The sequence below is a fragment of the Streptomyces sp. NPDC005820 genome (genome assembly GCF_040630255.1).
GTDB lineage: Bacteria > Actinomycetota > Actinomycetes > Streptomycetales > Streptomycetaceae > Streptomyces.
The window spans coordinates 1-55,298 of the sequence record NZ_JBEXXE010000015.1 but is presented as its reverse complement, the minus strand read 5'-3'; the positions used below and the strand labels follow the sequence as shown (position 1 = coordinate 55,298).

The following is a 55,298-nucleotide window of genomic DNA, read 5'->3' as shown; positions in this document are numbered from 1 at the left end:
TGGAACGGGCCGCGACCTTGATGACGAAACAGTCGTCGCCCGTCACATGGTGGGCCTCCAGGATCTCCGGCATCGCGTCGACCAGGTCGTGGAACGGCTTGTAGTTGCCGTTCGGGTAGCGCAGCCGCACGAACGCGAGGATCGTCAGCCCGACCTTCTCCGGGTCCACGACCGCCGCGTACCCGTTGATGATCCCGGCCTCCTCCAGCCGGCGCACCCGCTCGGTGACCGCGCTGGGCGACATGGAGACGGCCCGCGCGAGGTCGGCGAAGCTGGCCCGGCCGTCGCGCTGGAGGACGTCGAGGATGTGCCAGTCGACGGCGTCAGGGGTGAACGGGGAAATCGCGGTCATGGCGGAGAGGTACCACGGATTCCCCGGCCTCGGCAATCAAGTGCCGTGGACCCACCGCGTTCACCCCAGCCCGAACAAGCGCGCCCCGTTGTCGTGGCAGACGCCCCGCAGCCATGCGTCGCCGAGGCCCAGGCGTTCCAGGGCTTCCAGCTGATGGACGTACGGATAGGGGATGTTGGGGAAGTCGCTGCCGAGGAGGATGCGGTCGGCCAGGTCGGAGAGCCGGGGCAGGGCGTCCGGGGGGAACGGGGCGAAGCGGTCCGCGAAGTCGGTGAAGGCCATGGTGGTGTCGAGCCTGACCTCCTGGTACCGCTCGGCGAGGGTCAGGAAGTCCTGGTACTCGGGCATCCCCATGTGCGCCACGATCAGCCGGAGGCGGGGGTGCCGGGCGAGGACCCGCTCCACCCGCTCGGGGCCGGTGTACTTGCCCGGTGCGGGACCCGAGCCGCAGTGGATCACGACGGGCACCCCGGCCTCGGCGAGCAGCCCCCAGGCGGGGTCGAGGAGGTCGTCCGCCGGGTCGTACGCCCCCACCTGGACGTGTGCCTTGAAGACGCGCGCACCCGACTCGATCGCCTCCCTGACGTAGGACTCGACTCCGGGCTCGGGGAACAGGGTCGAGGTGTGCAGGCAGCCGGGGGTGCGGCGGGCGAAGTCGGCGGCCCAGCCGTTCAGCCACTGCGCCATCTCCCCCTTGTGCGGATAGACCATCGAGGTGAAGGCGTGGACGCCGAAGTCCCGGAGCACGGCGAGGCGTTCGGCCTCCTCCGCACGGTAGGTGATGGGCCACTCGACGCCACCGGTCAGCGGGCCGAGCGCGTCGAAGTAGTCCCAGACCTTGCGCAGCACGTTCTCCGGCATGAAGTGGACGTGCACGTCGACGAGTCCCGGCAGCCCGAGCCGCTCCTGGAACCGCCGTACCGCGACCGCCTCGCCGGCCCAGTCATGTGCTTCCCGTGTTTCCGTCATACGTCCCTCTCGGCTTGTCGGGGGTGGGCGCGCCCGCGCCGGGGAACCGGTCAACCCGCCTTGCGCACGGCCGCGTCGAGCAGCGGGCCGAGTTCCCGGGACACGGTGGTGAGGGCCCGTACGTCCTGTTCCGCCCGGGCCATGATGATCGCGCCCTCCAGGGAGCTGATCATGAGCGTGCCGAGCGCGTCCGACCGCTCCCCGGGGACACCCAGGTCGGTCAGTGCCGCGGCCAGCGGTGCGGTCCAGGCGGCGAAGGCGGCGGCGGTGGCCTCCCTCGTGGACTCGGTGGTCTCGGCACAGTCCACCGTGGCGGCGGCCAGCGAGCAGCCGCCCGCGAAGCCGGCGGTCTCGTACTCGTCCGTCCACTGGCGCACCATCTCGGCGAACAGCGCGCTCGGTGTGGGCTCCGGCAGCGCGGCCAGGAACCGGGCCACCCGCTTGGCCGCGTACCGTCCGGCCCAGCCCACGGCCTCGTTGAGCAGCTGTTCCTTGCCGCCGGGGAAGTAGTGCTGGAGCGAGCCGCGCGGTGCCCCGGCATGGGCGGCGACCTCGCGCATACCAGTGGCGGCGACCCCGCCGCGCCGCAGGAGCTGGGCCGCGCTGAAGACCATCCGCTCGCGCGGGCCACGCTCGGACATCGCCATCCCTGACCCCGTCCCTTCGCTCGGCGGTGCGGAAGCCTTACGGACTCATCCTATGACCACCGTCATAGAAGAGTGCGGTCGGAGTGCGGTCAGTGTGTGGTCAGGGCCGCAGGCCGGGACAAACACCCTGGCCGCCAAGGAGGTTGACGGGATCCGGACTCGGAACCTTCGCCCGTATCCCCTAGAGTGCCCTCAGTTCGGGGGCGGGCAGGAGAACAGGGCGCGTCCGCGTGGAGTCGAGAGAGGACCACCATGCAGGGCACGCACGACGATCCGGCCCCGGGGCGCCACAGGAGGCCCAGCCGGCGCAGGTTCCTGCTGCTGGCCACGGCCGGCGCCGGTGCCGTCGGCACGGCGGGGATCGGCTGGTCGGCCTTCGGGAACGACACCCCGCCGCGGGTGTTCTCCTCCCAGCAGGACATCGACGCCCGCGAAAGCGCGGTCACCGCCGTGCTGGGCGCCGCGGACCCGGCGGCGGTCGCGGCCTGGATCACCGGCACGGGCACCGCCCCAGACACGATCCCGGCCGAACTGGACAGCCAGGTCAACGCCCTGGCGGACGCCGCCGCGGCCGGCACCGGCACCGACCGGGCCGCGGTCGTCGTCTCCCGGGTGCGCACCGCGGCCACCCAGCGGACCATATGGGACCGCAAGTACGACTTCCTGCGCACCGGTTCGGGCGGCGCCGGCACCTTCGGCGTCATCACCGACGAGATCCGCGCCAAGTACCCCACCGAGCTGGGCACGGACCCGCAGTGGGACCCCGACAAGGAATCCCACCGCACGGTCTGGGCGTCCATGACCCCGGACGAGCGCCAGATCGAGATACTGCGCACCTCGACCGCGCCGGGCGTTTCACGCCACCACCTCGGCTCCGACGCCGACTTCTTCGACACCACTCCCCAGAACTGGACGGACGGCGGCCCGCAAACCGCGCACTACGCCTGGCTGCGCGCGAACGCGTCCCGCTACGGTTTCCTTCAGACGTACACGGCCGAGTCGGCCCAGGACACCCCGGCGATCAGCCAGGAACGCTGGCACTGGTCGTACGCCCCGGTCGCGGAGGCGGTCCTGGGCTTCGTCCGGGCGAACGACGCCCTGATCACCGGCGCGCTGGACCAGCTGTGGAGCTACGACCCCGCGCGGTTCACCTACATCAGGGCGAACTGGCGGAACTACATGTTCCACGTCAACGAGCAGGCGTACTTCGGCTGAGCGCCGTCGATCGTGATGTGTGCCGCAGGTCCTCGGTGCCGTCGAGACACTGCCACCGGCCGGGGCCCGACAGCTGACCGTCAGCGGCTCAGCGGCAGCCGCATGATCGTCAGGTCGAGCCGGCGGCCGAACTTGGCGCCGGCCTCCCGCACGGTTCCGACGTGCTGGAAGCCGAACCGCTCGTGCAGCCGGACGGACGCGGCGTTCTCCGCCTCGATGTCGGCGATCATGACGTGATGGCCGGCCTCGCGCGCCGCGGTGACGAGTGTGTCGAGCAGCGCCGAGCCGATGCCGAGCCCCTGCCGGCCCTCGCGGACGTAGATCGAGTCCTCGACGGTGTCGCGAAACCCGTCGAGCTCCCGCCACGGACCGTAGACGGCGAACCCGGCGACCTCGCCCTCCACCTCGGCCACGAACGCCGACGCGTGCTCCAGATGGGCGGCAAGCCAGGCGGCTCCCTCTGCGGGGGACTGCGGGGTCTCCGTCCACAGCGCCGTCGACTGCTCGATCGCGTGGTTGCGGATCGCGCGGACCGCTTCCGCGTCGGCCGGCCGTGCGCGCCGTACGGTCACCGTCGGCGCGCTTCTCTCGTATATTGGATTCATGTCCAACATAGTAGATCCCCTGGTGCGGCAGATCGCCACCCGAGTCCGTACCGAACGCGAACGCCGCCGCTGGACCCTGGCCCGGCTCGCCGACGCCTCCGGTGTCTCCCAGGCCATGATCAGCAGGATCGAGCGCGGCGAGAGCAGCCCCACCGCCGTCGTCCTCGGCAAGCTGTCGGCCGCGTTCCAGCTCAGCGTCGCCTCCCTGCTCGCCCTCGCCGAAGCAGAAGGAGCCGAAGCCGAAGCCGAAGGGGAAGGGGAAGGAGAAGCCGGAGCCGGAGCCGTGCAGGAAGGCACAGGGGAGAGGGCGGGGCAGGCGACCGGTGTGCGCCGGGCGGCCGAGGTGCCCGAGTGGCGGGATCCCGGGACCGGCTACCGGCGCCGCCAGATCACCGGCCCGCACTTCCCCGCCGAGGTCGCCGAGATCCGTCTGCCCGCCGGCGCCCATGTGCCGTACCCGGCCGCGGCCTTCGCCTTCGTCCGGCAGATCGTGTGGGTCCTCGACGGACATCTGACCTTCCACGACGGCGACACCGTGCATGAACTCGACGCCGGCGACACCATCGAACTCGGCGAGCCCAGCGAGCGCGCCTTCGCCAACACCACCGACACCGAGTGCCGCTACGCCGTCGTCCTCACCCGCGGCACCCGGCCATGACCCGCCCGCTTCCCCGCGGCGGCACGCTCCTCCTCGCCACCATCGCCGGTACGGCCCTCGCGAACAACTACGCCGTCCAGCCCGCCCTCTCCACGGTCGCCGCAGACCTCCGCGTCCCCGCCTCCGTGATCGGCCTCGTCCCGACGGCCGCGCTCGCCGGCTGCATGACCGGCTTCGCCCTCCTGCTGCCGCTCGCCGACCGCCTCGCCCCCCACCGCCTGGTGGCCGCCCAGCTCATGACGCTGGCCGCCGCCCTCGCCGTCGCCGCCGCCGCGTCCGGCCCGGCCGTGCTGCTGACCGCCTATCTGGTCATCGGGGCGGCCGCCAGTGTCGCGGCCCAGGTCGGCAGCATCGCCGGCCGGCACGCCCCGCCCGGCCGTCGCGCGACCGGCGTCGCCACGGTGGCCGCCGGCATGTCGGCGGGCATCCTGCTCAGCCGGCTGGCCGGCGGTACCCTCACCGACCTCCTCGGCTGGCGGCGCATGCTCCTCGTCTTCGCCGCGCTCGCCCTGCTCTGCGCGCTCGCCGCCGCCACGCTCCTGCCCCGGGAGCGCCCGCACTCCCCGCACGGCTACCGCGCCACCCTCGCCGCGCTTCCCCCGCTGCTGCGCGAATTCCCCCCACTGCGACGCGCGGTACTCGTCGGCGGACTCTGGTACTTCGCCTTCAACCTCATCTGGGTCGCCCTCGCGCTCGCCCTGGCCGCACCGCCGTACTCCCTGGATCCGACCGCCATCGGCCTGTACGGCCTCACCGGACTCCTCGGCCTCGCCGCCCTCCCTCTCACCGGACGCCTCGCCGACCGCCACGGCCCCGCGACCATGATCGGCATCGCCCTGCCGGCCGCGGCCGTCGGCACCGCCGTCCTGGCCGCGGGCCTGGACACCCCGCCGGCCGTCGCCCTCGGCCTCGCCCTCTTCGACGCCGGCTGCTTCGCCGCCCAGGCCGCCAACACCAGCCGCGTCATCGCCCTCGATCCCCACCGCTCCGGCAGCCTCTCCAGCGTCTACCTGGTGCTGTACTTCACGACCGGCGCCCTCGGCACGGCCCTCGCCGCGCCGCTGCTCGAAACCCTCGGCTGGCGGGGCACGGCCCTCACCGCCGGTACGGCCCTGTTGCTCGCCGCGCTGCTCGACCGCACCGGCCGGGGCCGTCCCGACGCGGCGGAAAGCGGGGCCGCCCGCGAGCCGGAAACAATACGGATGCCGAACGGTCCCGCCCCCTCGTAGCCTCGCGCCATGAGCCTCCTGAACGTCATCGATGTCGAAGCCACCTGCTGGGACGGGCAACCCCCGCCGGGCTCGGTGAACGAGATCATCGAGATCGGCCTCACGGTCGTCGATCTGCGGGCCCGGCGCCGGGTGTCCCGGCATGGCATCCTGGTCCGCCCCACCCGGTCGACCGTCAGTCCCTTCTGCACGGAACTGACCGGTCTCACCCAGGCGGACGTGGAGCGCGGCATGACCTTCGCCGAGGCGTGCCGGCTCCTCGTCGACGAGCACGGAGCGGCGGAACGGCCCTGGGCGAGCTGGGGCGACTACGACCGGCGCCAGTTCGCCCGCCAGAGCCAGGCGGACCGGGTGGCCTACCCCTTCGGATATCCGGTCGAGCGCGGCCACACCAACGCCAAGGCCGTCTTCACCACCGCCCGCGGCCTGCGCAGAAAGCCCGGTATGAGCCAGGCCCTGCAGATCGCCGGACTGCCCCTCGAAGGACGCCATCACCGCGGCGAGGACGACGCCTGGAACATCGCGGCACTCGTGCTGGACCTACTGGACCGCGACGCCTGGCCGGCCGCGGCGGGCGGCTGACGCCAGTTGCGTCGACCGCCCGCGGTCACTCGCGTCGTTCGTCGTGCCGGATGGCGTCCACCAGGTGCGGGACGGGCCTGATCGCTGCGGTGTCGCTTGGCCGCGCGGGAGGTGAAGTCGTGGAAGACCGGTTCGTGTCCCGCGTGAGCGACCTGAGTGTCAGACGGCCTTTCGGGGGCGGGTGGTGCCGAGGCGTTCCCAGAGGGCGACCAGATGCGCGTGCAGGGCTTCCTCGGCTTCCTCTGCGGTCAAGTGGCCTATGAGCACATGCGTGGTGAGGCCGTCGGCGAGGGCGAGCAGTGCGCGAGCCTCCTGCCGCGGGTCGGGTGGCGTGGCGCCTTCGCCGGCCGAGCCGCTCCCGGTGGCCTCCGTGATGAGGCGGACGAGGAGGTTCTGGAGGGCCGCGTAGCTGGTTCTCAGTGGGCCGGCGAGTGGCTCGCTGACCGCGGCCTGAGCGACGAACGCGAGCCAGATCCGTGCGTCGGTGCGGTGTTCTTCGCGGAGCAGGGCGATTTCGTCGGTCACGTGGCCCAGGGCGGTGGCGGCCGACGGGGCCGGGCCCTCGGCCAGACGGGTCCTCACGCGTTCGGTGATGCGGTCGCCGACGTGGTCGACGGCGAAGAGGAGCATCTCCCCCTTGTTGCGGAAGCAGCGCTGAACGGCGCCCAGTGAGACCTGCGCGCGGGCGGCGACGTCGCGCATGCTCACTCCCTCCGGTCCGTGTTCCTCGGCAAGGAGGCAGACGGCCTCGGCGATCCGCCGGCGTCGGCTTTCGTAGTCCACCTGTTTGGGCATGCTCGGTCAGCCTCCTTATTCCAATACGATCGTATCGCTTCCGGGCTATGGTTCGGGCACAAGCACTTCGGCATGCGGACAGGAAGCCCGATGAAGAACGCCCTGTGGGTAATGACGGCCGCCGCCCAGGCGGAGGCGGTTCGAGGCGGAGAGATATCGGCGGTCGACCTGGTCGACAGCCACCTGGAACGCATCGCCGAGGTCAATCCACAGGTCCACGCGGTCACGCAACTGCTGGCTGAGCGAGCCCGCGAGGCCGCGGCATACACGGACCGTCGGCGAGCAGCGGGCGAAGAACTCGGGCCGCTGGCCGGCGTGCCCTTCACGGTGAAGGAGACCACCGCTGTCGAAGGGGTGCCGACCACACTGGGATCGGCACGCTTCCGCGACCTGGTGGCCCCGGCCGACGCACCCCCGGTGGCCCGGCTCCGCGCGGCGGGAGCCATACCGATCGGCCACAGCAACATGCCCACCTTGGTCCTGGCCGGGATGCACACCCGCAGCGAGTTGTTCGGCGACACCGTCAACCCGTGGAACCGGACCCGGACCCCGGGCGGCAGCAGTGGCGGTGACGGAGTGGCCGTCGCCACCGGCATGGCCGCGCTCGGACTCGGCAACGACTCCGGCGGATCCGTACGGATCCCGGCCTCGTTCTGCGGCGTGACGGGGCTGAAGCCGACCACCGGGCGGTTCCCCGCCGACCACCGCGTCCTCGGCCCGGACGACCCGGGACCAGCCTCACAGATGCTGGTCACCGACGGGCCCCTGGCCCGTACGGTCGCCGACCTGCGGCTGGCGTTCGAGGCGTTGGCCGGGACCGACCCGAGGGACCCGCGGGCCGTGCCGGTGCCCCTCTACGGCGAACCGCTGCCCGGACCGGTGAAGGTCGCGGTCGTCGCCGACCCCGGCGGCCACGGCGTTCATCCCACGGTCCGCGCGGCTGTCACGGCCGCAGCCGACGCGCTGCGCGACGCCGGGTACGACGTGCGGGAGATGGCGGATGTTCCGCGGTTGGACGAGGCACTCGAGGCGTACGGCCGGATCACCGTGACCGAATTCGCGCCGACCTGGCCGGTGGTGCGGAAACTGCTCGGCGAAGGCGGAGCCCGCTACATCCGGATGGCCATGGAGAAGACTCCGCCTGCCAACGCCGCAGAACTCACGAAGCTGATGGGGACCTGGCTCGGCATCCGCCGCTCCTGGGCGGAGTTCCTCGACGCGTACCCGCTGCTGCTCGGACCGGTGTTCACCGAGCCGCCCGTCGAGCCGGGCCTGGAGTCACGCGACGAAGCGGGACGGGAACGGGTCGCCGGGAGCATGCGCCTGTGCACGGTGACCAGCTTCGTGGGTGTACCAGCGGTCGCCGTACCTACCGGAGTCAGCGACGGACTGCCGTCCGGCGTACAGATCATCGGGCGCGCGTTCCGGGAAGACCTGTGCCTGGCCGCCGCCCAGGAGATCGAGGACCGCCTCGGCGTACTCGCGCCGATCGACCCTCGCCCGGAAGTCCCGGCTGCCGCGCGATAGGCGGAGCCACGACAGAGAGCCCCTCTCGCCGGTCCAGGACCGTCGAGGCTCCCGCAGTCCGACCTGCTCGGAGATCGGTGAGGGGCGTGGCATGACCCGTCGCGTCACACCGTGCGGCTACGCGGTCCGTGCCTCCACCCGTCGGATGACCTCGCGGCAGAACGCGCCGATGCCGTTCGGGTCGTCGATGAACTGGTTCGGCTTGATGCAGAAGGTCGTGAAGCCCTGCTCCAGTTGCTCGGGGATCGACGCGAGAGCCGCGCCCAGATCCGCCGGTGCGTGGTCGTCGGGGAACACGGCCTGGGTGCCGCCGATCATCTCCAGCTCGGCGATGTCCCGTCCGGCGGTGGCCATCGCCGTTTTCAGTGTCTGCATGTCCTGCGGTGCGGGCCGGCCCAGCGGGTGGAAGCCGTGGCCGTGCCGCACGAGCCGGCGCAGGACCGGCCCGTGCAGGCGCTGACCGCCGAACCACAGCCGGGGACCCTCCGGGCGATACGCCTTGGGCTCGAAGTAGACGTCCCGGAACGCGTAGTGCTCGCCGTCGTACGAGAACGGGGACGGCCCCCACGCCTTCGCCCAGACCTCCAGATGTTCGTCGAGCAACCGCCCCCGCCTGCCGAAGGGCACGCCCAGCGCGTCGTACTCGTCCTTGCTCCAGCTGACCGTGGGCTGCACGAGCAGCCGCCCCTCGCTGAGCAGGTCGAGGGTGCCGAGTTCCCTGGCCATCAGCAGGGGGTGGCGCAGCGGGGCGAGGACGGCGGCGGCGGCAAGGCGCAGCCGCTCGGTGACGGAGGCGATCGAGGCCAGCAGGAGCAGGGAGTTGGGCCAGGGGGTGTACGGGTCCTGGTTGCCCGGGAGGGCGTAGTCGCGGGGGTTGCCCATGATGCCGGCGGCGGCGGCGTCCGGGCCGAGCACGATGTGTTCGCTGACCATGACGGAGTCGAACCCGGCGTCCTCCGCCTCCCGTGCCCACCGCACGGCGGCGGGCAGGTCGGCCCGGCCGCCGGTCAGGGTCCAGTTCTCGCTGAGGACGAGCAGCATGCGGGGCGGGTTGGGCGTCATCGGCGTCCTCGCACTTCCGGGTGTCCCTGGGGGCCGTAGAGGATGGTCGTTTGAGCCCAAACTTATTACCCTGCTCCCGTCCGCCGCAAGGGTGGGCGGTGCCCGCTCCCAGAAGGGGTTACGCCCCGGTGTCCGCGAGCAGGACGGCGAACACGCCCCGGGCCCGGGTGCCGTCCGGGAGCCGCCAGGAGCCGGTGACCTGGCCGATCACTCCCCGGGGAGCGACGAACGGGCCGTCCGGGGCGGGTTCCAGGACCCGGCGCAGACGCACGGTCGTGCCGTCCGGCGAGATGAGCGCGGTGCCCTCCCGGTCGTCCGCCGCGGTGAAGTCCGTGGGGAGGGAGCCCCCACCGGTACGGGAGGCGACGACCTCCCGGTCGGGGGTGTCGCTGGTGTTCTGGTCCTGGGCCTGCGCGACTCCCTCGACGAGGGCCGCCAACCGGTCGACCAGCACGGGGTCGTGGCAGCCGTCGTAAGCCCATCGCCGTCCCAGCACCCCGTGCTCCATGGTGCCGACGAGGGCGTGTTCCGCCCCGTCGAGCGGGGCCCCGCGGTAGGTGAGAGGCAGCAGGTAGGTGGTCGGGTGAGGAGCCGAGGCGTCGGTGACGACCATGAACTCGATCCCGACCTCGCCCTGCGGATCGTCCAGCCGGAAGCCGCCGGCCTTCGTCAACCGCGGTGCGCCCGCGGCCCCTTGATACCAGGGACGGGAGGGCAGCCACGCGGTGAGCAGGTCCAGCTTGGTGGGCTTGAGGTCGGTGCGGTGGATGACGGCCATGCAGAAGGTTCTCTTCCCTCGGGCGGATGCGAACCGTCACACCCTGACATCCGCGCGGCGCCGAGGCAGCGGATTTTCACTCGGCACGATGCCCGCGACCAGGCCGAGGATCAGTACGACGATGCCCAGCCACACCGACGGGCCGGGCGTGCCGCCGCCCGAGACGGTGCCGACGGCCGCCGCGGCGAGCGGTGCGATGCCGGTGAGCAGGCCGGCCCGGCCCGAGCCGACGGCGCGGACCGTCGAGTACCACAGCACGAAGGCGACCGCCGTCACCATCAGCGCGAGATACCCGACGGCCGCCCACTGGGCGCCGGACAACTCCCCGACCGCCGACGGCCCTTCCGCCGCCGCGCCGAGAACGCCCAGCAGTACGGCCGCCAGCCACATCGCGTGCACGGACACGCCCCACGGTGAATGCCGCCGCAGCACCGGTACGGCGAGCAGGGTGAACGCGGCCTCACAGCCCAGGGCCAGCGCCGCCCAGGCCACCCCGACGGCATCGGTGCGCCCCGTTCCCTCCACCAGCACCGCACCCGCCATCACGACGGGCGCCGCCAGCAGCACCTGCCGGCTCGGCCCGCGCCGCTCCAGCACCGGACCCAGCACCCCGAGCACCACCGGGACGCACGCGACCGCGACGGCGATCACCGCGGGCTCGGCATGGGCGACGCCCCGCACCACGGCCACGTTGAACAGCACCAGACCGCTGACCGCGATCCCCGCCAGCCACAGCCACTCCCGCCCCCTCGGCCGGAGCAGACGGGCACCGGCCAGCCGGGCCATGACCAGGAGGATCGCGGTCGCCGCCGTGTACCGGACCGCCTGCGTGGTGAACAGCGGGGCGTCGACGAGGGTGCGCGAGACGGTGACGCTGCTGCCGACCAGCGTCATTCCGACCATGCCGGGAACGAGCCGGGCGAACGAAGGGGACGGCGGGGAAGGTAGGGAAAGTGTGTCCATGCCGATCACGGTGCCCGCACAATGGACGTCATGGGCAGGTCCAAGAAGTCACCGGTGCAGGGGTCCAAACCAGCGGACCCGGCGGACGAGCCCTCGGGCGGCGCGGCCGTCGGCTCGGACTTCCTCCAGCTGGACATCGGCCAGGCGCCGCACGGTGGACGGATCGCCTGGCTCGCCGACCAGCTGCGGTCGGCCGTCGCCGACGGCCGGCTCCCGGTCGGGACCCGGCTGCCCGCCAGCCGGGTGCTCGCGGAGGAGCTGCACGTCACCCGGGGCGTGGTCACCGAGGCCTACCGCCGGCTCGCCGAGTCGGGTCAGATCGCCGGCCGCGGCCGGCTCGGCACGGTGGTCGTGGCGGCCCCCGCCGCGCCCCGCGGCCCCGCCCGGCCCCGGGAACGCCTCCGCGACACCACGGGATCCGGCTCCGTACCCATGCCGCCCGTACCCGGGCCCGTACCCGGACCGACGCCCGGGCCCGCGGTCTTCCGCTCGGGCGACCGCGAGGGCGTCGTCGACGCCCTGCGCGCCACGCCCTGCCGTATCGATCTCTCCCCGGGCGTCCCCGACCTCGCCGCCTTCCCCCGCACCGCCTGGCTGCGCGCCGAGCGAGCCGTCCTCGCGGGCGTCGGCCCGGCCGACTTCGGCTACGGCGACCCCCGGGGCGCCCTCTCCCTGCGCCGGGCGGTCGTCGGCTGGCTGGCCCGCAACCGTGGCATCCGCGCCGACCCCGACGAGGTCGTGGTGGTCGCCGGGGTGGCGCAGGCGCTCGCCCTGCTCGGGCGGCTCCTGCGGGAGGAGGGAATCCGCCGGATCGCCGTCGAGGACCCCGGCTCGCTCGGGGCGCGCCAGCAACTGGAGTACGGCGGCCACCGCGTCGTGCCGATCCCCGTGGACGCGGGCGGCCTCGACGTCGGCGTCCTGCGCGCCGACGGCGCCCGGGCGGTGCTGCTGACTCCGGCGCACCAGTTCCCCACCGGGGTCGTCCTCGACGGGGAACGCCGCCGCGAACTGCTGAGCTGGGCGGCCGACGGCGGGCTGGTGATCGAGGACGACTACGACGCCGAGCACCGCTACGACCGGCCGCCCGTCCCGGCGCTGCGCTCACTGATGCCCGAAGGGGTCTGTTACGCGGGCAGCGTCTCCAAACTGCTCGCGCCCGCGCTCCGCGTCGGCTGGCTGCTCGTCCCGCCGGACCGGCTGGACGCGGTGGTGGCCGCCAAACGGTACGCCGACCTCGGCAACGGCATCCTCACCCAACTCGTCCTCGCCCGGCTGATGGACTCGGGCGACCTGGAACGGCATCTGCGCCATGTCCGGCGTCGCCACCGCCGACGCCGGGACGTGATGCTGCGGGCCGTCGAGGAACACCTGCCCGGCGCCCGGGTGCACGGGGCGGCCGCCGGCCTGCACCTCATGGTCACCTTCGGCGACGACGGCCCCAGCGACGTCGACGTGGCCGCGGCCGCCCTGGAGCGGGGCGTGAAGGCGCACCCCCTGTCCTGGCACCGCATCGGCCCCGGCCCGCCCGGCCTGGTCCTCGGCTACGCGGCGGGCCCCGCCCATGAGATCGAAGAGGGCGTCGCCGTCCTCGGCACGGCCCTGCGCAGCCTGCCGCCCGCCACCTGAACCGCCCTGTCCCCCCGCACACCAGGCAGAATGTCCGCATGACCCTCCGCTGCGCCGTACTCGACGACTATCAGGGCGCCGCCCTCACCCGGGCGGACTGGAGCGTCCTCGACGGCAAGGTCGACGTGCGCGTCCTCCGCGAACACCTCACCGACCGGGACGAACTCGTCGCCCGACTCGCCGACTGCGAGATCGTCGTGGTCATGCGGGAACGCACACCGTTCGACGCCGGCCTCCTGCGGCGCCTGCCCGGGTTGCGCCTGCTGGTGACGACCGGCATGCGCAACGCCTCCATCGACCTCGCCGCGGCGGCCGCCCAGGGCGTGACGGTCTGTGGTACGGCGAGCAGCCCCACGCCGCCCGTCGAACTGACCTGGGCCCTCCTCCTCGGCCTGGCCCGGCACATCACCGCCGAGAACCGGGCGCTGCGCGAGGGCGGGCCCTGGCAGTCCACCGTCGGCCAGGACCTCGCCGGCCGGACCCTGGGCCTGCTCGGTCTCGGCAGGATCGGCACCCGGGTCGCCCGCGTCGCCACCGCCTTCGGCATGGACGTCCTCGCCTGGAGCGAGAACCTCACCGCGGAGCGCGCCGCCGACGCGGGCGCCAGGCTCGCCGACGGCAAGGAGGACCTGCTGCGCCGCAGCGACTTCGTGTCCCTCCACCTCGTCCTGTCCGACCGCACCCGCGGCCTGCTCGGCGAGCCGGAACTGCGCGCCATGCGCCCGCACGCCCACCTGGTCAACACCTCCCGCGCCGGCCTCGTGGACCGTTCGGCGCTGCTGCGCGCCCTGCGCGAGGGCTGGATCGCCGGGGCGGGCCTCGACGTCTTCGAGACCGAGCCGCTCCCCGCCGACGATCCCCTGCGCTCCCTGCCCAACGTGCTCGCCACACCGCACCTCGGCTACGTCAGCGAGCGGAACTACCGCACCTTCTACACGGAGGCGGTGGAGGACATCACCGCCTTCCTAGCCGATGCCCCGGTCCGCCGCCTGACGACCGCCTGACGACCGACTGACGACCGACGGACGACCGGGCTGACGTCCCGCACCGTCACTTCGGCCACGAGCGGCCCGGCGGTGTGCGTGCCGACTTCGACGACCCGGTGTCGCGCGCGCGGTGGCCGGCGTCGACACGGTCTTCCTGGTGACCGTGCCGCCCGTGCCGACCGCGGACCACGACATCGCCCTGGTGACGGTCGCCCGTGCGGCGGGCGTCCGTAAGATCGTCAAGTTGTCCGCGATCGGCAGCGGTGAGCGGTTCGAGGGGGCGACCGTCGGCGCGTGGCACCTCGCCGCGGAGGAGGCGATCGAGGCCAGTGGGCTCCGGTGGACGATGCTCCGCCCGCCGAGTTTCGCCTCGAACCTCCTCCATCACCGGGCGCTGATCCAGGCCGGGGCGTCCGTCCCGAACCTGACCGGCGACTCCCGGCAGGCCGTCGTCGACCCGAGGGACGTGGCCGAGGTCGCCGTCGCCGCCCTGACCGGCGACGCGCACGACGGGCAGCGGACGAGCCGACGGGGCCTCAACTGCTGACGTTCATGGACCAGGCGGCGATTTTGGAGCGGGTGCTGCAACGGCCCGTCGGGATCGCCGAGGTGGGCCTCGACGGGGTGCCGCCCGAGGTGAGCACGGGGATCGGCTGGGCGCGGGCCGGCGGTGCGGCGTACGTCACCGACCATGTGCCGCGCGTGCTCGGCCGGCCGGCGGGCACGTTCGAGCAGTGGGCGCACGATCACCGGGAGTCCTTCGCGCGGCCAGGCCCTGACCCGCCGCCGACGTCTCCCGGGCGGCGGGGTGACGGCGGCAGCGGCGGCGAGTGCGCGGTCAGAACCAGTGCAGGCAGTGCGGCGGGCGTTCGGCGCGGAAGAGGGCGTCGGCGAGGGCGGCCGCGTCCGGGTGGTGGGCCCGGATGTGTCCGGCGCGGACGAGTGTGCTCGGGGCGGTGCCGCCGAGATAGATCGAGCCCAGGTCGCGCAGGTCCAGGGACAGGTCGGGCTCCCGGTCCGTGGGGACGCAGTCGGCCTTGCCGTCCCGGACGGTCAGCAGGTGGCGGCCGTGCTCGCCGAGGAACGGGTCGTCGACGTCGAGGACGAGCTCGCCGTCGGTGAACCAGCCGCGCGCGGTCAGCGCACGGGGCACGTCCAGCAGCCGCACCCAGAGCCAGTCGGTGTCGCCGCTCACCTGCCCGGCGCGGAAGTCCACGAGCTGCCAGCGCAGCGGGTGCCCGGGCGGGACGTGCTGGAACACGACCTGACCGACCAGGTCGTGGTCGAGCGCGAACCGGGCCAGGGCCGTGAAGACCGCGTCGTCGGCGGCGATCATCTCGTCGACCGTCAGGGTGTCGGACTCACCGAGCGCATAACTGGCGTATCCGTCCGGGACCCCGTCGGCGTCGCGGTGGACGGCCACATAGCGGGGCGCCGGAGAGACCGGGGGCTGTCCCGCGCCCAGGTCCCACCAGCGGTGCGGCCGGGACAGCGCGCCGGGCTGCGCGCGGCGGTAGCGGTCGTAGACCTCTTCCAGGATCCCGCCGCACTCGGCCCGCCGCAGCACCTCGATCGTGCCGGCGTCCGGGCCGGCCGCGCCGCGTGCCCGGGAGAGGGTGAGGGCACCCTGGTGGCGCGGTACCGTCAGCCGCTGCGTATAGGTCGCCGGTCCGTAGCCGAACCTGCCGTAGATCGGGGCCTGGGAGGCCAGCAGCACGGAGAGGAACTCCCCTCGGGCCCGCAGTTCGGCGAGCTGATACCGCATCATCGCCGTGAGCACCCCCCGGCGTCGGTGCGAGGGCAGGACCCCGACGAAGCTCACCCCGCCGACCGGGACCAGGACCTCACCGGGCAGGGTGAGTTCGAAGGAGTGCGCACCGGCGGTCCCGACGGGCCGCCCGTCCGCCGCCACCGCGAGCAGACCGCGCTCGATCTCGAGCGCCGACCACCAGACACCACGGCCGTCGTCCGGTGTTTCCGGGAAGCGTCCGAACGCGGCGTGGAGCGTGTCGACGAAGACACCGAGGTCGTCCTCGGTCGTGGAACGGATCTCCATCACTGCCGCTGCCTCCCGGTGACATCCGCACCACACCTCGTGGTGCGCCGCCACCATGCAGCGTCACCCCACAACCAGGTCAAGCGAATTACGCCCGGCCGGGGACGTGACACAGGCGCTGAGCCCCGGGTGCTCAGCCCTCCACGGAGGGGGCCGAGCCCGGCAGGGGGGGGCGGCCCGATCAGGGCCGTCACCACCAGCGGGGTGGTACCGCCGAAGAGGGAGACGGAGACGTTGAAGCCGAGGGACAGCTATCCGTGGCGGACCTTCGTCGGGAACAGCGCCGGCAGCGCGGACGGCGTCGCCGCCGTGAAACAGACCGGCAGGAGACCCAGCGCGCCCACGCCCAGCGCGATCGCGAGCAGACTGCCCTGGCGGATCAGCAGCAGGGCGGGGACGGAGAGCAGGAGGAAGCCCGCACAGCCCGCGGCGATCACCGGCCGCCGGCCCACCCGGTCGGTCAGGGCGCCCGCGAAGGGCGGGACGATCGTCATCAGGGTCATCACACCGAGGACGACGAGCAGGCCGTGCGTCTCGTCGTACGCGAGCTCACTGGTTGGACAGCTCGGCATGTACGACAGCAGCATGTAGTCGGTGACGTTGAAGACCAGCACGAGGCCGACGCACAGCAGCAGCGCCCGCCACTGACCCGTGATCATCCGGCGCAGCGGCCCCTTCGGGCGCCCGGCCTCGGCCTTCTCGATCTCGGCCGCGAACGCCGGGGTCTCCTCCAGACGCATCCGCAGACGGAGGCGGTGGACAGCAGGGCGGTCATCACCGTGACCAGGCCGGCGCCGCCGATGTACCCGCCGAGCGTGCCGAACTCCGCCGCCGAGGAAGCCGCGCCGCTTGTCGGGCGCGTACTCGGCGATGAAGGTGGAGGCGCCCGCGTACTCGCCGCCGGTCGAGAAGCCCTGCACCAGCCGGGCGGCCGGCAGGAGCAGCGGAGCTCCGACGCCGATCGAGGCGTACGACGGGATGAGTCCGATGGCGAAGGTGCCCGCCGCCATCATGATCATGGTGAGTGCCGGCACCTTCCGGCGGCCGCCCCGGTCGCCGAGCGGCCCGAACACCATGCCGCCGAGCGGGCGGACCAGGAAGGCCGCGACGAAGGCGCCGAACGTGGAGAGGAGTTGGGTCGTCGCGTTCCGGGACGGGAAAAAGACCTTGCCCAGAGTGACCGCGATATAGCTGTAGACGCCGAAGTCGACCCATTCCATCGCATTGCCCGGCGCGGCGGCCTTGACGGCGCGTTTCACGAGTGCGGGGTCGGTGACGGTGACGTTCTTCGGAGCGGTCGGGTGAGCCGATACTGCAGGTAAACGGCGTCCTGGCAGGCCGGACACCCCTTTCCGGGAGCCTCGCGGGAATGTGTCACGCGAACCCGGAACCGCATCTGCGTGACCGAGGCGGCGTGACCGGATTTCGGTGACTTTAAGCCCCGTGGCGGGAGGCGGAGGATCTCGTCCAGAAAGACTCGTCCCGAGTAAAGGACACCTCTCCATGGGCTCTCGAAATTCCCGCTCTTTCCGGAAACAGGCATGACGTCCGCACCCCCCGCGGCAGACGTCGTCGAGGAACTGCGCGCCTGGGCGGTGAACGCGACCCCCGCGGAGTTCCCCTACGCCCCGCTTCTCGGGCACCTGCGGTCGGTCGGCAAGCACTTCCTCGACGCCGGACTCCTCGGCCTGCTGGACCGGATACGCGGTGCGCTCCCCGCGTCCGAGGGCCCCGACGGACCCTCTTTCCTGCACCGGTTCCTCGACGTCGTCCTCGACAAGCACGACGACCGCTACCACTACGCCAGTTACACCGCCCTCTCCCTCCTGACCCGGCCCGCCCCGGCCGACCGGCGAGCGGCGCTGCGCGCCCGCGACGAAGTGGTGCTGCTTCTGCTCGCCGACCTCTTACGCTTCGGGCGACGGTCGCAGACGGACACCCCGGACGCGCCGCTCGGTATGCCCCCCTCGCCCGAACTGGTCGCCAAGCGCGCCCGGTTGGCCGTACGGGTGATGGAACCCGCCGCCCTGCGCACGCTGCCGCCCGGGGGAGCCCTGGACCCCGCGGCCGTCGCCGCGGTCCCGGGCCGTACGCCCGCCGGCCCGCTGGCGGCCGAGATCCTGCGCACCGCCGGCCCGCAGGAGACCCTGGCGCTGGCGGGCAGTGTGCAGCCGGTGTACGTCCTCCACGACGAATACCTGTTCCTGCGCACCCTGCAGTCGTTCGAGACGACGTTCACCTTCATGTCGTCCGCCCTGGCCACGGCGGTACGGCGGCTCGACGGCGACCGGCCCCGGGAGGCCGCCGACCTCGTCGGCGCCGTCGCCGACATCCTCAAGGAATCCCTGCCGCTGTTCTCGCTGCTGGCGACCATGCGGCCGGAGGCCTTCCAGACCTTCCGGACGTTCACCGAGGGCGCCAGCGCCATCCAGTCCGCCGGCTACAAGACCTTCGAGTCCCTGTGCTCCACGCCCAGCCGCGCACGACTCGCCTCCGCCGCCTACACCTCCGTGCCGCAGGTCCACGCGGGGGTGACCGAAGGGCAGGCCACCGTCCAGGACACCTGGCACGGTCTCATCGCCGCACACCGGCTGGACCCCGCGGACGACGCGGCGCTCCGGGCGGCGGCCGACCGGCTCGAATCGGTGCACCAGCGGTGGAAGCAGACCCACTACCGCCTGGCCGTACGGATGATCGGCGAACGCTCCGGCACCGGATACACGCAGGGCGTGCCCTACCTCGCGGCGGTCCTCGACAACCGGCTGTTCCCGGCCCGGGACCGGCACGGCGCCCTCGTCGGCTGAGCCGGCCCCCCCACGCCCACGCACACCCGCCTGGAGGCGTTCCCCGCGATGAGCAGACGAGCACAGCCCGGCAGGCCCGGAACGGCCCGCCGGACCATGAACCCCGCAGAGAGCAACCGCCTCTTCGTGTACGAGTACGACCGCGGCAGCAACTACGAGGAGGACACCCGGCTCACCACCGCGCTGTCGGCGCTGCTGCCGGAGGACGAACTGGTCGACCCGGACCAGCGGCTGTTCCAGACGGTCCACCTGATCACCGAGTACGCGTGGTGCGAGATGCACTACGAGATGCGCCGTGCGGCCCGCGGGCTCGCCGAACGCGACTACCTCCTCGCCGCCCAGCTGCTGGAACGCGCGGCCGCGACGGGGGATGTCGCGGTCCGGGCCGTGTGCGTGCTGCTGGACTTCCTGCCGCAGGAGAGCCTGCTGCGGATGCGCGAGACCTTCCCGGAGAACACCACCGGTCTGGACTCGCCCGGCGCCCGCAACCTGCGCCGTGCGGCCGCCGCGCTGTGGCAGGAGACGGAGGCCGCCCTCGCCCGCGAGGGGATCGGCATGCGCGCGCTCGTCACGGCGCAGGGCCGCGCCGCATCCCCGGCCCGCGAGGACCGGGCCCCCGACCTGGCCCTCGTACGGCAGGCGCTGCTCAGGCTCGACGGGGCGGTCGCCGCGTGGAAGCACCACCATCTGCGGCTGGTCTGGTCCCAGCTCGGCGGCCACCCCGAGACCGCTCCGGCGAGCGGGTCGCCCACCGCTCCGGCGACCGACCCCTCCGCCGAGCGGTCCGTCGACCCGTCTGCCGAGCGGTCCGTCGACCCGTCTGCCGAGCCGTCCGTCGACCTGTGCACCGGCCCCTCCGCCGATCCGTCTGTCGACCTCTCCGCCGACCTCTCCGCGGACCTGTGCACCGGCCCGTTCGATGGCCCGTCCGATCGCCCGTCCGCCGGCCGGGACGTGCGCGACGACCTGCCCAAGAGTCTGCGCGGCCAGTCCACGGCGGGTGTGCGGGCCATGGCCGAACGGAGCCTCTTCCCGCGGCTGTGGGACTCCGTGGACGACACCTACCGGGCGTTGGTGCCCGACGAGCAGACACCCGCCTGAGCGGACGAGCGCCGACCCCGCACGGGACGCGGCCGAGACGACGAACGGAAGGACACGACTGCCGTGACGGCGACCGAATCCGAGACACGCGGCACCGGTGAGCTCACCGCACTGGTGCGCAAGGCCTGGTCCGACGCGCTCGGGCACGACGAATTCACCGACGAGGACCACTTCTTCCAGGTCGGCGGCCACTCCCTGGGCGCCCTGCACGTGGTCAGGGACCTCGGCGAGGCGCTGGGCCGGAGGATCCCGGTGCGGACCCTCTTCCGCAACCCCACGGTGTGCGGGCTGGCGCAGACACTGGCGGCCGACGCGTGAGCGGCCTCGCCGCGGGGCTGCCGGTCTCGGCCGCCCAGACGGAGATCTGGCTCGCGGACCGCAGCGAGCCGGAATCGGGCCGCTACAACGTGCCGCTGGCCCTGGAGTTCCTCGGTGACCTCGACGTCCCGGCCCTGCGCTCGGCCCTGGCCGGCCTGCTCGTCCGTCGGCCCGCGCTGGCCGGTCGCTTCGACACCGACGACGGGGAACTCCGGTTCCGCCCGGAGCCGACGGCGCCGCTTCCCCTGGGCGTCGTACGGCGGTCCGGCTCGTGCCGCTCCGAAGCGGCCCTTGAGGAGGCGGTCCGGGCGGCGCAGCGCCCCCTGGACCCGAGCGGCGCGCCGCTGCTGCGTGCCGAGGCGCTGCTCCACGACGACGGCGCCCTGGTCGTCCTGACGGCGCATCACATCGTCGCCGACGGGCGCACGTTGGACGTCATCGCGGCCGACGTGCTCGACGCCTACCGCGCCCATGCCGACGGCTCCGCAGCCGCCGCCGTACGGCCGTCGCGGCCGGCCACCGCCCACGGCACCGAAGGAGCCGCGGAGGCCACCGAGCACACACCGCCGCCCGCCCACTGGCGGGACCTGCTCGCCGACGACCCCGTCACCCTCGGCCCGCTGCCCGACCTCGTCCGTGCCGAGCAGCGGCTGCGGGGCACGGCCGGCTGGGTCAAGCGCACCTTGTCCCCGGAGCGCCTCACCGCCGTACGGGAGGTCGCCGTCCGCCACTCCGTGTCCCCCGCGGTCGTGCTGCTGGCGGCCTGGAGTCTGCTGCTGCACGCCTGGTCCGGCGAGGGCGACGGGGTCCTGGGCATGCCCTTCGCGGGCCGCGACGAGCCGGGCACCGAGGACGCGGTCGGGCTGTTCACCCGCGTGCTCCCGGTCCGCAGCCGCATGGCCGCCGACGACGAGTTCGGCGCGTACGCACGGCAGTTGGGCGAACAGGTCCTGGACTCCATGGAGGCGCTCGCCACCGACGGACCCCCGACCCCGGCGACGGCTCCGCCGTACCGGGCGGTGTTCCTGCACCAGCCGTACACCGGCGGCGCCCGGGAGGTGCCCGGTGCCACCGTGCGCGTGGTGCACCTGGACACCGCGTCGGCCAAGTACGACCTCGCCCTGGCCGCCCTGGAGCACACCGACCGGCTGGAGCTGCGGATCGACTACGACACCGGCCTGTACACCGAGAGCTCCGCCGCGTTGATGGCCCGCCAGCTCGACGCGCTGCTGTCGGCCGCCGAGCGCCCGGAGGTCCGCTGCGGAGAACTGCTCGCCGCGCTGGCCGAAGCACCGGAACACGACGTTCCGGCCCCGGACGCCGGGGACGCCCACGACGCCGCCCCGCGCACCGGTGTGCCCGAACTCGTCCTGCGGGAGGCCCGCCGCGCGCCCGACTCCGTCGCCGTCGTGCACGGGGAGCACACCCTCACCTACCGCGCCCTGACCGAGGACGCGGCCCGCGTCGCGCACTGGCTCCGGGCCGAAGCGGGCGTCCGTGACGGTGACCTGGTCGCGCTGCTGCTGCGGCCCGGCGCCCACACGGTCACCGCGATGCTGGCCGTCGCCATGGCCGGGGCCGCCTATCTGCCGCTCGACCCCGACCACCCCGACGCCCGGCTGCGGCTGGTCCTGGACGACGCCCGCCCCCGGCTGCTCATCGCCGAGACCACCGACTCGGGAGGGGCGCCGGACGGTCTGCCCGTCCACACCCCGCAGGACATCGCCCGCGCGGCCGCCGCGCTGCCCGGCACGCCGCCCGACGTCGACATCCGGCCCGGGAGCGTGTTCAACGTCCTCTACACCTCGGGCTCCACCGGTCGCCCCAAGGGCGTCCTGCTCCACCACGGCGGCGTGGTGCGCCTGATGCACCGGCCCGACTTCCTGCCGCTCGGACCCGACGACACCGTCTCCCACCTCTCCCCGCTCAACTTCGACGGCGCGACCTACGAGATCTGGGGCGCCCTCACGCACGGCGCCCGGCTGGCCGTCCTCGACAAGGAACTCGTCCTCGACCCGCCCGCCCTGCGCACGGCCGTCCGTGCGCTGGGCGTGACGACCCTGCTGGTCACCACCCCGCTGCTGAACCGCCTCGTCGAGGACGCGCCCGACCTCCTCCAGACACTGCGGCGGGTGTACTTCGGCGGCGAGCTGGTCTCCGTCCCGCATCTGCGCAAGGCGCTGCGCTGGGCCCGCCCCGGCACCCTGCTGCACAGCTACGGCCCCACCGAGAACTCCTTCACCTCCACCTGGTACCCCGTCGAGGAGGTGCCCGAGGCCGCCCGCACCCTGTCCATCGGCGCCCCGGTCCCCGGCACCCGCGCCCACGTCGTCTTCGAGGACAGCCTCGTCCCGGCACCGCCGTACATGCCGGGCGAACTCGTCCTCGGCGGCGACGGCGTGGCCCTCGGCTACCTCGGCGACCCCGCCCGTACCGCCGAGCGGTTCTGGGCGGACCCGTTCGGCGGCGAGCCGGGCGGCAGGCTCTACCGCACCGGCGACCGGGTGCGGTGGACCGCCGACGGCCGGCTGGAGTTCATCGGACGCGCCGACAACCAGATCAAGATCAGGAGTCAGCGGGTCGAACTGGGCGAGGTCGAGTCCACCCTGCGCGCCCACCCGGACGTCACCGCGGGCTTCGTCACCAGCCGCCGCAACGAGCGGGACGAGAAGGAGATCGTCGGCTACGCGGTGCTCGCCCGCCTCGGCGACCGGCCCGAGGTCCTACGACACCTGCGGGCGAGCCTGCCGTCGTACGCCGTCCCCTCCCACCTGGTCGTCCTCGACGCGCTCCCGCTCACCCCCAATGGCAAGATCGACCGCCGGCGCCTGCCCGAGCCCCACGACACCCCGGCGCCGGCCCGGCCCGGGACCCGCGCCGCCACCGGCCCCGCCGGCGCCCCCGCCCCGGGGTCCGGCGACCCGGTCCACGACGCCTGGCGGGAGGTGCTGGGCGAGCGGGACTTCGGCCCCGACGACAACTTCTTCGACGTCGGCGGGCACTCGCTCCTCCTGGTCCGGCTCCAGGCGGCCCTGCGCCGCGCCACCGGCACCGCGCCCTCCATCGCCGATCTGCTGCGCCACACCACCGTCCGGTCGCAGACCCGGCTGCTCGGTGGCGACGAGAGCCACGCACCGCGCCCGGCCGCCGCCCGCTTCACGGGCTTCGCCGGGTCCATCGGGTCGCCCGGGCGGGCCCGGGCGGCGCGGCCGGCGCGGTCGGACGAGGACGCCGTCGCCGTCATCGGCATGGGCGCGCGCTTCGCCGGCGCCGCCGACCTGCCCGCCTTCTGGGACAACCTGCGCACCGGACGGGACTGCTTCACCGAGGGGCCCGGACCGCTGATCACCGAACTGCCCGGCGGGCAGCGGCGGGTGGCGCGCTGGGGCATGGCCGCCGAGGGCCCACGCTACGACGCCGACCTCCTCGGCTTCGGCGAGGACGACCTGCGCCACGGCGACCCCCAGCAGGGCGTGCTGCACGAGGTGCTGTGGTCGGCCGTGGAGGACGCCTCCCTGCGGCTGTCCGACATCGCCTCCCGCACCAGCCTCTACGCCGGCTGCCCCAAGGTCCTCGACACCGACCCCGAGGCCCGGGTGGACGACGTCGTCAACGCCGACCCCACCTTCGTCGCCTCCCGCTTCGCCTATCTGCACGACCTGTGGGGCGAGGCCCTGCTGCTCGACACCGCCTGCTCCACCGGCCTGTACGCGGTCCACCTCGCCTGCCGCAGCCTGCTCACCGGCAGCAGCGACTACGCCCTCGCCGGCGCGGTCTCCCTCGACCCGGCCTCCGACGGCAGCTACCGCTACCGGCCGGGTTTCCTCTACGCCGACGACGGCATGTGCCGGCCCTTCGACCGGCGCGCCTCCGGAACCGTGGGCGGGTTCGGCGCCGGAGCGGTGCTGCTGCGCCGCCTCGCCGACGCCGAACGCGACGGGGACCCGGTGTACGCGGTGATCCGGGGGAGCGCGGTCAACAACGACGGCAAGGCACGTATCGGCTACTCGGCGCCCGGGGTCGACGGCCAGTCGCGCGTCATCCGCGACGCCCTGGCGGCGGCCGGGGTCGGCGGCGCCGACATCGGTTTCGTCGAGGCGCACGGCACCGGGACCCGGCTGGGCGACGCCATCGAGATCACGGCCCTGGCCGACGCGCTCGGGCGGACCGGCCCGCAGGTCGCCGTCGGATCGGTCAAGGCCTCGATCGGGCACTGCAACACCGCCGCCGGCATCGCCGGACTCATCAAGGCCGTGCTCGCCGTCCACCACGGGCATCTGCCCGCCACCCCCAACGTCGCCGAGCCCATCGACGAACTCGCCCCGGGCAGTCGGCTGTCCCTGCTGAGCGAGGGCCGCGCCTGGACCGGGCGGCCCGACCGGCCGCGCACGGCCGGCGTCAGCTCCTTCGGTGTGGGCGGCACCAATGCCCACGTGGTGGTGCAGCAGCACCGGGCCCCGCAGCCGGAAAGGGTGTGACCCACGGTGAACCGACCCCTGACCCCGACGGATCGTGTGCTGGCCGTGTCGGCCCGGGACCCCGGGTCCCTGGCCGAGACGCGCCGCCGGCTGGCCGCATGGCTGGAGAACACCCCGGACGCCGACCTCGACGACGTGGCCCTGACCCTCGGGACCGGCCGTGAGCGCTTCCCCTGCCGGGACGCCGTCACCGCCGGCTCCGCCGCCGAGGCCGTCGCCGCCCTCCTCGCGGACGCCGGCGCCGCCACGGCCCCCTCACCCGCGCGGGCACCGGGCGACGGGCCCGTCCTGCTGCTCGACGGCACGCCGCTCACCACGGCACCCGTGGACCTGCCCGAGGTGGCCGACGCCCTGCGGATCGCCCGGCTGCACGCCGACTGCGCCGCCGCCCGTACCGTCGCCGTCGGCTACGGCCTGGTGGCCTGGCTGCGGGCCCGCGGCGTGACCCCGCGTGCTGTGCGCGGCACGGGCCCCGGCGCCCTCGCCGCCGCCGCGGCACGCGGCGACCTCCCCCTGACCGACGCCCTCCGCGCCGCCGCTACGGCCCCCGACGACGAACTCCCCGACGAACTCCCCGAGGAGCACCCCGACACACCCGTCATCCGAATCGGCACCCCCCAAAACCCGTCCACCCCCACCCCCACCCCGGAGGCCGTGCCGGCCCAAGTCCCGGCCGAGGCGCCCACCCAAGTCCCGGCCGCCGTGCCCGCCGCCGCCCCGGCCCACACGCCTGTCCTCGACCCGGCAGCCGTGCCCGACGCGCTCGCCCTCGCTCAAGAGGGCGCGCCCGCTCAAGTCCTGGCCGAGGCGCCCGCCCAAGTCCCGGCCGCCATGCCCGCCCCCACCCCCGTCGACCCCCTCCTTCTCGACCCGGCCGACCCCGCGTCCCCCGCGCGGCTGGTTGCCGAGTTGTGGCGGCAGGGGTATGACGTCGACACCTCGCTCGGGCGGTCCGGGCGCCGGGTCAGGCTGCCCGGGTATCCGTTCCGGCGACGGGAAACCGGTGGACCCGCTCCGGACGACGTGTCCGCGGCGCGTCCTCTCACGCCGTACGAACAGCGCTGGCTGTTCTACGACCTCGTCCGGCACGGCTCCTCCGGTGACCACAACGCGGCCGTCGCGGCCGTCGTCCCCGGACCGCCCCCCGCGCCGGACGCCGTGAGCGTCGCCTTCGCCGAACTCCAGCGCCGGCACCCCGCCCTGCGCACCGTCTTCGGCGAGCCGGGCGGGCGCTGGCGGGCTCGCACCCTGCCCACCCCGGGGGCCCGGCCGGTCCGGCTCGCCCCCGACCCGGACGGTGGGCCGGAAGCCCTGCGGGTGGCGGTGCTGGACGAGGCACGACAGCCGCTGCCGCTGCGCGACACGCCCCTGGTGCGCTGCTGCCTGCGCGCCGGACCCGCCCACTGGGCGCTGGCGCTGGCCGTCTACGAACCGCTCACCGCCACCCTCGACCTCCGGCGGCTGCTCGACGAACTCCTCGGCCTGGCCGGCGCCGACGCCTCGCCGCGCCCCCCATTCGCCCGACACGGAACGGAATCACGATGACGCTCCTGCACACCCCGCCGCACGCGCTGCCCGCCGACTGGTACGGCGCCGCGCCCGCGCCGATCGGCGTCGACCAGGCCTTCAACGGCTATGTCGCCGCCACCGTCGTGCACACCCTCGACCGGCTCGGCGTCTGGGACCGGCTGGCCGCCGAACCCCGCCTGGACATCGCCGACTTCGTGCGCTCGGCCGGTCCGGCCGTCCGTGACCGCGTCGTCCGCGAGGTGCTGCGCGCCGCGGCCGTCTGCGGCTGGCTGCGGCTGGAGGACGGCGGCGACACGGCCGTCCTCACCGACGCCGGACGCGAGACGCTCCGGATGCGCGGCTACTTCACCTGGGCCGTCGGCGGATACAGCGACCTCTTCTCCGGCGCCGCCCGACTGGCCACCGGCGAGGCCACCTTCGGCGAGACCCTGCTGCGCGACGAGGCGATGGTCGCCCTCGGCTCCGGCCAGAACGACCGCTCCTTCATGGCCACCACCCTCGACGAGGTCCTCGACGGCATCGACTTCCACACCCTCGCCGACCTCGGCAGCGGCATCTCCGCCCGGGTCAGCCGCGTCGTCGGCGCCCGCCCCGGCACCCGCGGCCTCGGCCTGGACATCAGCGGCCCCGCCACCGAACTCGGCCACCGCACCATCGCCGAGGCCGGCCTGGAGGACCGGGTCCGCGCGATCCGCGCCGACGTCCTCGACGTGTGCCACCGCGAGGCCCACCACGACGCCATCGCCGAGGTGGACACCGTGATGAGCTTCTTCCTGCTGCACGACCTGCTCGCCGCCCCCACCACCCGCCCCCACCTGTTCACCCGGCTGCGCGAGGCATTCCCCGCCGCCAGGACCTTCGTCCTCGCCGACACCATGCTCCGCCCCGACGCCGAGGGCGCCGCCACCCTGCCGGTGTTCTCCCTCGGCTACGAACTCGCCCACGCCCTCATGGGCGTACCGCTGCACACCAAGGAGACGTACGAGGACCTGTTCGCGGCCGCCGGTCTGCACCCGCTCCGCACGGTCGCGTTCGGCACCCCGCACTCGTGGCTGTACGTCCTGGAGGCGCGGTGAGCGCCAACCCCCTCGCGGTCCTGCGGGAGTTCTCCCCGCGCACCCGGGCCGTGCTGGCCGTCAACGCGGTCAACTCCTTCGGCGGCGGCCTGGTCCTGCCGTTCCTCTGGATCTACCTGGACCAGGTGAGGGGCCTCGCGTCCTGGATCCCCGCCGCCACCCTCGCCGTGCAGGCCGCCACCTCCGTCGTCGGCGGCCTCGCCTGGGGCGCGGTCCTGGACCGCCTCGCGCCCCGGACGGTCGTCGCCCTGGTGATGTGCGTCGCGGGCCTCGGCACCGGCCTGTACGCCGTCGCCACCTCGGCGCCGACCGCGCTCACCGCCGCCGTGGTGTACGGGCTCGGCATCAGCGGGGTGGGCACGGTACTGCGCTTTCTGTACGCCGGCGCCGCCACGGCCCGGGAGCGCGGGCTCGCCTTCTCGGCCGACTACGCGGTGTTCAACGCGATGACCGGGCTCGGCGTTCTCGTGGGCGGCCTGGTCGCCGCCTCGGGACCGGGGTCCCGCGCGGCCCGCTTCGCGGCGCTCTACGTCGCCGACGGCCTCACCTTCCTGGCCGCCGGGGCCGCCCTCTTCCTGCTGCTCCCGCGCATCGAGCGCGGCGGCGACCGCACGACGGCGGCGGAGGGTCCGGTCGGCTACCGCGAGGTGCTGGGACAACGGGCTCTCACGGTGCTGCTGGGCACGGTCGCGCTGTGCTCGCTGGTGTCGTACGGGCAGCTCAGGTCGGGGCTGCCCGGCTACCTCACGGCCGGTGGCGCGGTCGGCCCGGAGGGACTGTCCGGCACCTTCGCCGTGAACATCGTCGTCGCCGTGCTCACCCAGGTCCTCCTCGGCGAGCGGATCCAGCGGGTGCGCCGCAGCACCGTGCTGTCCCTCACCGGCGTCCTGTGGGCGGCGGCCTGGGCCCTCGTCCTGGTCGCGGGCCGCCAGCACGGCACCCCCGCGACCGTCACGGCCATGGCCGGGGTGCTGCTGCTGTCGGTGGGGGAGGCCCTGGTGTTCCCCGTGGTCACCGGGCTGCTCAACGACCTCGCCGCCGAACGCGCCCGGGGCCGGGTCAACGCCATGCTGTCCGTCGCCGTCTCCACCGGCTCGGTGGCCGGCCCCCTCCTCGCCGGAGCCACGCTCCCCTTGGCCGACGGGCTCCCGCTGGTCGTCGCCCTCATCGCGGTCTGCGCCGCCGTCGCCCTCGTGGGACCGGCACTGCGCCGCACCCTGCCGGCCGACGCCGACCTGCCCGACCCGGCACCGGAAACCGACGCGTCCGAGACCGCCGCCCCCGTCACCGCCGCCAGCGGCTCCTAGGAGGAACCCGTGATGCAGCACTGGCCGCTCAGCGGCATCACCGTGCGCACCCCGCTCGTCGAACTGCGCTGGCCCACCCCGCAGGACCTCGACGCGCTCGCCGCCCTGGGCGCCGAGGGCGTCCACGCCCCCGGGTTCATGCCCTTCTTCTCCCAATGGACCGACGGCGACCCGGCCACCGTCGCCCGCCGGGTCCTCCAGCGCCACTGGAAGGCCATGGCCGACTGGAGCCCCGAGGACTGGACGCTCTACCTGGTCGTCGTGCACGACGGCGAGGTGGTCGGCTCCCAGTCCCTGGGCGCCCGCGACTTCACGGTGACCCGCGAGGTGCTCCTGACCTCCTGGCTGGGCCTGCGTCACCAGGGCCTCGGCCTCGGCGGCCACGCCCGCGCCGCCGTGCTCGAACTGGCCTTCGCCGGACTGGGGGCGCAGGACGCGTTCTCCGTCGTACGGCGGGGGAACACCGCCTCGCAGGCCGTCTGCCGCAAGTTCGGCTTCACCCACGACGGCACCCAGATCAACGCCGTACGCGGACAGCGCGCCGTCAGCGACCGCTACCGGCTGCGCCGCGCCGACTGGGAGGCGGCCCGTGCCATCCCCGCGGAGCTCGGCGAACTGGAGCCGGCCCTCGGCATGTTCGGCGCCGGTCCCGGGGCGCACACACCCGCGGCGACCGCACTGGCCGCCACCCTCTCCGGCGTGCGGTACGCGCCCGAGCCCGACCACGCCGACGTCTGAGGAAACCGGCCATGCCACGCCCCGTCATCGCCGTCGTCTACGACTTCGGCTCCGTCGCCCCCGCGGACATCGTGGACCGTCTCGCACCGCTCGGCGATGTCCTCCTCGCCGTGTGCCGCTCGGCGCACACCGAGCAACTCGCGCCGCTGCTGGCCGACTTGGCTCCGGTGGTGCCGGTCGGCCCGGACCTCGAAGAGGCCGCCGCGCGCCTTCGGGAACACCGCCCCGACGCGCTGCTCACCTTCAGCGAGCGCCGGCTCGGGACGACCGCCGAACTGGCCGTGCGGCTCGGACTGCCGTACCACGACATGGCCACCGTACGACTGCTGACGGACAAGTACGCGCAGCGGCGCAGGCTCCGTGAGCGGGGCGTGGACCCGGTACGGTCCCGGCTGCTGCGCACCCCGGGCGACTGGGCGCCCGCGCTCGCCGGGGTGGGGCTGCCCGCCGTCCTCAAGCCGGCCCGCGGCGAGGGCAGCCGCAGCACCCACCTGGTGCCGGACGCCGACACCGGCGCCGCGCTCACCGCCGAGCTGCTGACCGGCCCGGACCGGGAGGCGGCCCTTGTCCTGGAGGAGTACCTGGCGGGCGTCGACCGCACCCCGTTCGGCGACCACGTCTCCGTGGAGAGCGCCGTGGCGGACGGCCGGGTCTCCCACTGGGCGGTCACCGGCAAGTTTCCGCTCGCCCCGCCGTTCCGCGAGGTCGGCCACTACTGGCCCGCGCCGCTCGACGACACCGAACGGGCGGCGGTGCTCGACCTGGCGGGCCGCGCGGTCGAGGCGCTCGGCCTGCGCACCGGCATCACCCACACCGAGATCAAACTGACCGCCCGGGGCCCCCGGCTGATCGAGGTCAACGGCAGGCTGGGCGGCTTCCAGAGCGGACTGGGCCGGCTGGCCGACGGCCTGGACCCGGTGGCACTGGCCGGACACCTCGCGCTGGGCGGTTCCGCCCCCGGGACCTGGGCGCCGCAGGAAAGGGTGGTGTACGCCCGCGCGGTGCCGACCCCCGCGGAGGGCGGCCTGCTCACCGCGGTGCACGGGGTCGCCGACGCCCTCGCCCTGCCCGGCCTCGACGGCTACGAGACCCGGGTGCAGCCCGGCACCCCCGTACAACCCGGCGTCGCAACGGGGGAGTTGGCGGTGCTGTGGGGCACGGCCGACGACCACCGCGCGATGGTCGCCGTACTCGACCGGGCCCTCGACGCCCTCACCTACACCTTCGCCGACGGCCGCACCCTGCGCGCCCGCGACCTGGCCGCCCCCGCCCCGCTCACCCCCCTCGACCACTGAAGGCGCCCCGACCGATGAAAGGCCCCCGCATGACCCCCGAGACGCCGACTCCCGCCCCTCGTCGGGCGGTTGCCGAGATCCGCACGGACATCCCGCAGTTCCTGCCGGTGGCCGGACACCACGCACCGGCGCCCTTCTACCTGACCGCCGACATGTTCGGCGGCGTCCCCGTCGAGCTGGCCGGCGGCCCCATCGACCACCTGGTCGGCAGGCCGGTCGCCGATCCGCACCGGCACGAGGTCGACGAGATCTACTTCCTGGTCTCGCCCCACCCCGGCGGCGCCCGTATCGAGGTCCTCGTCGACGGCGACCGGCACGAACTGACCTCGCCCGCCCTGCTGCGCGTCCCCGCCGGGGCCGAGCACCGCTTCCTCACCCTGGAGGCGGAGCCCGGCAGTTACTGCTTCGGCCTCCTGCTCGGCGGCGCCCGGTGACCGCCCCCGCCGTCCCGCGCACCCCGACCGGGGCACCCGTCCGCCTCCACCTCAGCGAGAGTCCGTACGGCCCCAGCCCGCACGCCCTGCGTGCCGCCCACGCGGCCGTCGACGACACCGGCACCTACCCCGATCCCACGCGCACCGCGCCCGCCCAGGCCGTCGCCGAGTTGCTGGGCGTCCGGCCGGACCGGATCGCCGTCGCCAACGGCAGCGACGAACTGGTCCTGCTCACCGCGCTGTGCCTGGGCGACCCGCGGCGCCCCGGGGTCACCACCGCGGGCACCTTCCCCGGCTACCGGATCTGCCTGGAGAACGTCCGGCGCGGCTGCCGCGAGGTCCCCGTGGACGATGTCAGCGCCCTGGCCGACGCGTTCGCCGACGCGGGCGTGGCGTACGTGTGCAACCCGCACAACCCGACCGGCGGCACCCTCGACCGCGCCGCGTTCGACCTTCTCGTCGAGCGGGCGGCGGCCACCCGCACCCCCCTCGTGGTGGACGAGGCCTACCTGGACTTCGCCCCGCCCGGCACCCCCCAGGTCCTCGACTACCTCGACACCGGCGCGCCGCTGCTCGCCCTGCGGACCTTCTCCAAGGCCCACGGGCTGGCCGGGCTGCGCATCGGCTACGCCGTCGGCGGCGCCGAGCTCGTGGGACGGCTGCGCGCAGTGCAGGGCAGCATGCCGTTCAGCGTCAACCGGGCCGCCCAGGCGGCGGCCGTGGCCGCGCTCGCCGACCGGGGCCATCTGGAGCGGGTACGGCAGAACAACGCCGCGGCCCGTGAGCGGTTCCGGGCCGACCTGGCCGCCCGGGGGCGCCGGGCGCTGCCGTCGGTGACCAACTTCCTCGCCGTACCGGTGCCCGACTCCGCCCGCGCCGAACGGCTGCTGGAGAGCGACCACGGCATCCTCGTGCGCGACGCGGGCCGCTTCGGACTCCACGGGCACCTGCGCGTCTCCGTCGGCGAGCCCGCCGACCTCGCCCGCCTCCTCGACGCCCTCGACGTCGTCGCCCCCGTCACCGGCTGACCGGGCGCCCACCCGCACCCGATCCACCGGCGGCGCACGGCCCCGACCGCATGCCGCGCCGCTCCGAACCCCACCCGCCGCCCCCGGCCGGGAGAAACCGAGGCACCCCGTGAGAACCGCACCCCCGCCGGCCGCGCCCCCCGCCCGGGAGACGGCCGACGCGCTCGCCCAGCCGTACGGCTACCGCCGGCACGAGGCCGTCGAGCCCGACTGGCGGCGCTTCCCGGCCTGGCGGCACGTCACCCCCGCCGAGTGGCGCGACCCGCAGTGGCAGCGCGCCCACTGCGTCAAGGGAGTCCGGCAGCTGCGCGAGGTGGCCGGAGCCGGTCTCGACGACACGTTCCACGAGGACCTCGACGCCGATCAACGGCAGTTCGCGACCATGCCGATCCTGCTCACCCCCCACGTCCTCAACACCATCGCCCCGTCGACCGCCCCCGACACCACCGCCTGGTACGCCGACCCCGTCCGCCGCTACATGCTGCCCGTCGCCAGCGACCGCCACCCCCGGTGGCCCAGTCACCCGCTCGCCTCCCGGGACTCCCTGCACGAGGCCGAGATGTGGGTGGTGGAGGGGCTCACGCACCGCTACCCGACCAAGGTGCTCGCCGAACTCGTCACCACCTGCCCGCAGTACTGCGGCCACTGCACCCGGATGGACCTGGTCGGCACCTCGACCCCGCAGATCGACAAATACCGCTTCGTGCTGCGGCCGGCGGACCGTCTCGACCGGATGATCGCCTATCTGCGCGCCACCCCGACCGTGCGCGACGTCGTGGTCTCCGGCGGCGACGTCGCCAACGTGCCCTGGCCCAGGCTGCGTTCCTTCGTGGACCGGCTCCTGGACCTGGACAACATCCGGGACATCCGGCTCGCCAGCAAGGGCCTGGTCGGACTGCCCCAGCACTGGCTCGCCCCCGACGTCCTAGACGGCATGGCCCAGCTCGCCGCCAAGGCGTCCGCGCGCGGCGTCGGCCTCGCCATGCACACCCACGCCAACAACGTCCAGCAGATCACCCCGCTGGTCGCCGAGGCCTCCCGCGCCCTGCTCGCCGCGGGACTGCGCGACGTACGCAACCAGGGCGTGCTGCTCCACGGCGTCAACCACACGCCCGAGGCCCTGCTCGACCTGTGCTTCGCCCTGCTCGACAGCGCGCAGATCATGCCGTACTACTTCTACCTCTGCGACATCGTGCCCGGCGCCGAGCACTGGCGGCTGCCGCTGGCCGAGGCCCAGCGCCTACAACACGCCGTCATGGGCTATCTGCCCGGTTTCGCCACCCCCCGGCTGGTGTGCGACGTGCCCTACGTCGGCAAACGCTGGGTGCACCAGGCCGACGCCTACGACCGCGAACTCGGCATCTCCGACTGGTCGAAGAACTATCTGACCTCCGTCGAGCACGACGACCCCGAGGCGCTGCGCCGCACCCACCACTACTACGACCCCCTGCACACCCTGCCCGACGCCGGGCAGGCGCACTGGGCGCGTCGGCGGACCGAGGAGGCCCGGTGAACGCCGGTACGTGGAAGGAGAGTTCACCGCTCGGACTGCACCGGGTGCTCGCCCCGGCCGGGGTGCTGCCGCAGGCCGCCGACCGGCTCGACCCCGACTCCCCGCTGCGCGAGGACGAGCTGCGCATCGACGTGGAGTACCTCAACCTCGACGCCGCCTCCTACCGGCAGCTCCACGAGGAGCACCGCGGCGACGGGGACGCGATCCGGGACGCGGTGTGCCGGATCGTGCGCGAGCGCGGCAAGATGCACAACCCGGTCACCGGCTCCGGCGGCATGCTGATCGGCACGGTCGCCGAAGCCGGGCCGCGCACCCCGCTCGGCCTCAAGACCGGCGACCGGGTGGCGAGTCTGGTCTCCCTCACCCTGACCCCCCTGACCCTGACCGACGGGCTGCGCGACTGGGACGGGCTGGGGGAGCGCGTACCGGCCCGCGGCCACGCCGTCCTCTTCGGGCGGTCGGTCGCCGCGGCGCTCCCCGCCGACCTGCCCGACGAGCTCTCGCTCGCGGTCCTGGACGTGTGCGGCGCGCCCGCGCTGACGGCCCGTACCGTCGCCGAGTACGCCGCCCGCTCCGGCGCCGCGCCCTCGGTGGCCGTGCTGGGCGCGGCCGGCAAGTCGGGCAGTCTGGCCCTCGCGGCCGCCCGCCGCGCGGGCGCCGGACGACTGGTGGGCGTCGTGCCCGACCGCGCCGAGGAGGCCGCGCTCACCGCGTCCGGGCTGGCCGGCACGGTCCTGCGGGCCGACGCCCGCGACGCGGTCGCGCTGAGCGAGCGGCTCGACGGATGCGGCGGCCCCGTCGACATCACCGTGGTCTGCACCGACGTACCCGGCTGCGAACACGCGGCGGTGCTGGCGACCCGCGACGGCGGCACCGTCGTCTTCTTCTCGATGGCCACCTCGTTCCCCGCGGCCGCGCTCGGCGCCGAAGGACTGCGCGCCGACGTCACCCTGCTCATCGGCAACGGCTACCAGCCCGGCCACGCCGAACAGGCCCTGGACCTGGTGCGCACCGAGCCGGGGGTACGGGCGCTGTTCGACCGCCGCCGCGCACCGGCCCGCGCCGCCGCCCGGCCGGCCGCCGGGACCGCCGGCAAGCTGGGTCTCGACCCCCACCTGGTGCGCCGCGCACGGGAGTTGGCCGTACGCGCCGGTCGCCCGGTGGTGGACCTGGCGCGGTCCCACACCACCGTGGCCGTCGAGCGGGCGTCCCTGCGGCTGGCCGGGCTCTCCGGCGCCGACGCCGAGGGCATCCCCTGGGCCAACCGGCTGGTGGACGCCGTCCGCGACCAGGTCGGTCTGGAACACGGGGTGGCGCTGCCGGTCTGGCACGCGCTGCGCACCGGACCCAGCCGCGACCTCACCGAACTCGCCGCCCGCGCCACCGCCCGGGACGTGTCCTTCCGGCTCCCCGAGGGCGCCGCCGCCGAGCACGCCGTACGCGACGCCCGCCGGGCCATGGCCCAGGGCCTCGCGGTCATCGACGGCCGTCGACGGGAACGCGAGCGCCTGATCGGGGAGTGGGGCGAGCCGCGCGGACCGCTCGTCTATCTGATCGTGGCCACCGGCGACATCCACGAGGACGTCCGCCAGGCCGTCGCGGCGGCCCGCGGCGGCGCCGACGTCATCGCCGTCATCCGCTCCACCGGCCAGTCGCTGCTCGACTACGTTCCCCACGGCGCCACCCGCGAGGGCTACGCCGGCACCTACGCCACCCAGGAGAACTTCCGTCTGATGCGCGCCGCCCTCGACGAGGTGTCGGCCCGGCTCGGCCGCTACGTCCGCCTGACCAACTACGCCTCCGGACTGTGCATGCCGGAGATCGCCGTCCTCGCCGGCCTGGAACGGCTGGACATGATGCTCAACGACTCGATGTACGGCATCCTCTTCCGCGACATCAACCCGCTGCGCACCTTCGTCGACCAGCGGTTCTCCCGGCAACTGCACGCCCGCGCCGGCATCGTGATCAACACGGGCGAGGACAACTACCTCACCACCGCCGACGCGATGGAGGCCGCCCACACGGTCACCGCCAGCCAGCTCCTGAACGAGTACTTCGGCAAGGAGGCCGGACTCACCGACGCCCAGCTCGGCCTCGGGCACGCCTTCGAGATCGACCCGGACCTGCCCGACTCCTTCCGCATGGAGCTCGCCCACGCCCTGCTCGCCCGCGAACTGTTTCCCGACGCCCCCCTCAAATGGATGCCGCCCACCCGCCACATGACCGGCGACGTCTTCCGCGGCTATCTGCTCAACGGGTTCTTCAACCTGGCCGGGGCGCTCACCCGGCAGGACATCGTGCTCGTCGGCATGATGACCGAGGCCGTCGTCACCCCCTTCCTCTCCGACCGCGACCTGGCGCTGCAGAACGTCCGCTATGTGCGGGACGCCGCCGGCGCCCTGGAGGAGGACTTCCGGCCCGCCCCCGGCGGAGTCATCGCCCGGCGCGCGGACGCGGTGCTGCGCGAGGCCGTCGACCTGCTGGAGGGGCTGGACGGGCGCGGACTGCTGGACGCCATCGCCGACGGCACCTTCGGCGGTATGCGCCGGCCCGCCGACGGCGGCCGGGGCCGGGACGGCGTGGCCGAACGCGCCCCCGGCTACCGCAATCCCGCCATGGAACTGCTGGAGGGGTCCGCGGACCCCGGACCGGAAGGAGAAGACCGGCCATGAACACCCCCGCAGGGCCGCCGCCCGCGGTCCGCCCCTACGGCGACACCACCGACGACGGCATGGTGCAGCTGTCGTTCACCCTCCCCCTGCCGCACGGCCCCCTCGCCGAGGCCGCGGCCCTGCGACTGGCCCGCCTCATGGGCATGGAACGCCCGCTGCTCGTCCATGCCCGGCCGGTGGGGGAGGAGTTCGCCTTCTTCGTCGTCTACGGCGCGGTCGCGCACCGGGTGGAACTGGACAGCGTGGACGTCGTGGAACGGGAGTACCCGCTGCTGTCCGCCCAGGAGGTCGACGAGAGCGTCCACCGGGGCCTGGGCCGGGAGCTGGTCGTGGTCGGCGCGTGCATCGGCACGGACGCCCACACCGTCGGCATCGACGCCATCCTCAACATCAAGGGCTTCGCCGGGCAGAAGGGCCTCGAGTACTACCACTCGATGCGCGTGGTCAACCTCGGCGCCCAGGTCGCGGTGGCCGACCTCGTGCACCGGGCGGTGAGCGAGCGCGCCGACGCCGTCCTGGTCTCCCAGGCCGTCACCCAGCGCGACGCGCACCTGACCAACGTGCGCGAACTCAGCGCCGAACTCGACGCGGCGTTCACCGGGCGCCGCCGGCCCCTGCTGGTGGTGGGCGGACCGCGCTTCGACCCCGCCATGGCCGCCGAACTCGGCGCCGACCGCGTCTTCGGACGCGGCACCACCCCCGACGACGTGGCCAGTTACCTCGCCCACGCCCTGACCGGCGAGCGGACCGCCGCCGCGGACGAAAGGAGCGCCGTATGAGACCGCCCCGGCCGTCCGCCGAGGACCGCCTCGACGTCCGGTTCCGCGCGGTCGCCGCCCGCGAGCCGGACCGTACGGCCGTCACCGACGCCCTGGGCTCGGTCAGCTACGGCGAGCTCGCCGAGCGGGCCGACGCCGTCACCCGCGCCCTGCACGGCCGGGTGGCCCCCGGTCGGCCCGTCGCCCTGCGCGCCGGACGGTCCCGGTACGCGCTCGCCGGACTCCTGGGCATCCTGGGCGCCGGCGCCTCCTATCTGCCGGTCGACCCCGGGTATCCGCGGGAGCGGCAGAGCTATCTGCTCGACGACTCGGGGGCCCGGCTGGTCCTCACCGACGGGCCCCCGGCGCCGGGGGAGACCGTGCTCGCCGCACTCGGACCGCTGATCCTCGCCTCCCTCCCGCCCGCCCCCGACGCCCCCGTCCTCCCGCCGGACACCGCCTACACGATCTACACCTCCGGCTCCACGGGCGCGCCCAAGGGCTGTGTCGTCGGGCACGCGCAGGTGCTGGCCCTGCTGGACGCCGCGATCCCGCTGTTCGACGTCGGCGCGGACGACGTATGGACGCTGTTCCACTCCTGGAGCTTCGACTTCAGTGTCTGGGAGATCTGGGGCGCCCTGCTGTACGGCGGCCGGGCCGTCGTGGTCGACAAGGACACCGCCGCCGACCCCGACGCCTTCGCCGCGCTGCTGGCGGCGGAGCGGGTCACCGTCCTCAACCAGGTGCCCTCCGCCTTCGGCAACCTCGTCACCGAGGCGGCGGCCGGCGCGGTGCGGCTGCCGGACCTGCGCCATGTCCTCCTGGGCGGCGAGGCCCTCGTGCCCGACGACATACGCCGCTGGTGGGCCGCCGGCACGGCGCCCGCCGCGGCCGTCACCAACATGTACGGCATCACGGAGACCACCGTGCATGTCACCCACTGCACGCTCACGCCCGACATCCTGTCCGAGGCCGGTCCCGGACGCACCCCGATCGGACGGCCATTGGGCCATCTCACCGTCGAACTGCGCGATGAGAAAGGCGAGTTGGTGGAACCGGGGCAACCCGGTGAGCTGTGGGTCGGCGGGGCGGGCGTGAGCCACGGCTACCTCGGCCGCCCCGCCCTCACCGCCGACCGGTTCACGGGCGGCCGCTACCGCAGTGGCGACTGGGCCGTCGCCGACGCCGACGGCCGCCTGTACTACGCGGGACGGATGGACGGTCAGGTCAAGCTGCGCGGGTTCCGTATCGAACTCGGTGAGATCGAGGCGGAGTTGCGCGCCCTGCCCGGCGCCGACGGCGCCGCCTGCCTCGTCGACGACAGCGGCCGTACGCCGGTACTCGCCGCCTACCTGGTCGCCGACCGTGACGTCCTTCCCCCGCACCTGGTGCGCGAGCGGCTCGCCGGGCGGCTTCCCGCGCACATGCTCCCCCAGCGACTGCACTATCTCGACCGCCTGCCGCTCACCCCCCACGGCAAGCTGGACCGCACGGCTCTGGTGACCGCTCCGGCACCGGTCGCGCGGGGGGAGAGCCCCTGACCCGTACAGCGTCTGGAGGGTACGACACGACGGCGGAGGGCGCCGGCGGGATCATCCGCCGGCGCCCTCCGCCGTTCTGCGGGGGCCGCTCTACGCCTGGGCCAGGCCGAGGTCGTGGTGCCGGGAGACCTGAAAGGCCAGCACCATCAGATGCGCCCGGTTGCTGACTCCCGCCTTTCCCCGGATTCTGCGCAGATACGTGTCAACGGTGTGCGGACTCAGATTCATTCTGCGCGCGATGGAGGAATAGGTATGGCCCTCCGCGAGGTAGCCGAGTACTTCGAGCTCACGGTCGCTGAGCTGCTTCACTATTTCGACGGCGAACGGACTCACAGGTGTGCCTTTCTCGATGAAGACGAGGGCCTCGCGGCCGGGCCTTCGCCGACTCGACGGTCAGGACTGCCGGGCGTGTCTCGCGCGCGTCGCCGCGCCGGACTCCAATGAGGCGGGTTAAGGTGCGCCGTGATCGGGGGACGACGCGGTGGGGGTGCGGGCCGAGTGGTGACCGTCTGGCCGATCCCGTCACGCCGTTCCCGGGGCTCGTCGAGCCCTGTGCGGACCGGCTCAGCTGCCCGAGCTGCCCCAGCCGCTGTCGCCGTCGGTGACGAGGCCGGCCGCTTCGGTGACCACGCCGTTCGCGTACCGACCGCCCCAGCCGCTGTCGTCGTTCGTCTCGCCCGTGCCGGCGAGCACGGAATGCGTGGCCGTTCCGGGCGCGGGCGCCGACAGGGTGTGGGTCGCTCCCATCAGCGTGCCGAATGCGATGCACGCGAGGACGGACGCTGCGGCGTGGGCACGGAAGGATTTCATACGGGGGCGCTCCTGGTTCTGATCCTGAATGGAACCGGTAGTTCCGTTTATTCGATCTCCGGTGCCTCAAGAGTTCCGTCCCGAAGGCGGTCATGGCCAGCGACCTAGGTGCTCACCAAGCTGCCCCGCAGCAAAGCGAACAGGGGATGTAATGGTTATATCCGACCATAACTGGGCAGTCGACCCGCCTGTGCGACTCAGTGACAGGGAGGTCGCCCTCTACCGATGGGTGGCGGCGAACGGACGCATGGACCCGGAGTGCGCGGCCCGCGAGCTCGGCCTCAGCTGTGACGAGGCGGAAGGCGCCGTCGTCTCCCTGACCGAACTCGGCCTGCTCAAAGCCGACTTGGACGACCCGGCGCGGCTGCGCCCGGTCGATCCGGACCTCGTGGCCGCCGTGGTGACCATCTCCATGGAGGCGGAGATCCGCACCCAGCAGGCCGAACTGCACCTCATCCGCGACCAGTTCGCCGATCTGCGGGTCAACTACCGGGACAGCCTCAGCCGGGGGTCCGTCGATCTGGAGGTGATCCCCGGACTGGAGGAGGTGCGCGCCGCCCTGAACCGGGCCGCCGAGGAATGCTCCGAGGAGATGCTCACCAGCCAGCCCGGCGGGAACCGGTTACCGGCCGTGCTCCAGGAGGCGCTGGCCCGCGACACCGCGATGCTGTCCCGCGGGGTGCGGATGCGCACGCTCTACCACCACACCGCACGTTTCAACGGCCCCAGCCAGGCCTATGTCGCCACCGTGTCCGCCCTCGGCGCCGAGTACCGCACCGCGCACGAGCTGTTCGGCCGGCTGATCGTCTTCGACCGCAAGGTGGCCTTCATCCCCGAACGCGGCGGCACCTGGGGCGCGGTGGTGATCCGGGAACCCTCGGTCGTCCACTACCTGTGCGAGGTGTTCGAGCAAGCGTGGACGCAGGCCGCGCCGTTCTCCGACGCCGCCGCCGACGGCCTCGAACTCGTCGCCAAGGACATCCACCGGACGATCGTGCGGCTGCTCGCGGCCGGCCTCAAGGACGAGAGCATCGCCCGCCGGATCGGCATGTCCCTGCGCACCGCGCGCAAACACATCGCCGACATCATGGAGACCCTGGGCGCCGAGAGCCGCTTCCAGGCCGGAGTCCTCGCGGCGCAGCAAGGACTCCTCGACGACATCCCGGCGACCGGATCCGGCACGGGGTCGGCGGACTGACCCGAACGAACGCACTGGATCACCCTGGACCTCCTGCGACCTCCCGGGGCCTCCCGGAGTGGAGAGGGCCCGCCACCGGTTCGGTACCGTGATCCCGGGACTCCCGCAACTCCCTCCGTGTGCAGCAGAGTTCCTGCAAACCGCTGGGGCGGGCCGGGCCGCGGCGCCCGCTCGCCCCCGCGGTCATGGGCGGAGGAACAGCGGACCTGCTCTTCCCGGGAAGTCCCGAGTACCACGTACGGGCCGTCCGCGCGTGAACCACGGCACGCGGGACGTTGCGGGTGCGATGCGGAGCGGAGCGGGACGTGGACTACGAAGGAGACCGGGGCGAGGGCACATCCGATCTGGAGCGCTTCGTCAGGGATCTGGCCCTGTGCCTGTCGGTCCACCACGACAGAGGGCCGGCCCTGGTGTGGCCGGACGGCGTCGACACCGTGCTGGCGGAGGACGGCGGTCTGCGGCGTGGGCGCGCCGACCCGGGCCCGGAGCCGGACGGCGTGGCCGCCGGCACGGCGGCGCTCACCTTCTCCCTCGGTGCACTGCTGTCCTGCCGGGTGGGGAGTTCGTATCTGGCCCTGGACCCCGGCGCGCAGAGCGGCGGCAACACCGCGGCGACCGACCTCGTGCTGCTGCCCGTGCGCGGAAGCTGCGACGGCCGCGTCGAACCGGCACCGCCCGGACGGGCCCGCGCCGTCCTGGACCGTCCCCTGGAACTGCGCCTGAGGGTCGGCGAAGCCCTCTATGTGCCGAGCGGTTTCGACTACGCGCTCAACGAGGCGCACTCGCCGTGCACGCTGCTCGTCCTGGCGCTGCACCCACCGGTCTGGTGACCCGACGGGCGAGGCCGCCACCGCGAGGGGCGGACTCACCGTGCCTGTACGGCGTCGGCGTCCGTCGCCCGGATCAGGCTCGCGGGACGGATGTCCCTCCAGTGCTCGCCGATGTAGTCCAGGCAGTCCTGGCGCGAGCCCTCGGCCCGGGCCACCGTCCAGCCCGCCGGCACCTCGGCGTACGAGGGCCACAGGGAGTGCTGGTTCTCGTCGTTGACGAGCACCAGGAACGTGCCGTCCGGTTTGCCGAAGGGGCTGCTCATGGCGGGTTCCTCCAGGGGGTCGGGACATGGGTGCAGTGCCGATGATTTCCCCGACGCGTTGTCCGCTCAAGTCACGGGATGGCGTTACCGAGAGTGCCGGAGGACCGCCGTACTCATGGGCGTTGCCTCCGCCTGCGCTTCACCTCAACGCCCAGCCGTCCCCGTACTCCTAGTGGTCGACGGAATGCGGGACGGGGACGCCCAGCCGGTCGGCGGCCGTGGTGAGGGCCGCGCCCAGCGGGAGGGTGACGCGGGTGAGGGCGTGGCGGTCGCCCCGGGTCGCGTCGCGGTTGACGATCAGCACCGGCTTCCCGGCCAGGGCCGCCTCGCGGACGAACCGGAGCCCGGACATCACCGTCAGCGAGGAACCCAGGACCAGCAGCGAGGTCGCCTCATGGACCAGCCTGCGGCAGTGCTCGACCCGCCGCGGCGGCACGGTCTCGCCGAAGAACACCACGTCCGGCTTGAGGACCCCGCCGCAGACCGCGCACGGCACCACACGGAAGTCCCCGACCTGCTCGTCGGTGAGGTCGGCGTCACCGTCCGGATTGATCCCCGCCGCCACCGGCGCGAAGCCCCCGTTGGCCTCCTCCAGCCGCCGGGCGAGTTCCCGGCGCGGGCTGCGGGCGCCGCAGGACAGACAGACCACCCGGGCCAGGCTCCCGTGGAGTTCCACGACGTCCTCGCTGCCGGCGCCCTGGTGCAGACCGTCGACGTTCTGTGTGATCACACCCGAGAGCAGCCCGTGCCGCCCGAACGCGGCCACGGCCCGGTGCCCGGCGTTGGGCCGCGCCCGGCCGAAGGTGCGCCAGCCGAGGTGGCTGCGGGCCCAGTACCGGCGCCGGGCCCGCGCCTCGGCGGTGAAGTCCTGGTAGGTCATCGGAGTGTGCCGGCTCAGACTCCCGCCCTCGCCCCGGTAGTCGGGGATGCCCGACTCCGTGGAGATGCCCGCCCCGCTGAGCACGAGCACACCGCCGCCGCGCAGGGCGTCGACGACCGGCTCCAGATCCGTGGTGCCCGGGGGCAGGCCCTCGGTGGGCGTCCAGCTCAGAGTGGGGCGTATCCGCATGGGGCCAGGGTACGAAAGGCGGCCCACCGCTTGAGAAGACCGGCGGGCGGGCAGACAGTGAGAGGCATGAGCCGTCATCGACGCCCACCGAGCAGATCGTCGTGGATCGTGGGTGCGGCAGTCGTCCTCGCCGCGGGTGGCCTGGGAATCTGGGCGCTGACGGCCTCGGACGACGGCACGTCCCGACCGTCGCCCTCGGTCTCCTCCGACCTGTCCCTGCCCACCCTCGCCCCCTCGCCCTCACGGACGGCCTCCCCGGAGACCTCCAGTACGTCGCGTCCCGTACCCACCGGCACCCAGCACTCCCCATCACCGTCGAGGACACCGCACCCGGCACAGCCGACGCGCCCCGGCGACCATGCGACAGCCGGACGCCCGCCGTCCTCGGCCGTGCCGCTGACGACATCGCCCTCGACGCCGGTGTCCTCGGCGACGCCCGCACGGTCATCCCACCCGGCGCAGACCGCGACCGCGGCGCCACGACCGACGCCGACCGTGTCCGCCCCGCCGTCGCCCCCCGCTCCGACACCGCCCCCCACCGCCGCGAGCAGCTCGGCGACGACAACCGTCTGGTTCACGTCGCCCGTGGCCGAGGCCGCCGCCCGGCGCATGGCCGCCTCGGGGACGGTCGGCGACCCGGCGTGCTCACTGTCGGCACAGGGCGACCCCGACCCCCGACTCGTACCGCGAGCCGCCCGGATAGGCGTCGGCACCTCCGACGGCTACTGGTGCCTGATCTGGTAGATCCTCACGGTGTGTGACGCAGGCCATATTCCCCGTGGCCCGATCTTGGAATGCGCACGCTCCCGCCGCTGCTGCACCTTGGTGGGCCTCCCCTGCCCCGGGGGGCGCACCGGGCAATGGCGGCCGGCGCGACTGGCCACCGGAGCAGGGCGACGTCGGTCCCCGCCGCTCCGCCGCATCCGGATCGTCGCCCCCGAAAGGTACCTCCGCTCCATGCCCCTGGCTCTGCTGTCCCTCGCCGTCGTCGCGTTCGGCATCGGTACGACCGAATTCGCCACGATGGGACTGCTTCCCCAGATCGCCGACGGCATCGGCGTGTCCGTCCCGCAGGCCGGCAACGTCGTCTCCGCCTACGCGCTCGGCGTCGTCGTCGGCGCTCCCGTTCTCACCGGCATCGGCGCCCGCATCCCCCACAAGCGGCTCCTGCTCCTGCTGTCCGGGCTGTTCGTGATCGGCAACCTCGCGTCCGCCTTCGCTCCCGGATTCGGCCTGCTGTTCGCCGCGCGCTTCCTGGCGGGCCTGCCGCACGGCGCGCTCTTCGGCGTGGGCGCCGTCGTCGCGTCCCGGCTGGTCGCCCCCGAACGGGCCGGGACCGCCGTCTCCAGGATGTTCCTGGGGCTCACCGTCGCGAACATCGTCGGCGTCCCGGCCGGCACCGCGCTCGGGCAGCAGTTCGGCTGGCGGTACGCGTACTGCGCGGTCGCCGTCATCGGCCTGATCGCCCTCGCCGCGCTGGCCGCCTTCGTCCCCCACCAGCCGCGCGGCTCCCAGGCGGGCGTCCGCCATGAACTGCGGGCGATGGGGAACAAGCAGGTCGCCATCGGACTGGCCACCGCCGTCGTCGGATTCGGCGGCTTCTTCGCCGTCTACAGCTACCTGGTGCCGATCCTGACGCACCTCACGGGCCTCTCCGACTCCTCGACCACCCTGGTCCTCGCGCTCTACGGCGCCGGGATGACGCTGGGCACGCTCATCGCGGGCCCGCTGACGGACCGCGCCCTGCGCCCGACGCTGTACGGCGGACTCGCCCTGCTCGGGGCCACGCTCGTGGCGTTCTACTTCACGGTCCACAGCACCGTGCCCGCCCTGCTGACGCTCGTCGTCATGGGCGCGATGGGCGCCCTCGTCACCACACCCGTGCAGATGCTGCTGATGGCCAAGGCGAAGGACGCCCCGACGATGGCGGCGGCCTCCAACCACTCCGCCTTCAACCTGGCCAACGCGGGCGGCGCCTGGCTCGGCGGCCTCGCCATCTCCGCCGGCTGGGGCTGGGCCTCACCCGCCCTGGTCGGCGCGGCCCTCGCCGCCGCGGGCCTCGGCCTCGCCTTCACCGGCGGCCTCATGGACCGCGGGACCGGGAACTCCGAGGTGATCACCTCGTCGGGGGCGAAGGTCCCGACGGAGACGGACCAGGTCACGGCGCGCTAGCAGCGCGATCCGCCGCACCGGACCCGTGCGGCGGCCCCTCGGGGGTGGGGTCCTCGCCGAGCACGGGGTCCAGCCGCGTCTCGGCGAGCAGTCGGTCGGCCGCCTGCCGGTGGACGGCCGTGAAGAGGGCGTGCTTGCTCGGGAAATGCGGGTAGAGCCGGGTCCGGGAAACCCGGCCTGCTCCGGAGCCCGCGCGGCGGGGCGGAGCGGTGGCCACGGACCGATGAGTTCGGGCGACGCGCGGGGTCTGCCCTGGTATGACGCGCATCATCGCTGACATCTCGGTCTCCCTCGACGGCTACGTCACCGGACCCGACCCCGGCCCGGACAACGGCCTGGGCACCGGCGGCGAGGCCCTCCACACATGGGCGTTCTCCGACGACCCCGACGACCGCCGGATCCTGCACGAGGGCACCGCCCGCTCGGGAGCCGTCGTCCTCGGCCGCCGGCTCTTCGACCTGGTCGACGGGCCGGACGGCTGGGACGACACGACCGGCTACGGCGCCGGCGAGGTCGGCAGGCCCGCCTTCGTCGTCGTGACGAGCTCACCGCCGGAGTCCGTACGCCTCACCGACCTCGACTGGACGTTCGTCACCACCGGTCTGCCCGACGCCGTCACGGCCGCCCGCGAGCGCGCCGAGGCAGCCTCGGCGCGCAGCGGCAAGGACCTCGACGTCGTCCTCATGGGCGGCGGCGCGACGATCGGCTCGGCGTTCGACGCCGGACTGGTCGACGCGCTGAGCCTCCACCTCGCGCCGGTCGTACTGGGCGCGGGCACACCCCTGTTCACCGGCGGCCTGCCCCGCACCCTGCTGCAACGGAGCGTGACCCAGACCTCGACGGCGACACACCTGACGTACGACTGCCGCACCTGACCACCGGGGACGCGTCCTGGCTCTCGGTCTTGACGACTTCCATCATCGGGAAGACGGCGTAGGCGTCCGCGTCGGCAACACGCGACGGACCGGAGGCACTCCGCCGAAGAGGTTCCTGTGGAGATGGGCGGAAGCTATTGAGAGTGATCGAAACTCTCGTATAGTGACGCCCGGTTGATCAGTGACTACAGCTTTCTGTGCATAATTTGCCCCCGAGGATGACACAAAGGCCGCCTTTCCGGCGGCCGCCCAAGGACCTGAGCGATGACCGCGCCCGCCCCTCCCGACGCCCGAACCCCCCTTCGTGCGCTGCTTCCCCTGCCCCTGCTGACCGCCGCCCTGGCCGCGCTCGCCGTCGTCTGGGCCGTCACGTCCGTGCCCAGGTCGGCGCAGGCGATCGTGGGTTGGGGCGGCGCGATCGCCGGGGTCCTGCTCTGCACGGCCGTCACCGTCGCCGTCAGGGCGCGGCGGTCCGCACGAGCCGCCCGTGCCGCGCTGCGGACGATCACAGCCGACGCCGAGCGGGTCACCCGTGAGCGCGACCTCCAGGCCGACCAGTGGCGCCGTGAGCACCAACGGCACACCGACGCCGCCGCCCATGAACGGGCCCGGCTCGCCGAGGAGTTCACCCGCGAGCGCGCCGTACGCGCCAAGGAGACGGAGATCGAACGGGCCCGGCTCGCGGCCGAGGTGCGCAGCCTCACCGAGCGACTCGCCCGCTCCGTCGGCGAACGCGACACCGCCGTCGCCGCCACCGCCAACGCCGCGGCCCGTATGCAGGCCCTGGCCACCGGCACCCTCGCCGACCTGCGCGCCATGGAGGAGCGGCACAGCGACGAGGACGTCCTCGCCGACCTGCTGCACCTGGACCACCGCACGGCACAGGCCGGCCGACTCGCCGACTCCATCGCCGTGCTCACCGGCGCCCGGTCGGGACGCCGTTGGGCGCGCCCCATCTCCATGGAGTCCATCCTGCGCGGTGCCATGGGCCGGATCAGCGGCTACCAGCGCATCCGTCTGCACTCCGTCAGCGACGTCGCGGTCGCCGGACACGCGGCCGAGGGCGTGATGCACGCGCTCGCCGAACTCCTCGACAACGCCGCCAACTTCTCACCCCCCAACGCCGAAGTGCACGTCTACGTCGAGGAAGTGCCCGCCGGCGCCATCGTCTCGGTGGAGGACAGCGGCCTCGTCATGAGCGACGTCCAACTGCGCCGCGCCGAACAGGCCGTCGCCGGCGACGTGACCGAACTCGGCGGACTCACCGGCACCCGGCTCGGCCTGGCCGTCGTAGGACGTCTCGCGCGCAAGCACGGCATGAAGGTGTCGTTCCGGCCCTCCGCCCGCGGCGGCACCGGGGTCCTCATGCTCGTCCCCCAGGAGATCCTCACCGCCCAGCCCTCCCCGGTACGGCTCCCCGCGGACCCGCGCCCGCACGGCGCCCCGACCCGCACCCCGAGCGCGGACCGCGACGCCCCCGCACCCTCCGACGCCGCCCCGGCCGCGGAGCGGGCCCGGCCGCACGAGGAGGAGAGCGGCGCCGGCCCGCAGGCGGGCGGCGGACTGCCCAAGCGCCGACGCGGCCACACCCTGGCCGCCGCCGAGAACGCCCGGGCCGCCCAGGGCACCCCGCGCCCCACGCCCGCGCCCGAGGACATCCGCACCCGCGCCAACCGCTTCGGCGCCTTCCGCCAGGCGGTCCGCGCGGCCGACCCGGCGGAGCGCACCGGCGGCCACCGGCTGCCGTCGGCCGACCCGGGCGAGCGCACCGGCGCCCACCCGCTGCCGGCCGTCGGCGACGGCACGCCGCCCGCCGTCGACGCAGACCCGCACACCACGCCGTCCTCCCGCACCCGGACGGCCCTCGAAAGACCCACCTCCTCGCACCCGGAAGGCGACACCACCTCATGACCGGCACGACGACCGCCGACGAGAAGCTCACCTGGCTCATCGAAGGGCTCCTGGAGCGCACCCCCGGCGCACGGCACGCCCTCGTGCTCTCCCGCGACGGGCTGAAGCTGTGCCGCACCCCGGAACTGACCGTCGACCAGGCCGACCAGCTCGCCGCCATCGCCGCCGGTATCCAGTCACTGTCGCACGGCGCCTCCGTCGAGTTCGGTGACGGAAGCGGGGGCGTGCGCTCCTCGATGACCGAGTTCTACGGCGGCACGCTGTTCATCGTCGAGGCCGGCGAGGGCGCGCATCTGGCCGTCGTCACCGACGAGGAGGCCGAACCCGGTCTCGTCGGGCACAACATGAGCGAGCTGGTGGAACAGCTCGGGGAACATCTGACGGCCCAGCCCCGCAGCGCATGAGGCGGCCCGGCAGGGACGACGCTCCCGACCGGCTGTACACCCTCACCGGGGGCCGCAGCCGGCCCGGGCCCGACAGCCCCTTCGACCTGGTGACGCTCGTGGTGGCCGAGAGCGACGCCGCCCCCGGCATGCAGTCCGAGCACGCGGCGATCCTCGCCCTGGCGAAGGCGCCCACCGCCGTGGTGGAGGTCGCCGCCGAGCTGCGGCTTCCCGTGAGCATCACCAAGATCCTGCTGTCCGACCTACTCGCCGCGGGCAAGGTCAGCGCCCGCCACCCCCGCATCTCGGTCCTTCCCGACCCCGACATCCTGGAGCAGGTGCTCGTTGGACTCCGCAACCTCTGAGGGACGCACCCCGCTGGGTGCCTCCGCCGACAACGGTCTGAAGATCGTCGTCGTGGGCGGCTTCGGTGTCGGAAAGACCACCATGGTCCGTTCGGTCAGCGAGATCCGCCCCCTCAACACCGAGGAGACGATGACGAGGGCCGGCGAGACCGTCGACGACATCAGCGAGATCCGGGGGAAGACCGCGACCACCGTGGCCTTCGACTTCGGCCGGATCACCCTCGACGCCCGCAATGTGCTCTACCTCTTCGGCGCGCCCGGCCAGGAACGCTTCTGGTTCCTGTGGGACCGGCTGTTCTCCGGCACCCTCGGCGCGGTCGTCCTGATCGACACCCGCCGCATCGACGACTCCTGGTACGCCATCGACCGGCTGGAGCGCCACGGCACGCCGTTCATCGTCGCGTGCAACGACTTCGGCGGCCCCCGCCACTCCCACGACGACGTCCGCGAGGCCCTCGACCTCGACCCGCGCGTGCCCCTGGTCGACTGCGACGCCCGCTCCCGCGAGTCCAGCAAGCAGGTCCTCATCACGCTCGTCCAGCACATCCAGCGCCGGTACGCCGGACAGTCGGCCGAGGCCGCCGCATCACCACGGGAGTTCGCGTGAGCACCGACGCCGTTCCGCTCAGCGGTCCGCGCTTCCAGACCGAACCCGCCCGGCTCTACCGGGAGATGCGCGCCGAGCACGGTGCCGTCACCCCCGTACTGCTGGACGGTGACGTCCCGGCCTGGCTCGTCCTCGGCTACCGCGAACTGCACCAGGTCACGGGCGACCCCGTCCTGTTCAGCCGCGACTCCGACCTGTGGAACCAGTGGGACACCATCCCCGGCGACTGGCCCCTGCTGCCCATGATCGGCCGCAAGCAGCCGTCGATCCTCTACACCGTCGGTGAGCGGCACCGCGAACGCGCCGCCATGATCAGCAACGCGCTGGAGGCCAGCGACGGCGCCCAACTGCGCCGCCACGCCGAGCGGTTCGCCGACGAGCTGATCGACGCGGTCTGCGCCAAGGGGACGGCCGACATCGTCGGCCAGTACGCCATGCTGCTGCCCGTCCGTGTCCTGGCGCGGCTGTACGGCTTCCCCGACGAGGACGGGCCGGGTCTGGTCACCGCGCTGAACGACATGATCGACGGCCGCGAGCGCGCCCTCGCCGGACAGAGCCATCTCGCCACCTCCATGGGCGAGTTGCTCGCCGCCCGCCGGGCCGCGCCCGCCGACGACGTGGTCTCCCGGATGCTGGCCGACCCCAGCGGCTTCACCGACGAGGAGATCGCCCAGGACCTGATGGTGATGATGGCGGCCGGGCACCAGCCCACCGCCGACTGGATCGGCAACTCGCTGCGGCTGATGCTCACCGACGCCCGGTTCGCCGCCTCCCTCTTCGGCGGACGCAACAGCGTCGCCGAGGCCATGAACGAGGTGCTCTGGGAGGACACGCCCACCCAGAACGTCGCCGGCCGCTGGGCGTCCCGCGACACCCACCTCGGCGGACAGCACATCCGGGCCGGCGACCTGCTCCTCCTCGGCCTGCAGGCGGCCAACTCCGACCCCCAGGTGCGTCCCGTCGGCGGCGACCTCACCGGCGGCAACAACGCCCACTTCTCCTTCGGCCACGGCGAGCACCGCTGCCCGTTCCCCGCCCAGGAGATCGCCGAGGTGATCGCCCGGACCGCCCTCGAAGTCGTCCTGGACCGGCTGCCCGACATCGACCTCGACGTCCCCGCCGAGACCCTGACGCGCCGCCCCTCGCCCTGGCTGCGAGGGCTGACCGAACTGCCCGTGCGGTTCACCCCCACCCCTGCCCCGGGAGGCAACCGATCATGACGTCCGGCACCGAAGAACTGCGGATCGCCCTGGATCCGTTCGTCACCGACCTGGACGGTGAGAGTGCCAGGCTGCGCGCGGCCGGACCGCTGGCCGCGGTCGAGCTGCCCGGGGGAGTGCCCGTGTGGGCGGTCACCCGGCACGCCGAGGCCAAGGCGCTGCTGACGGACCCGCGCCTGGTCAAGGACATCGAGGTGTGGGGCGCCTGGCGGCGGGGCGAGATCCCGTCCGACTGGCCCCTGATCGGCCTGGCCAACCCCGGCCGCTCCATGCTGACCGTGGACGGCGCCGATCACCGCAGGATGCGCGGCCTCGTCGCGCAGGCCCTCACCCCGCGCCGGGTGGAGACCCTGCGCGAGCGGATCACCGAACTCACCGAACAGCTCCTGGACCGGCTGCCCGCCGACGCCGACGTCGTCGACCTCAAGGCGGAGTTCGCCTACCCGCTGCCGATGTACGTGGTCGCCGACCTCATGGGCATAGAGGAGAGCCGACTGCCGCGGCTGAAGGAGCTGTTCGAGAAGTTCTTCTCCACCCAGACCCCGCCCGAGGAGGTCGTCGCCACCCTCGTCGAACTGGCGGGGATCATGGCCGAGACGGTCGCCGCGAAGAAGGCCGCGCCCGGCGACGACCTGACCAGCGCGCTCATCCAGGCCACGGAGGAGGGTGACCGCCTCACCGACGAGGAGATCGTCTCCACCCTCCAGCTGATGGTCGCCGCCGGCCACGAGACGACGATCTCCCTCATCGTCAACGCCGTGGTCAACCTCTCCACCCACCCCGAGCAGCGGGCACTCGTCCTCGCGGGCAAGGCGGACTGGTCGGCGGTGACCGAGGAGACGCTGCGCTGGTCCACCCCGACCTCGCACGTCCTGATCCGGTTCGCGACCGAGGACGTGCCGGTCGGCGACCGTGTCCTCCCGGCGGGCGACGCGCTGATCATCTCCTACGGCGCGATAGGCCGCGACGAGGAGGCGCACGGCCCCACCGCCGGCGACTTCGACATCACCCGGGAGACCCGCACCCGCCACATCTCCTTCGGCCACGGCCCGCACGTCTGCCCCGGCGCGGCACTGTCACGCCTGGAAGCGGACGTGGCGCTGCCCGCGCTCTACGCCCGCTTCCCCGGCCTGGACCTCGCGGTACCGCCGTCGGCCCTGCGCAACAAGCCCGTGGTGACCCAGAACGACCTCTTCGAACTCCCCGTCCGCCTCACCCCGACGGCCTCGTCCGACTGACCCGCCCTCGAGAAACCTCCTGCCGACCGACACGGCCCCGCGGGGCGGAGTCGGTCGGCAGACACCGGGAGTCATGAGTCGCCCGCTCCAGCGACGGGGGGGCGACCGGATATTGGTTTGCCGCAGGCCGGTCCGGCCGGATAAGAAGCTTGCATGCTTAGAGGCAGTAAGGTCGGGCTCAGGGCTCGGCACGAGGAGGACATCCCGATCCTGCGGGCGGAGCTCTTCGACGACGTGGTCAACGGCTCGCGGGCCGAAAGCGGGCCCTGGCGGCCGATCACCCCCGGTTCGAAGGATCCACGGCTCGTGGTGGACGACAAGGAACAGGGGCACGTCCCGTTCTCCGTGGTGGAGTTGGAGGGCGGCACGCTGGTCGGTACCGCAACGCTGTGGGGCATCGACACGCACAGCCGGTGCGCACACATCGGGCTGGGCCTGCTGCCGGCCTCGCGCGGCAAGGGCTACGGCACCGACGTGGTCGCGGTCCTGTGCCACTACGGTTTCGTGGTGCGCGGCCTGCATCGGCTGCAGATCGAGACGCTGTCCGACAACGCCGCGATGCTGAGCGCCGCCGAGCGCAACGGCTTCGTCCGCGAGGGCCTGCTGCGCTCCTCGGCCTGGGTGCTGGGCGAGTTCCTGGACGAGGTGCTGCTCGGGCTTCTCGCCCAGGACTGGAAGCCGGACTCCCGGGTCTAGGCTGCCGTCCGGCCGCCGAGGCCGAGCTCCTCCCGGCGCTCGGGCGGCGACGTCGGCCCGTGAGACGAGATCATGAACATCCTCGGGACGGGGAGCCCGAGGAACCGGTCGAGGTCGGTGAAGCTCGCGGTCCGGTCGGGGGCGCCGTCGGCGAGCAGCAGGGCGGTCAGGGCCGCCCGTCGAGTGCCCCACGACATGGAACCGGTCGATCTGCCGTGCCCGGAGGACCTGCGTCGACATCTTCGCGCAGGAGGGCAGCGGGGACCCGATCCCGGTGTCCGGCGGTGCCATCCTGGAGATTCGCGTCGCCGCCGCGTCGTACGACCTGGAGCACCACCGGTCGACCTACCCGGCCAAGGGCAAGCGGCCGCTGCCCGGGGTGGACCTGACGGGCTACCGGACCTTCCGCGACACCGAGTTCGGTGCCGGCTTCGAGGGGTACAGCCAGGTCGGTCTGGGGGTGCGCGCCCGGCTTCCGTTCAAGGTGACGCAGCTGTCCGACAAGCTCGTGGTGGACGTCGCCCGTCCCCTCGCCGCCGCCACGCGCCGTCCGGCCGACGGCGCGTGGCGTTCGCCCGACTCGGCCTACGCGCCGGCGGGCAGGACGTGGTCGGCGACCTTGTCCGTGCTCAGGCACAGCGAGCAGACCAGGGCGTCGTGCGTGGCGCAGGCGGCCAGGTCGGGGCGCTCGTACGCCTGGTGGCAGACATGGCAGTCGTACGTCGTCGCGCTCGGGTTGCCGTCCGCGTCCAGCAGGGGCTCGGCGATGCCGTCGTCGGTGCGGCGCAGGTAGTACCTGCCCCTGGTGACGATCGCCATGAGCGGGGTGAGGACGAAGGCGATGACGGCCGCGGCCACGGGCGAGTACGGCTGGAGGGTGTCGCCGAGGAGATGGAAGTACAGGGCGATCGACAGGCCGGAGGCGGCGACGAAGGACACGACGCCGACCGGGTTGACCGCGTGGAGCATGCCCCGGCGGAACTCCGGCCGGAGCGGGGAGATCTTCAGCAGGTACTTGTTGATCCCGATGTCGGTGGCGACGGTGACGACCCAGGCGATGGCACAGTTCGAGTAGAAGCCCAGGATGCCGTTGAGGAAGCTGAACATGTCGGCCTCCATCAGCGCGAGCGCGAAGCCCAGGTTGACCAGGACGAAGACCATGCGGCCCGGGTAGTGCCGGGTGATCCGGGTGAAGGAGTTCGTCCAGGCCAGCGAGCCGGAGTAGGCGTTCGTCACATTGATCTTGATCTGGCTGATCACCACCAGGGCCACGGCCAGCGGCACGACCATCCAGGACGGCATCATCGCGTCGAACGCGCCGCGGAACTGCTGGATCGGCTCGGGCGCCGCGTCCGCGCCGACCTCGGCCAGGATGTAGACGGCGAGGAAGACACCGATGGCCTGCTTGAGCGCGCCGAGCACCACCCAGCCGGGGCCGGCCATGATGACGGCGGTCCACCAGGACCGTTTGTTCGCCGCGGTCTTGGGCGGCATGAAGCGCAGGTAGTCGATCTGCTCGCCGATCTGCGCGATGAGCGAGAGACACACGCCCGCGCCGAGGAGCACGGAAGCGGTGTCGACGCCGCCTTCGCCGTCGGTGCCGGCGTAGGCGAGGAAGCGGTCGACCGTGCCGGGGTCGGTGCCGACGAGGTAGACCAGAGGGCCGACCATGAGCAGCAGCCAGACCGGGGTGGTCCACACCTGGAGCTTGCTGAGCGCCTTCATGCCGTAGATCACCAGCGGGATCACCATCAGCGTGGACACCAAGTAGCCTAGCCACAGCGGCAGTCCGAGGCCGAGCTCGAGGCCCTGGGCCATGATCGAGCCTTCGAGGGCGAAGAAGATGAAGGTGAAACTGGCGAAGATGACGCTGGTGAGGACCGAGCCGTAGTACCCGAAGCCGGAGCCGCGGGTGATCAGGTCGAGGTCGATGTTGTAGCGGGCGCCGTAGTACGCCAGTGGGAAGCCGGTGACGAAGATGACGGCCGCGGCGACGGCGATCGCCACGAGCGCGTTGCCGGTGCCGTGGGCCAGGCCGATGCCGGCGCCGATGGAGAAGTCGGCCATGTAGGCGATGCCGCCGAGGGCCGTCGTGGCGACGACCATGGGGGTCCAGCGGCGGTAACTGCGGGGCGCGAAGCGGAGGGTGTAGTCCTCCAGCGTCTCTTTGACCGCCTGGTCGGCGACGGTCCTCGTCGGCTCCGCCGCCGTCGCTCGTGAACCGGTTGTGCTCATGTCACATCTCCCCCGGGGGCTGGGTGCGGATGCTGTGCCGTCACGCTAGAAAGCGGTTGTTACCGTCGGTTCCGCCTGAGATGAACGGGCTGTTTCCCTGGCTCCCGCTCTTCGGAGGGGGAGCGGCGCGGGGCGCGAGGGGCATCCGGCGGCCATGAACGCGCCCCATGATCCGCATTCGACCCATCGTGGCGTTTAATGCGGATTGCCCGCTTGCTGTCTGTTCCGTGCCACCACCATGGCGTCCGAGAGGCCTCCGCTGCCGCGGAGCCTGTGGGACGAAAGGACATGTGTATGCGAGGCAAGCAGGCGATCGGTGCGGGCGTTCTGGCACTGGCTCTGGTGTCCGGCGCCGGCTGGGCGGCCCAGGCCACGAGCAGCGAACCCGCCACCGGCCTGGCCGCCGCGGCCAAGGCGCCGGCTCGGGCCGCGACCGTGGACGGCTACCAGATCGTCCAGCTCCCCAACGCCAACGTGCCCAACTTCCAGCGCCGGACCGTGTACTGCCCGTCGGGCAAGAAGGTCATCGGGGGCGGCGGCGAGGCCCAGGGCAACGGCGCGATCCTGGTGGGCAGTTTCCCCACCTCCGACGGCACCGGCTGGATCGCCCTCGGCCGGCAGGACGGCTACTCCAGCGTCGGCATCAGCGTGTACGCGATCTGCGCCTACGTCTGACCAGCGGCCCCTGACACGGGGGGGGTGGTTCCTGCCGACGGGCGATGTGCTGTCCCGCGGCCGCCTCCAGGTCGGCTTCAGCACCGGCATGCCGCACGCCGACCTGCC

Annotated in this window: 52 protein-coding genes and 3 pseudogenes (1 of these 55 running past the window's edge); 37 read left to right on the top strand and 18 right to left on the bottom strand. The window is 73.4% G+C overall.

The genetic code is table 11. The annotated features are described in order from the left end of the window. The 3 genes in view from ABZ464_RS19905 to ABZ464_RS19895 are tightly spaced (at most 60 nt apart) and all read right to left on the bottom strand, a layout consistent with a single transcriptional unit that may run on beyond the window. Positions 1 to 352 carry the 5' portion of an Lrp/AsnC family transcriptional regulator gene (locus ABZ464_RS19905; protein WP_359278676.1) on the bottom strand. 104 nt of this gene lie to the left of the window's left edge, so only the first 352 of its 456 coding nucleotides appear in the window; it begins with the start codon at positions 350 to 352; its stop codon lies beyond the left edge, outside the window. A 60-nt stretch (positions 353 to 412) separates the two neighbouring features. Next, complete coding sequence (locus ABZ464_RS19900; protein ID WP_359278673.1) at positions 413 to 1,321, bottom strand: amidohydrolase family protein; 909 nt, start codon at positions 1,319 to 1,321, stop codon at positions 413 to 415. 50 nt (positions 1,322 to 1,371) lie between these two features. Continuing rightward, positions 1,372 to 1,968 (bottom strand): TetR/AcrR family transcriptional regulator, encoded by a 597-nt coding sequence (locus ABZ464_RS19895; RefSeq protein ID WP_359278670.1) that lies wholly within the window; start codon positions 1,966 to 1,968, stop codon positions 1,372 to 1,374. 252 nt (positions 1,969 to 2,220) lie between these two features. Between ABZ464_RS19895 and ABZ464_RS19890 the strand changes: the two genes are divergently transcribed. Beyond that, on the top strand, positions 2,221 to 3,183 hold the full coding sequence (locus tag ABZ464_RS19890; protein WP_359278667.1) for a D-alanyl-D-alanine carboxypeptidase family protein: 963 nt from the start codon (positions 2,221 to 2,223) through the stop codon (positions 3,181 to 3,183). An 80-nt stretch (positions 3,184 to 3,263) separates the two neighbouring features. On the opposite strand, the gene ABZ464_RS19885 is transcribed toward ABZ464_RS19890, so the two are convergent. Continuing rightward, entirely contained in the window at positions 3,264 to 3,788 is a 525-nt protein-coding gene (locus ABZ464_RS19885; RefSeq protein WP_359278664.1) for an N-acetyltransferase family protein, read from the bottom strand. Between ABZ464_RS19885 and ABZ464_RS19880 the strand changes: the two genes are divergently transcribed. Genes ABZ464_RS19880 through ABZ464_RS19870 form a run of 3 tightly spaced genes read left to right on the top strand, consistent with a single transcriptional unit; the run spans position 3,787 to position 6,257 of the window. Beyond that, positions 3,787 to 4,446: an XRE family transcriptional regulator gene (locus tag ABZ464_RS19880; RefSeq protein WP_359278661.1), complete on the top strand. Its 660-nt coding sequence runs from the start codon at positions 3,787 to 3,789 to the stop codon at positions 4,444 to 4,446. The two genes, ABZ464_RS19885 and ABZ464_RS19880, sit on opposite strands and share 2 nt — an antisense overlap. Next, the gene (locus ABZ464_RS19875; protein WP_359278658.1) at positions 4,443 to 5,675 is read left to right on the top strand and encodes an MFS transporter; all 1,233 of its coding nucleotides are present in this window, start codon (positions 4,443 to 4,445) and stop codon (positions 5,673 to 5,675) included. Before ABZ464_RS19880 ends, ABZ464_RS19875 begins: the two co-directional genes overlap by 4 nt. Before the next feature lie 9 nt (positions 5,676 to 5,684). Next, on the top strand, positions 5,685 to 6,257 hold the full coding sequence (locus ABZ464_RS19870; protein WP_359278655.1) for a 3'-5' exonuclease: 573 nt from the start codon (positions 5,685 to 5,687) through the stop codon (positions 6,255 to 6,257). 159 nt (positions 6,258 to 6,416) lie between these two features. Here ABZ464_RS19870 and ABZ464_RS19865 read toward each other — a convergent pair whose 3' ends face one another. Continuing rightward, positions 6,417 to 7,052 (bottom strand): TetR/AcrR family transcriptional regulator, encoded by a 636-nt coding sequence (locus tag ABZ464_RS19865; RefSeq protein WP_359278652.1) that lies wholly within the window; start codon positions 7,050 to 7,052, stop codon positions 6,417 to 6,419. A 90-nt stretch (positions 7,053 to 7,142) separates the two neighbouring features. Between ABZ464_RS19865 and ABZ464_RS19860 the strand changes: the two genes are divergently transcribed. Then, positions 7,143 to 8,579: an amidase gene (locus ABZ464_RS19860; RefSeq protein ID WP_359278651.1), complete on the top strand. Its 1,437-nt coding sequence runs from the start codon at positions 7,143 to 7,145 to the stop codon at positions 8,577 to 8,579. Positions 8,580 to 8,696: 117 nt separating this feature from the next. On the opposite strand, the gene ABZ464_RS19855 is transcribed toward ABZ464_RS19860, so the two are convergent. The 3 genes from ABZ464_RS19855 to ABZ464_RS19845 form a co-directional block, all read right to left on the bottom strand. After that, on the bottom strand, positions 8,697 to 9,641 hold the full coding sequence (locus ABZ464_RS19855) for a TIGR03619 family F420-dependent LLM class oxidoreductase (RefSeq protein ID WP_359278648.1): 945 nt from the start codon (positions 9,639 to 9,641) through the stop codon (positions 8,697 to 8,699). A 118-nt stretch (positions 9,642 to 9,759) separates the two neighbouring features. Continuing rightward, on the bottom strand, positions 9,760 to 10,419 hold the full coding sequence (locus tag ABZ464_RS19850; RefSeq protein WP_359278645.1) for a 1,4-alpha-glucan branching protein: 660 nt from the start codon (positions 10,417 to 10,419) through the stop codon (positions 9,760 to 9,762). Between the two features lie 36 nt (positions 10,420 to 10,455). Beyond that, the gene (locus ABZ464_RS19845) at positions 10,456 to 11,382 is read right to left on the bottom strand and encodes an EamA family transporter (RefSeq protein WP_359278642.1); all 927 of its coding nucleotides are present in this window, start codon (positions 11,380 to 11,382) and stop codon (positions 10,456 to 10,458) included. Positions 11,383 to 11,403: 21 nt separating this feature from the next. Here ABZ464_RS19845 and ABZ464_RS19840 point away from each other — a divergent pair, with 21 nt between their 5' ends. The 3 genes from ABZ464_RS19840 to ABZ464_RS19830 all read left to right on the top strand — a co-directional run bounded on the left by ABZ464_RS19840 (position 11,404) and on the right by ABZ464_RS19830 (position 14,541). Continuing rightward, positions 11,404 to 13,008, top strand: a complete 1,605-nt coding sequence (locus tag ABZ464_RS19840) for a PLP-dependent aminotransferase family protein (RefSeq protein WP_359278639.1) — start codon at positions 11,404 to 11,406, stop codon at positions 13,006 to 13,008. Positions 13,009 to 13,046: 38 nt separating this feature from the next. Then, on the top strand, positions 13,047 to 14,012 hold the full coding sequence (locus ABZ464_RS19835) for a D-2-hydroxyacid dehydrogenase family protein (protein ID WP_359278636.1): 966 nt from the start codon (positions 13,047 to 13,049) through the stop codon (positions 14,010 to 14,012). A 112-nt stretch (positions 14,013 to 14,124) separates the two neighbouring features. Beyond that, a complete protein-coding gene (locus ABZ464_RS19830; RefSeq protein ID WP_359278633.1) occupies positions 14,125 to 14,541 on the top strand; it encodes an NAD(P)H-binding protein in 417 nt (138 codons plus the stop codon). Positions 14,542 to 14,832: 291 nt separating this feature from the next. On the opposite strand, the gene ABZ464_RS19825 is transcribed toward ABZ464_RS19830, so the two are convergent. Both ABZ464_RS19825 and ABZ464_RS19820 read right to left on the bottom strand, forming a co-directional pair. Next, positions 14,833 to 16,050: a GNAT family N-acetyltransferase gene (locus tag ABZ464_RS19825; protein WP_359278630.1), complete on the bottom strand. Its 1,218-nt coding sequence runs from the start codon at positions 16,048 to 16,050 to the stop codon at positions 14,833 to 14,835. A 176-nt stretch (positions 16,051 to 16,226) separates the two neighbouring features. Continuing rightward, a pseudogene (locus tag ABZ464_RS19820) lies at positions 16,227 to 17,387 on the bottom strand (MFS transporter); the annotation flags it as partial. Between the two features lie 204 nt (positions 17,388 to 17,591). On the opposite strand from ABZ464_RS19820, the gene ABZ464_RS19815 reads away from it, so the two are divergent. From ABZ464_RS19815 to ABZ464_RS19745, 15 genes are all read left to right on the top strand, one after another. Beyond that, the gene (locus ABZ464_RS19815; RefSeq protein ID WP_359278627.1) at positions 17,592 to 18,854 is read left to right on the top strand and encodes a tryptophan 2,3-dioxygenase; all 1,263 of its coding nucleotides are present in this window, start codon (positions 17,592 to 17,594) and stop codon (positions 18,852 to 18,854) included. A 48-nt stretch (positions 18,855 to 18,902) separates the two neighbouring features. Next, the gene (locus ABZ464_RS19810) at positions 18,903 to 19,955 is read left to right on the top strand and encodes a hypothetical protein (RefSeq protein ID WP_359278624.1); all 1,053 of its coding nucleotides are present in this window, start codon (positions 18,903 to 18,905) and stop codon (positions 19,953 to 19,955) included. A 63-nt stretch (positions 19,956 to 20,018) separates the two neighbouring features. Continuing rightward, positions 20,019 to 20,273 carry a phosphopantetheine-binding protein gene (locus ABZ464_RS19805; protein WP_359278621.1) on the top strand — a complete coding sequence of 85 codons (255 nt, stop codon included), beginning with the start codon at positions 20,019 to 20,021 and terminating at the stop codon, positions 20,271 to 20,273. After that, positions 20,270 to 24,751, top strand: a complete 4,482-nt coding sequence (locus ABZ464_RS19800) for an amino acid adenylation domain-containing protein (protein WP_359278618.1) — start codon at positions 20,270 to 20,272, stop codon at positions 24,749 to 24,751. Before ABZ464_RS19805 ends, ABZ464_RS19800 begins: the two co-directional genes overlap by 4 nt. A 6-nt stretch (positions 24,752 to 24,757) precedes the next feature. Continuing rightward, a complete protein-coding gene (locus ABZ464_RS19795) occupies positions 24,758 to 26,296 on the top strand; it encodes a hypothetical protein (protein ID WP_359278616.1) in 1,539 nt (512 codons plus the stop codon). Continuing rightward, the gene (locus ABZ464_RS19790) at positions 26,293 to 27,357 is read left to right on the top strand and encodes a methyltransferase (RefSeq protein ID WP_359278613.1); all 1,065 of its coding nucleotides are present in this window, start codon (positions 26,293 to 26,295) and stop codon (positions 27,355 to 27,357) included. Before ABZ464_RS19795 ends, ABZ464_RS19790 begins: the two co-directional genes overlap by 4 nt. Further along, the gene (locus ABZ464_RS19785) at positions 27,354 to 28,664 is read left to right on the top strand and encodes an MFS transporter (protein ID WP_359278610.1); all 1,311 of its coding nucleotides are present in this window, start codon (positions 27,354 to 27,356) and stop codon (positions 28,662 to 28,664) included. Before ABZ464_RS19790 ends, ABZ464_RS19785 begins: the two co-directional genes overlap by 4 nt. Before the next feature lie 12 nt (positions 28,665 to 28,676). After that, complete coding sequence (locus ABZ464_RS19780; RefSeq protein ID WP_359278608.1) at positions 28,677 to 29,402, top strand: GNAT family protein; 726 nt, start codon at positions 28,677 to 28,679, stop codon at positions 29,400 to 29,402. Between the two features lie 11 nt (positions 29,403 to 29,413). Further along, the gene (locus ABZ464_RS19775) at positions 29,414 to 30,697 is read left to right on the top strand and encodes an ATP-grasp domain-containing protein (RefSeq protein WP_359278605.1); all 1,284 of its coding nucleotides are present in this window, start codon (positions 29,414 to 29,416) and stop codon (positions 30,695 to 30,697) included. A 29-nt stretch (positions 30,698 to 30,726) separates the two neighbouring features. Then, complete coding sequence (locus ABZ464_RS19770) at positions 30,727 to 31,131, top strand: cupin domain-containing protein (protein WP_359278603.1); 405 nt, start codon at positions 30,727 to 30,729, stop codon at positions 31,129 to 31,131. Continuing rightward, positions 31,128 to 32,159: a histidinol-phosphate transaminase gene (locus ABZ464_RS19765; RefSeq protein WP_359278600.1), complete on the top strand. Its 1,032-nt coding sequence runs from the start codon at positions 31,128 to 31,130 to the stop codon at positions 32,157 to 32,159. Before ABZ464_RS19770 ends, ABZ464_RS19765 begins: the two co-directional genes overlap by 4 nt. Before the next feature lie 109 nt (positions 32,160 to 32,268). After that, positions 32,269 to 33,672 carry a lysine 2,3-aminomutase gene (locus ABZ464_RS19760; RefSeq protein WP_359278597.1) on the top strand — a complete coding sequence of 468 codons (1,404 nt, stop codon included), beginning with the start codon at positions 32,269 to 32,271 and terminating at the stop codon, positions 33,670 to 33,672. Then, entirely contained in the window at positions 33,669 to 36,344 is a 2,676-nt protein-coding gene (locus ABZ464_RS19755) for a lysine 5,6-aminomutase subunit alpha (RefSeq protein ID WP_359278594.1), read from the top strand. Before ABZ464_RS19760 ends, ABZ464_RS19755 begins: the two co-directional genes overlap by 4 nt. Continuing rightward, the gene (locus ABZ464_RS19750; RefSeq protein ID WP_359278591.1) at positions 36,341 to 37,123 is read left to right on the top strand and encodes an OAM dimerization domain-containing protein; all 783 of its coding nucleotides are present in this window, start codon (positions 36,341 to 36,343) and stop codon (positions 37,121 to 37,123) included. The genes ABZ464_RS19755 and ABZ464_RS19750 overlap by 4 nt, the downstream gene beginning before the upstream one ends. Beyond that, positions 37,120 to 38,643, top strand: coding sequence for an amino acid adenylation domain-containing protein (locus ABZ464_RS19745; RefSeq protein WP_359278588.1), 1,524 nt, complete (start codon positions 37,120 to 37,122; stop codon positions 38,641 to 38,643). Before ABZ464_RS19750 ends, ABZ464_RS19745 begins: the two co-directional genes overlap by 4 nt. A gap of 90 nt (positions 38,644 to 38,733) precedes the next feature. Here ABZ464_RS19745 and ABZ464_RS19740 read toward each other — a convergent pair whose 3' ends face one another. After that, positions 38,734 to 38,952: a helix-turn-helix transcriptional regulator gene (locus ABZ464_RS19740; protein ID WP_359278585.1), complete on the bottom strand. Its 219-nt coding sequence runs from the start codon at positions 38,950 to 38,952 to the stop codon at positions 38,734 to 38,736. 255 nt (positions 38,953 to 39,207) lie between these two features. Then, positions 39,208 to 39,453, bottom strand: a complete 246-nt coding sequence (locus tag ABZ464_RS19735) for a hypothetical protein (protein WP_359278582.1) — start codon at positions 39,451 to 39,453, stop codon at positions 39,208 to 39,210. Between the two features lie 190 nt (positions 39,454 to 39,643). Here ABZ464_RS19735 and ABZ464_RS19730 point away from each other — a divergent pair, with 190 nt between their 5' ends. Next, complete coding sequence (locus tag ABZ464_RS19730; protein WP_359278579.1) at positions 39,644 to 40,651, top strand: helix-turn-helix transcriptional regulator; 1,008 nt, start codon at positions 39,644 to 39,646, stop codon at positions 40,649 to 40,651. Positions 40,652 to 40,956: 305 nt separating this feature from the next. Then, positions 40,957 to 41,481, top strand: a complete 525-nt coding sequence (locus ABZ464_RS19725; protein ID WP_359278576.1) for a hypothetical protein — start codon at positions 40,957 to 40,959, stop codon at positions 41,479 to 41,481. A gap of 35 nt (positions 41,482 to 41,516) precedes the next feature. Here ABZ464_RS19725 and ABZ464_RS19720 read toward each other — a convergent pair whose 3' ends face one another. The 3 genes from ABZ464_RS19720 to ABZ464_RS19710 form a co-directional block, all read right to left on the bottom strand. Next, on the bottom strand, positions 41,517 to 41,744 hold the full coding sequence (locus tag ABZ464_RS19720) for an MbtH family protein (RefSeq protein ID WP_359278573.1): 228 nt from the start codon (positions 41,742 to 41,744) through the stop codon (positions 41,517 to 41,519). A gap of 169 nt (positions 41,745 to 41,913) precedes the next feature. Further along, positions 41,914 to 42,813: an NAD-dependent protein deacetylase gene (locus tag ABZ464_RS19715; RefSeq protein ID WP_359278570.1), complete on the bottom strand. Its 900-nt coding sequence runs from the start codon at positions 42,811 to 42,813 to the stop codon at positions 41,914 to 41,916. Positions 42,814 to 42,887: 74 nt separating this feature from the next. Further along, positions 42,888 to 43,391, bottom strand: coding sequence for a hypothetical protein (locus tag ABZ464_RS19710; protein WP_359278567.1), 504 nt, complete (start codon positions 43,389 to 43,391; stop codon positions 42,888 to 42,890). Between the two features lie 7 nt (positions 43,392 to 43,398). Between ABZ464_RS19710 and ABZ464_RS19705 the strand changes: the two genes are divergently transcribed. Together ABZ464_RS19705 and ABZ464_RS19700 are read left to right on the top strand one after the other, a co-directional pair. Then, positions 43,399 to 43,557, top strand: a complete 159-nt coding sequence (locus tag ABZ464_RS19705) for a hypothetical protein (protein ID WP_359278564.1) — start codon at positions 43,399 to 43,401, stop codon at positions 43,555 to 43,557. Positions 43,558 to 43,770: 213 nt separating this feature from the next. Next, complete coding sequence (locus ABZ464_RS19700; RefSeq protein WP_359278561.1) at positions 43,771 to 44,985, top strand: MFS transporter; 1,215 nt, start codon at positions 43,771 to 43,773, stop codon at positions 44,983 to 44,985. 64 nt (positions 44,986 to 45,049) lie between these two features. On the opposite strand, the pseudogene ABZ464_RS19695 reads toward ABZ464_RS19700, so the two are convergent. Then, positions 45,050 to 45,166: pseudogene (locus ABZ464_RS19695) on the bottom strand (TetR/AcrR family transcriptional regulator); the annotation flags it as partial. 76 nt (positions 45,167 to 45,242) lie between these two features. On the opposite strand from ABZ464_RS19695, the gene ABZ464_RS19690 reads away from it, so the two are divergent. From ABZ464_RS19690 to ABZ464_RS19655, 8 genes are all read left to right on the top strand, one after another. Then, on the top strand, positions 45,243 to 45,860 hold the full coding sequence (locus tag ABZ464_RS19690) for a dihydrofolate reductase family protein (RefSeq protein WP_359278558.1): 618 nt from the start codon (positions 45,243 to 45,245) through the stop codon (positions 45,858 to 45,860). Between the two features lie 264 nt (positions 45,861 to 46,124). Next, positions 46,125 to 47,771: an ATP-binding protein gene (locus tag ABZ464_RS19685; protein WP_359278555.1), complete on the top strand. Its 1,647-nt coding sequence runs from the start codon at positions 46,125 to 46,127 to the stop codon at positions 47,769 to 47,771. Then, positions 47,768 to 48,175 carry a roadblock/LC7 domain-containing protein gene (locus ABZ464_RS19680; protein WP_359002544.1) on the top strand — a complete coding sequence of 136 codons (408 nt, stop codon included), beginning with the start codon at positions 47,768 to 47,770 and terminating at the stop codon, positions 48,173 to 48,175. The genes ABZ464_RS19685 and ABZ464_RS19680 overlap by 4 nt, the downstream gene beginning before the upstream one ends. Then, positions 48,172 to 48,519 carry a DUF742 domain-containing protein gene (locus ABZ464_RS19675; protein WP_359278552.1) on the top strand — a complete coding sequence of 116 codons (348 nt, stop codon included), beginning with the start codon at positions 48,172 to 48,174 and terminating at the stop codon, positions 48,517 to 48,519. The genes ABZ464_RS19680 and ABZ464_RS19675 overlap by 4 nt, the downstream gene beginning before the upstream one ends. 13 nt (positions 48,520 to 48,532) lie before the next feature. After that, a complete protein-coding gene (locus ABZ464_RS19670; RefSeq protein WP_359278989.1) occupies positions 48,533 to 49,126 on the top strand; it encodes an ATP/GTP-binding protein in 594 nt (197 codons plus the stop codon). Further along, positions 49,123 to 50,346 carry a cytochrome P450 gene (locus tag ABZ464_RS19665; protein WP_359278549.1) on the top strand — a complete coding sequence of 408 codons (1,224 nt, stop codon included), beginning with the start codon at positions 49,123 to 49,125 and terminating at the stop codon, positions 50,344 to 50,346. Before ABZ464_RS19670 ends, ABZ464_RS19665 begins: the two co-directional genes overlap by 4 nt. After that, positions 50,343 to 51,584 (top strand): cytochrome P450, encoded by a 1,242-nt coding sequence (locus ABZ464_RS19660; protein WP_359278546.1) that lies wholly within the window; start codon positions 50,343 to 50,345, stop codon positions 51,582 to 51,584. The genes ABZ464_RS19665 and ABZ464_RS19660 overlap by 4 nt, the downstream gene beginning before the upstream one ends. 153 nt (positions 51,585 to 51,737) lie before the next feature. Continuing rightward, a complete protein-coding gene (locus ABZ464_RS19655) occupies positions 51,738 to 52,280 on the top strand; it encodes a GNAT family protein (protein WP_359278543.1) in 543 nt (180 codons plus the stop codon). On the opposite strand, the gene ABZ464_RS19650 is transcribed toward ABZ464_RS19655, so the two are convergent. Continuing rightward, the gene (locus ABZ464_RS19650) at positions 52,277 to 52,477 is read right to left on the bottom strand and encodes a hypothetical protein (protein WP_359278540.1); all 201 of its coding nucleotides are present in this window, start codon (positions 52,475 to 52,477) and stop codon (positions 52,277 to 52,279) included. The two genes, ABZ464_RS19655 and ABZ464_RS19650, sit on opposite strands and share 4 nt — an antisense overlap. 50 nt (positions 52,478 to 52,527) lie before the next feature. Between ABZ464_RS19650 and ABZ464_RS19645 the strand changes: the two are divergent. After that, positions 52,528 to 52,803: pseudogene (locus tag ABZ464_RS19645) on the top strand (hypothetical protein); the annotation flags it as partial. Positions 52,804 to 52,865: 62 nt separating this feature from the next. On the opposite strand, the gene ABZ464_RS19640 reads toward ABZ464_RS19645, so the two are convergent. Continuing rightward, complete coding sequence (locus ABZ464_RS19640) at positions 52,866 to 54,515, bottom strand: allantoin permease (protein ID WP_359278537.1); 1,650 nt, start codon at positions 54,513 to 54,515, stop codon at positions 52,866 to 52,868. A 294-nt stretch (positions 54,516 to 54,809) separates the two neighbouring features. On the opposite strand from ABZ464_RS19640, the gene ABZ464_RS19635 reads away from it, so the two are divergent. Then, a complete protein-coding gene (locus ABZ464_RS19635) occupies positions 54,810 to 55,190 on the top strand; it encodes a hypothetical protein (protein WP_359278535.1) in 381 nt (126 codons plus the stop codon). Positions 55,191 to 55,298: the final 108 nt, after the last annotated feature.

Bases quoted from the DNA above. Each gene is read 5' to 3' on its own strand.
- ABZ464_RS19900 (WP_359278673.1), bottom strand. From the start codon at position 1,321: ATGACGGAAACACGGGAAGCACATGACTGGGCCGGCGAGGCGGTCGCG.
- ABZ464_RS19895 (WP_359278670.1), bottom strand. From the start codon at position 1,968: ATGGCGATGTCCGAGCGTGGCCCGCGCGAGCGGATGGTCTTCAGCGCG.
- ABZ464_RS19890 (WP_359278667.1), top strand. From the start codon at position 2,221: ATGCAGGGCACGCACGACGATCCGGCCCCGGGGCGCCACAGGAGGCCC.
- ABZ464_RS19880 (WP_359278661.1), top strand. From the start codon at position 3,787: ATGTCCAACATAGTAGATCCCCTGGTGCGGCAGATCGCCACCCGAGTC.
- ABZ464_RS19885 (WP_359278664.1), bottom strand. From the start codon at position 3,788: ATGAATCCAATATACGAGAGAAGCGCGCCGACGGTGACCGTACGGCGC.
- ABZ464_RS19875 (WP_359278658.1), top strand. From the start codon at position 4,443: ATGACCCGCCCGCTTCCCCGCGGCGGCACGCTCCTCCTCGCCACCATC.
- ABZ464_RS19870 (WP_359278655.1), top strand. From the start codon at position 5,685: ATGAGCCTCCTGAACGTCATCGATGTCGAAGCCACCTGCTGGGACGGG.
- ABZ464_RS19865 (WP_359278652.1), bottom strand. From the start codon at position 7,052: ATGCCCAAACAGGTGGACTACGAAAGCCGACGCCGGCGGATCGCCGAG.
- ABZ464_RS19860 (WP_359278651.1), top strand. From the start codon at position 7,143: ATGAAGAACGCCCTGTGGGTAATGACGGCCGCCGCCCAGGCGGAGGCG.
- ABZ464_RS19855 (WP_359278648.1), bottom strand. From the start codon at position 9,641: ATGACGCCCAACCCGCCCCGCATGCTGCTCGTCCTCAGCGAGAACTGG.
- ABZ464_RS19850 (WP_359278645.1), bottom strand. From the start codon at position 10,419: ATGGCCGTCATCCACCGCACCGACCTCAAGCCCACCAAGCTGGACCTG.
- ABZ464_RS19845 (WP_359278642.1), bottom strand. From the start codon at position 11,382: ATGGACACACTTTCCCTACCTTCCCCGCCGTCCCCTTCGTTCGCCCGG.
- ABZ464_RS19840 (WP_359278639.1), top strand. From the start codon at position 11,404: ATGGACGTCATGGGCAGGTCCAAGAAGTCACCGGTGCAGGGGTCCAAA.
- ABZ464_RS19835 (WP_359278636.1), top strand. From the start codon at position 13,047: ATGACCCTCCGCTGCGCCGTACTCGACGACTATCAGGGCGCCGCCCTC.
- ABZ464_RS19825 (WP_359278630.1), bottom strand. From the start codon at position 16,050: ATGGAGATCCGTTCCACGACCGAGGACGACCTCGGTGTCTTCGTCGAC.
- ABZ464_RS19815 (WP_359278627.1), top strand. From the start codon at position 17,592: ATGACGTCCGCACCCCCCGCGGCAGACGTCGTCGAGGAACTGCGCGCC.
- ABZ464_RS19810 (WP_359278624.1), top strand. From the start codon at position 18,903: ATGAGCAGACGAGCACAGCCCGGCAGGCCCGGAACGGCCCGCCGGACC.
- ABZ464_RS19790 (WP_359278613.1), top strand. From the start codon at position 26,293: ATGACGCTCCTGCACACCCCGCCGCACGCGCTGCCCGCCGACTGGTAC.
- ABZ464_RS19780 (WP_359278608.1), top strand. From the start codon at position 28,677: ATGCAGCACTGGCCGCTCAGCGGCATCACCGTGCGCACCCCGCTCGTC.
- ABZ464_RS19775 (WP_359278605.1), top strand. From the start codon at position 29,414: ATGCCACGCCCCGTCATCGCCGTCGTCTACGACTTCGGCTCCGTCGCC.
- ABZ464_RS19770 (WP_359278603.1), top strand. From the start codon at position 30,727: ATGACCCCCGAGACGCCGACTCCCGCCCCTCGTCGGGCGGTTGCCGAG.
- ABZ464_RS19750 (WP_359278591.1), top strand. From the start codon at position 36,341: ATGAACACCCCCGCAGGGCCGCCGCCCGCGGTCCGCCCCTACGGCGAC.
- ABZ464_RS19745 (WP_359278588.1), top strand. From the start codon at position 37,120: ATGAGACCGCCCCGGCCGTCCGCCGAGGACCGCCTCGACGTCCGGTTC.
- ABZ464_RS19735 (WP_359278582.1), bottom strand. From the start codon at position 39,453: ATGAAATCCTTCCGTGCCCACGCCGCAGCGTCCGTCCTCGCGTGCATC.
- ABZ464_RS19720 (WP_359278573.1), bottom strand. From the start codon at position 41,744: ATGAGCAGCCCCTTCGGCAAACCGGACGGCACGTTCCTGGTGCTCGTC.
- ABZ464_RS19715 (WP_359278570.1), bottom strand. From the start codon at position 42,813: ATGCGGATACGCCCCACTCTGAGCTGGACGCCCACCGAGGGCCTGCCC.
- ABZ464_RS19700 (WP_359278561.1), top strand. From the start codon at position 43,771: ATGCCCCTGGCTCTGCTGTCCCTCGCCGTCGTCGCGTTCGGCATCGGT.
- ABZ464_RS19690 (WP_359278558.1), top strand. From the start codon at position 45,243: ATGACGCGCATCATCGCTGACATCTCGGTCTCCCTCGACGGCTACGTC.
- ABZ464_RS19685 (WP_359278555.1), top strand. From the start codon at position 46,125: ATGACCGCGCCCGCCCCTCCCGACGCCCGAACCCCCCTTCGTGCGCTG.
- ABZ464_RS19680 (WP_359002544.1), top strand. From the start codon at position 47,768: ATGACCGGCACGACGACCGCCGACGAGAAGCTCACCTGGCTCATCGAA.
- ABZ464_RS19675 (WP_359278552.1), top strand. From the start codon at position 48,172: ATGAGGCGGCCCGGCAGGGACGACGCTCCCGACCGGCTGTACACCCTC.
- ABZ464_RS19660 (WP_359278546.1), top strand. From the start codon at position 50,343: ATGACGTCCGGCACCGAAGAACTGCGGATCGCCCTGGATCCGTTCGTC.
- ABZ464_RS19655 (WP_359278543.1), top strand. From the start codon at position 51,738: ATGCTTAGAGGCAGTAAGGTCGGGCTCAGGGCTCGGCACGAGGAGGAC.
- ABZ464_RS19650 (WP_359278540.1), bottom strand. From the start codon at position 52,477: ATGTCGTGGGGCACTCGACGGGCGGCCCTGACCGCCCTGCTGCTCGCC.
- ABZ464_RS19640 (WP_359278537.1), bottom strand. From the start codon at position 54,515: ATGAGCACAACCGGTTCACGAGCGACGGCGGCGGAGCCGACGAGGACC.
- ABZ464_RS19635 (WP_359278535.1), top strand. From the start codon at position 54,810: ATGCGAGGCAAGCAGGCGATCGGTGCGGGCGTTCTGGCACTGGCTCTG.